The following is a 54824-nucleotide window of genomic DNA, read 5'->3' as shown; positions in this document are numbered from 1 at the left end:
CACTTAATTTGACAATTCAAGGTAAAAAAAAACTCACTCCATTAAGGAGTGAGAATAGCCATAAAATTAGTAAGTCAAGACAAAGTTTTTCTTCTTACCACGACGGATAACAGTAATTTCATTATCAATTTTATCTGCATCTGAGAGGGTGTAATTCAAGTCTTGTACACGTTCACCATTGATGTAGATAGCACCGTTTTGGACATCTTCACGTGCTTGGCGTTTAGAAGGTGAAATCTTAGCATTGACGAGAAGTTCAACGATGTTCAGATTTTCATCTGCTGAGATCTCATAAGTTGGGACACCGTTAAGGGCAACTTTAAGGTCACGTGCTGAGAGAGCTTTAAGGTTACCAGCGAAGAGTTGTTCAGTGATGTGAACAGCTTGTTCGTAGGCTTCTTTACCGTGAACCAAAGTAACAACTTCGCGAGCCAAAACCTTTTGTGCTAAACGTTGGTGACGAGCTTGGTCAAATTCTTTACCGATTTCTTCGATTTCTTCAAGTGACAAGAAAGTGAAAATCTTCAAGAAGCGAACAGCATCATCATCCATAACGTTGAGCCAGAATTGGTACATTTCGTAAGGTGTTGTTTTAGTAGCATCAAGCCAGACAGCGTTACCTTCAGATTTACCGAATTTTTTACCAGTTGAATCTGTGATAAGTGGAACTGTAATAACGTGTCCAGATTTATCTGCTTTACGACGCAAGAGCTCAGTACCTGCGGTCATGTTACCCCATTGGTCAGAACCACCAATTTGGAGGGTTACGCCGTACTTATCGTTGAGTTCATAGAAATCGTAACCTTGCATGATTTGGTAGGCAAACTCAGTGTAAGAGATACCTGTTTCGATACGTTTCTTAACAGATTCCTTACTCATCATGTAGTTAACTGTGAAGTATTTACCCACGTCACGCAAGAAATCGATGAAGCTGACTGAACCAAACCAATCATAGTTATTGACCATAACGGCTTTGTTGTCACCATTTTCAAAATCGAGGAAACGAGAGAGCTGACCTTGGATTTTTTCAACCCAACCTTCAACGGTTTCTTTTGTTTGGAGGCTACGTTCAGCATCTTTAAATGATGGGTCACCAATCAAACCTGTTGCACCACCAACGAGGGCGTAAGGTTTGTGCCCAGCCAATTGAAGTCGGCGACTTGTAAGGATAGCTACAAGGTGTCCAAGGTGGAGACTGTCTGCTGTTGGGTCATAACCAGTGTAGTATGAGACTGGTCCCTCTTCAAAGGCTTTTACAAGGGCTTCTTCATCTGTGGTTTGAAAAATCAAGCCACGTGCTTTTAGTTCTTCAAAAATTGTCATGATATTCTCCAGTAAAGTATATTCTGCACCATTATACCAAAAGAAAGTAGGCCTATGCAAGCTTTGTCAAAGTTTGTTATAATAGGCTTTGAGGTATTTCTATGAATTTTGAAAAAATAATAAATTATTTTAGACGACTAGGGCAGGCTATTCGCACAAAGTTTGCTGGTTCTGGGTCTAAAAGAGGGGATAAATCTTTTAATGAAAGGAAAGCTACAACTGATTCTAAGTGGAATCGTAAGCAAGGGAGAAAGTCGCCTGAGGACCGGATGACACTCTTAGACATGGGTGATGTTTTCTTAAAAACCTTAAAGCTTTTGTCTGATTTCTTTTATGTGGTTATTATCGTCCTTACCTTGTTCGGTGCAGGAATTGGTTTGGGTTATTTGGGGAGTCAAATTGAGTCTGTTCCGTCGATTAAGGACAAAACCTTGTTGAATCAGATTAGTGAGGTTAGTTTGGTATCTTCTATGAGCTATTCCGATTCTAAGAAGATTGCGGATATCGACACTGACTTGCTGAGAACACCTATTGAGAGTGATGCGATTTCTAACAATGTCAAGAATGCCATCATTGCGACTGAGGATGAAAATTTTAAGAAGCATAAGGGTGTTGTGCCAAAGGCAGTATTTAGGGCTTTGGTGTCATCAGTTTTGGGAGTTGGCTCTTCAAGTGGAGGTTCGACGCTAACGCAGCAGTTAATCAAGCAACAGGTAACAGGGGATGCGCCAACCTTTAAACGTAAGGCGGCAGAGATTATCTATGCCTTACAATTGGAGCGTCGTGTTTCTAAAAATGAAATTTTAACCGATTATCTGAATGTTTCTCCTTTTGGACGTAATAACAAGGGGAAAAATATTGCTGGTATTGAGGAGGCTGCTCAAGGTATCTTTGGCGTATCTGCAGCGGATTTGACAGTTCCTCAGGCTGCCTATCTGGCAGGTTTACCACAGAGCCCAATTGTCTACTCACCTTATACAGCTGACGGTCAATTAAAAAACGCAGAGGATCTTGCTTATGGCTTGGCACGTCAACAAGATGTACTCTACAATCTTTATCGTGGCGGCTATCTTGATAAGTCGCAGTACGAAAGCTATAAGAGTTATGATATCACTAAAGATTTCAAGGCTGGTGAGAAGTCTGATGCTGTAAGTCATGACTATTTGTACTATTCTGTCATGTCTGAGGCTCAGGATGTCATGTATGATTACCTCGTTAAACGTGACAAGGTATCGAGTCAAGATTTGAAAAATGATAAGACAAAGGAAAGCTATCGTGAGAGAGCCCTTCAAGAGCTCCAAACCGGTGGCTACAGCGTTAAGACAACTATTGACAATGCAGTTTATAATGCGATGCAAGATGCTGCGAGTCAATATGGTGGCCTCCTTGACCAAGGAGGTAATAGTGGAGTTGAAGTCGGAAATGTGCTCATGGATAATGCGACCGGAGCAATTCTAGGATTTGTTGGTGGTCGTAGTTACGAAAATAACCAAAATAACCATGCCTTTGATACGGCACGCTCCCCAGGCTCATCTATTAAGCCTATTATCGCTTATGGAATTGCTATTGATCAAGGTTTGATGGGTAGCTCAAGTATCCTTTCTAACTACCCAACTAATTTTACGGGTGGAATGCCTATTCTCCATGATGGTGATAAAGGTACAGCTATGATGAACCTACAAGAGGCACTCAATACCTCATGGAACATTCCAGCCTTTTGGACTTACCAAATGCTTCAACGTCATGATGTTGATGTTGAGGGTTATATGACCAAGATGGGTTATAAGATTGCTAACTACAATATCGAGAGTTTACCTCTTGGCGGGGGAATTGAAACCACGGTTGCCCAGCAAGTAAATGCCTATCAAATGCTTTCCAATGGTGGCGTCTATGAGAAGGGCCATATGATTGATAGTATTACTGACCGGACTGGCGAAGTCATCTATCAGCATAAATCTGAAGGGGTTCAAGTCTTTTCAAGAGCTACGGCTAGTATCATGGATAACTTACTCAAAGAAGTGGTAGTTAAGGGAGCGACGACGCAATTTCATTCTGAATTGAAAAATGTCAATGGTGCAGCAGCCTCAGCGGACTGGATGGGTAAAACAGGAACGACAGATAACTTTGCGGATGCTTGGCTGATTGTGTCAACGCCTGGTATTACTCTTGGTGGTTGGGCCGGATATGATAATAATACACCAACCAATTCTAAAACGGGTTACATATATAATTCCCAATATATGGCTCGTTTGACTTCCGCTATCTATAATGCTAATCCAGCTATTTTCAAAACGGGAGATAAGTTTAATATCGATTCAAGTGCCATTAAGGCAAGTGTGCTCAAATCAACAGGTCTTAAACCAGCAACAGTGTCTGTCAATGGTCGTAATGTTTCTGTAAGTGGTGAAATGGTTGATACTTACTGGGCTAAAAATGGACCTGGAGATACGACTTACAAGTTTGCTATTGGTGGAACCGACAGTGACTATCAAAAAGCCTGGTCTAGCATTCTTGGAGGGCATTAGGAATTGCCAAGAAAACTTGCAAAAAAGTAAAAAATTAGGTATAATATAGACAACTATTTGTCGTCTTACTTGGTTGAAATATTGTCCAATCAAGAGATACAGCAGTTAAATCAACGTTTTTTCGGTCAGATTTAGCTGCTATTTTTGTGCTTATTTTTAGGATTTCCAAGTGTTGTAACGCATATTTAAAGGTTCTAAAAATTCACAGATTAAGTTTTCGCTTATCATTAATCAGTTAAGTGGATCTTAGTGTTTAATCACTTGTCAATGGGACAAGCAACTGAAAAAGGCAGAAGACAAATATTTAAAGTGCACGACTTGCAAAGCAGGTCTCGAATGTAGAAAAGGAGTAGAAGACTTGGCAGGACATGACGTTCAATACGGGAAACATCGTACCCGTCGTAGTTTTTCAAGAATCAAAGAAGTTCTTGATTTACCAAACTTGATTGAAATCCAAACGGATTCATTCAAAGAATTCTTGGATACTGGTCTTAAAGAGGTTTTTGAGGATGTACTTCCTATCTCAAACTTCACAGACACTATGGAATTGGAATTCGTTGGTTACGAATTGAAAGAGCCTAAGTATACACTTGAAGAAGCTCGTATCCACGATGCATCATACTCAGCACCTATCTTTGTGACTTTCCGTCTTATTAACAAAGAAACTGGTGAAATCAAAACTCAGGAAGTCTTCTTCGGAGATTTCCCTATTATGACTGAGATGGGTACTTTCATCATCAATGGTGGTGAACGTATTATTGTTTCTCAGTTGGTGCGCTCACCTGGTGTTTACTTTAACGATAAGGTTGATAAAAACGGCAAAGTGGGTTATGGATCAACAGTTATCCCTAACCGTGGGGCATGGCTTGAGCTCGAAACAGATTCAAAAGACATCGCCTACACTCGTATCGACCGTACACGTAAGATTCCATTCACAACGCTTGTGCGTGCGCTTGGATTCTCAGGTGATGACGAAATTGTTGATATCTTTGGTGATAGCGAGTTGGTTCGTAACACCATTGAAAAAGATATCCACAAAAACCCAGCAGATTCACGTACTGATGAAGCGCTTAAAGAAATTTATGAACGTCTTCGTCCAGGTGAACCAAAAACTGCCGATAGCTCACGTAGCTTGCTTGTAGCTCGTTTCTTTGATCCACGTCGTTATGACTTAGCTGCTGTTGGCCGTTACAAAGTCAACAAAAAACTTAACATCAAGACACGTCTTTTGGGACAAACAATTGCTGAAAACTTGGTAGATCCTGAAACAGGTGAAATCCTTGTTGAAGCTGGTACTGAAATGACACGTGATGTGATTGATTCAATCGCAGAATACTTGGATGGTGATTTGAACAAACTTGTATACACACCAAACGATTATGCGGTGGTTACAGAACCTGTTGTTCTTCAAAAATTCAAGGTTGTTGCACCAAATGATCCAGACCGTGTGGTTACAATTGTTGGTAATGCCAACCCAGATGACAAAGTTCGTGCTTTGACAACAGCGGATATCTTGGCTGAAATGAGCTACTTCCTCAACCTTGCTGAAGGTATCGGTAAAGTAGACGATATCGACCACCTTGGTAACCGTCGTATCCGTGCTGTTGGTGAATTGCTTGCTAACCAATTCCGTATTGGTTTGGCTCGTATGGAACGTAACGTACGTGAGCGTATGTCAGTTCAAGATAACGAAGTCTTGACACCACAACAAATCATCAATATTCGCCCTGTAACTGCAGCTGTTAAAGAATTCTTTGGTTCTTCACAGTTGTCACAGTTCATGGACCAACACAACCCATTGTCAGAGTTGTCACACAAACGTCGTTTGTCAGCCTTGGGACCTGGTGGTTTGACACGTGACCGTGCCGGATATGAAGTTCGTGACGTGCACTACACGCACTACGGTCGTATGTGTCCAATTGAAACACCTGAAGGACCTAACATCGGTTTGATCAATAACTTGTCTTCATACGGACACCTTAACAAGTATGGTTTCATTCAAACACCATATCGTAAGGTTGACCGTGCAACTGGTAAAGTAACCAACGAAGTAGTTTGGTTGACTGCCGACGAAGAAGATGAGTACACAGTTGCTCAGGCTAACTCTAAATTGAACGAAGATGGAACATTTGCAGAAGAGATCGTTATGGGGCGTCATCAAGGTAATAACCAAGAGTACCCATCACACCTTGTAGATTTCGTGGATGTTTCTCCTAAACAGGTAGTTGCCGTTGCGACAGCATGTATTCCTTTCTTGGAAAACGATGACTCTAACCGTGCCCTCATGGGTGCCAACATGCAACGTCAGGCTGTGCCTTTGATTGATCCTAAAGCACCTTATGTTGGTACTGGTATGGAATATCAAGCTGCCCACGATTCAGGAGCTGCAGTTATTGCTCAACACGACGGTAAAGTTGTCTACTCTGATGCTGATAAAGTTGAAGTTCGTCGTGAAGATGGTTCTCTTGATGTTTATACTATTCAAAAATTCCGTCGTTCAAACTCAGGTACTGCCTATAACCAACGTACTTTGGTTAAGGTTGGCGATATTGTTGAAAAAGGTGATTTTATCGCTGACGGTCCATCTATGGAAGGTGGAGAAATGGCCCTCGGTCAAACCCTATTGTCGCATACATGACATGGGAAGGTTACAACTTCGAGGATGCCGTTATCATGAGTGAGCGTCTTGTGAAAGATGACGTTTATACATCTGTTCACTTGGAAGAATTCGAATCAGAAACACGTGATACAAAGCTTGGGCCTGAAGAAATCACACGTGAATTGCCAAACGTTGGTGAAGAAGCCCTCAAAGACCTTGACGAAATGGGTATTATCCGTATCGGTGCTGAGGTTAAAGAAGGCGACATTCTTGTTGGTAAGGTAACACCTAAGGGTGAAAAAGACCTTTCTGCTGAAGAACGTCTTCTCCACGCTATCTTTGGTGATAAATCTCGTGAAGTACGTGATACATCACTCCGTGTACCTCACGGTGGTGATGGTGTCGTTCGTGATGTTAAAATCTTCACACGTGCAAACGGTGATGAATTGCAATCAGGTGTTAACATGCTTGTTCGTGTTTACATCGCTCAAAAACGTAAGATCAAGGTCGGAGATAAGATGGCCGGTCGTCACGGTAACAAAGGGGTTGTTTCTCGTATTGTTCCTGTTGAAGACATGCCTTACCTTCCAGACGGTACACCAGTTGATATCATGTTGAACCCTCTTGGGGTGCCATCACGTATGAACATCGGTCAGGTTATGGAACTTCACCTTGGTATGGCTGCTCGTAACTTGGGTATTCACATCGCAACACCAGTCTTTGACGGGGCAAGCTCAGAAGACCTCTGGGATACTGTTCGTGAAGCAGGTATGGATAGTGATGCTAAGACAATCCTTTACGATGGCCGTACAGGTGAACCATTTGATAATCGTGTGTCAGTCGGTGTCATGTACATGATCAAACTTCACCACATGGTTGATGATAAACTTCACGCTCGTTCAGTAGGTCCTTACTCACTTGTTACCCAACAACCTCTTGGTGGTAAAGCACAATTTGGTGGACAACGTTTCGGTGAGATGGAGGTTTGGGCCCTTGAAGCTTATGGTGCATCAAATATCCTTCAAGAAATCTTGACTTACAAGTCAGATGACGTTAACGGACGTTTGAAAGCCTATGAAGCTATCACTAAAGGTAAACCAATTCCAAAACCAGGTGTACCAGAATCATTCCGAGTACTCGTTAAAGAATTGCAATCACTTGGTCTTGATATGCGTGTCCTTGATGAGGATGACCACGAAGTAGAATTGCGTGATCTTGATGAAGGTGAAGACGACGATGTCATGCACGTCGATGATCTTGAAAAAGCACGTGTACAACAAGCCAAAGAAGCTGCTGAATTAGAAAAAGCTAAAGAAGAAGCTTCAGATAAAACAGAATAAATAAGCTTTAGGGAGGGAGTCCACTCTCTCTGCTAAGGTAGCTGATAAAGGTGAGAATAGCGCTGCTATTGTCAATAGAACAAAAGAAAGGTAATACTAGTGGTTGACGTAAATCGATTTAAAAGTATGCAAATCACACTAGCTTCACCAACTAAGGTCCGTTCATGGTCTTATGGTGAAGTTAAGAAACCTGAAACAATCAACTACCGTACGCTCAAACCAGAACGCGAAGGTCTCTTCGACGAAGTAATCTTTGGTCCTACTAAAGACTGGGAATGTGCGTGTGGGAAATACAAACGTATCCGTTATAAAGGTATCGTTTGTGACCGCTGTGGTGTTGAAGTAACACGTGCTAAGGTTCGTCGTGAACGTATGGGTCACATCGAGTTGAAGGCACCAGTATCACACATCTGGTACTTCAAGGGAATCCCTTCTCGTATGGGATTGACTTTGGACATGAGTCCTCGTGCGCTTGAAGAAGTTATCTACTTCGCAGCTTACGTGGTTATTGATCCAAAGGAAACACCACTTGAACCAAAATCTCTCTTGACAGAACGTGAATATCGTGAAAAATTGCAAGAGTATGGACATGGTTCATTTGTCGCTAAAATGGGTGCAGAAGCTATTCAAGATCTCTTGAAACAAGTAGATTTGGAAACTGAAATTGCTGAACTCAAAGAAGAGTTGAAGACCGCGACTGGTCAAAAACGTGTTAAAGCTGTTCGTCGTTTGGACGTTCTTGATGCCTTCTATAAGTCTGGTAACAAACCAGAATGGATGGTTCTTAACATTTTGCCAGTATTGCCACCAGACCTTCGTCCAATGGTTCAATTGGATGGTGGACGTTTTGCGGCATCTGACTTGAACGATCTTTATCGTCGTGTTATCAACCGTAACAACCGTTTGGCTCGTTTGCTTGAATTGAATGCCCCAGGTATCATCGTGCAAAACGAAAAACGTATGTTGCAAGAAGCGGTAGATGCCCTTATCGATAATGGACGTCGTGGTCGTCCAATTACTGGACCAGGTAGTCGTCCACTTAAATCTTTGAGCCACATGCTTAAAGGTAAACAAGGTCGTTTCCGTCAAAACTTGCTTGGTAAACGTGTTGACTTCTCTGGACGTTCCGTTATCGCCGTTGGTCCAACACTTAAAATGTACCAATGTGGTGTGCCACGTTTGATGGCCATCGAACTTTTCAAACCATTTGTGATGCGTGAAATCGTTGCGCGTGAATACGCAGGTAACGTGAAAGCCGCTAAACGTATGGTTGAACGTGGTGATGAACGTATTTGGGATATTCTTGAAGATGTTATCAAGGAACACCCAGTACTTCTTAACCGCGCACCTACCCTCCACCGTTTGGGTATCCAGGCCTTTGAACCAGTCTTGATTGATGGTAAGGCTCTTCGTCTTCACCCATTGGTATGTGAGGCCTACAATGCCGACTTTGACGGTGACCAAATGGCCATCCACGTTCCATTGTCTGAAGAAGCTCAAGCTGAAGCACGTTTGCTCCTTCTTGCGGCTGAACACATCCTTAACCCTAAAGACGGTAAACCGGTCGTAACGCCATCTCAGGATATGGTTCTTGGTAACTACTACTTGACTATGGAAGAAGAAGGCCGTGAGGGTGAAGGTATGGTCTTCAAGGATATTGATGAGGCAGTTATGGCTTATCGTAATGGTTATGTTCACTTGCATAGCCGTGTAGGTATTGCAGTAGACAGCATGCCTGATAAACCTTGGAAAGAAAACCAACTTCACAAGATTTTGGTTACAACTGTTGGTAAGATTCTCTTTAACTCAATCATCCCAGCAGAAATTCCATATCTTCAAGAAACAACAAATGAGAACTTGACAGATAGTACACCAGATAAATACTTCCTTGAACCAGGTCAAGATATCCAAACAGTTATTGATAGTTTGGATATTAATGCACCATTCAAGAAGAAAAATCTTGGTAACATCATCGCTGAAACCTTCAAACGTCTCCGTACGACTGAAACATCAGCCTTCCTTGACCGTTTGAAAGACCTTGGTTATTACCACTCAACACTTGCTGGTTTGACAGTGGGTATCGCCGATATCCCAGTTATCGATAACAAACAAGAAATTATCGATGCTGCTCACCACCGTGTTGAAGAAATTAACAAGGCCTTCCGTCGTGGTTTGATGACAGATGATGACCGTTATGTTGCTGTTACAACAACATGGCGTGAAGCGAAAGAAGCACTTGAAAAACGTCTGATTGAGACACAAGATCCTAAGAACCCAATCGTTATGATGATGGACTCAGGAGCTCGTGGTAACATCTCTAACTTCTCTCAACTTGCCGGTATGCGTGGTTTGATGGCCGCTCCTAACGGACGTATCATGGAATTGCCTATCCTTTCAAACTTCCGTGAAGGTTTGAGCGTTTTGGAAATGTTCTTCTCTACTCACGGTGCGCGTAAAGGTATGACCGATACGGCCCTTAAGACAGCCGATTCAGGTTACCTTACTCGTCGTTTGGTTGACGTTGCCCAAGATGTTATCATCCGTGAAGACGACTGTGGAACAGACCGTGGTCTTCTCATCCGTGCGATTACTGATGGTAAAGAAGTTACGGAAACACTTGAAGAACGTCTTCAAGGTCGTTACACTAAGAAATCAGTTAAGAATCCTACAACAGGTGAAGTAATCGTAGGTCCAGATACTTTGATTACTGAAGACATGGCTGCTGCTATTGTCAATGCTGGTGTTGAAGAAGTAACTATCCGTTCAGTCTTTACATGTAACACACGTCACGGTGTTTGCCGTCACTGTTACGGTATCAACTTGGCAACAGGTGATGCGGTTGAAGTTGGTGAAGCAGTTGGTACTATCGCCGCTCAATCTATCGGGGAACCTGGTACACAGCTTACTATGCGTACCTTCCACACCGGTGGGGTAGCCTCAAACACCGATATCACACAGGGTCTTCCACGTATCCAGGAAATCTTTGAAGCACGTAACCCTAAAGGGGAAGCGGTTATCACTGAAGTTAAGGGTACTGTTATTGAAATTGAAGAAGATGCTGCAACACGTACTAAGAAAGTCTTCGTTCAAGGTAAGACTGGAATGGGTGAATACGTTGTTCCATTTACAGCTCGTATGAAAGTTGAAGTGGGTGACGAAGTACACCGTGGTGCGGCCTTGACAGAAGGTTCAATCCAACCTAAACGTCTCCTTGAAGTACGTGATACCTTGTCAGTTGAAACTTATCTTCTTGCAGAAGTACAAAAAGTTTACCGTAGCCAAGGGGTAGAAATCGGTGACAAACACGTCGAAGTAATGGTTCGTCAAATGCTTCGTAAAGTACGTGTTATGGATCCAGGTGATACAGATCTCCTTCCAGGTACACTTATGGACATTTCTGACTTCACAGATGCTAACAAGGATATTGTTATCTCTGGTGGTGTTCCTGCAACATCTCGTCCAGTTCTTCTTGGTATTACGAAAGCCTCACTTGAAACAAATTCATTCTTGTCAGCGGCTTCCTTCCAAGAAACAACACGTGTCCTTACAGATGCAGCTATCCGTGGTAAGAAAGACCATCTCCTTGGTCTTAAAGAAAATGTTATCATTGGTAAGACTATCCCTGCTGGTACAGGTATGGCCCGTTACCGTAACATTGAACCACTTTCAGTTAACGAAGTTGAAGTTATTGAAAACATTGCTGTTGATGAAGCAATTGTGGAATCATCTGAAGACTAAAACGAAAGCAAAAGAACTCACAATGAATTGTGGGTTCTTTTCGTATTTATATGACTAGAATCTCTTCTATTTTTGATAAATATAAAATATAAGACCATTTTTTTTATCTTTTCCAGAAAATTTTGTATAATAAGAACACCAAAGATGAAGTGAGAAAGAAAAATGTACCAAGTAGTTGAAATGAAAGGGGATTTGGAACCGTGGTGGTTCCTAGAAGGCTGGCAAGAGGATATCATCAGTACTAAGGAATTTGAAAATTTTTACGATGCCCTCAAGTACTATAAAAAACTTTGGTTTGCGATGGAGGAAACCTTTCCAAGTTATATCAGCCGTAGTAGTGTCATGACTGCTTTTTGGAATCAAGAGGATAAGCACTGGTGTGAGGAGTGTGACGAATACCTGCAGGTCTATCAATCGATTGCTCTTTTGGATGATTGGCAGGAAATTCCTGAGGAAAAATACCGTCCGGGATATGAAAAGCGAAATGACCTTCCAAATCATGCCCACTGTAAAATTAAACGTTAAATAATGCAGAAGCTCGAAATTTTCGAGCTTTTTTTCATTTTCTTAAACTTTTTACGAATAGGTCTATGAGGAGGTCCTTATGGTAACAGAATTTGCTAAGGAAATGATCAAAAATGCTGATAGTTGTGGGGCTCAAGACATCTACGTCATTCCACGTCAGGATAATTACGAGCTCTATATGCGAGTTGGCCAGGAGAGGAGATTAATTGATGTATATCGGCCTGATTTCATGGCTAGTCTTATTGGTCACTTTAAATTTGTGGCGGGAATGATGGTGGGTGAGAAGCGTAGGAGTCAACTAGGTTCCTGTGACTATGATTGTGGTGATGGTCAAAGGGTTTCTCTGCGTTTGTCTACCGTTGGGGATTATCGTGGCTTAGAAAGTTTAGTTATTCGTGTTCTACATTCTGAACGTCGAGAATTAGTGTACTGGAATCAAGGAATCCAGCCTATTATGGATGCTTTGGATTATCGTGGCTTATATCTCTTTGCAGGTCCCGTTGGTTCTGGAAAGACTACGCTTATGCATGAGTTGGTTCAGGAGCGATTTAAGGGGCAGCAGGTGATTTCGATTGAGGATCCTGTGGAAATTAAACAGGATAATGTTTTGCAACTACAGGTGAATCAAGCAATTGACATGACCTATGATAATTTGATTAAGCTATCACTGCGTCACCGCCCGGATGTTTTGATTATTGGAGAAATTCGAGATAAGGAGACTGCTCGAGCGGTTATTAGAGCTAGTCTAACGGGAGTGACTGTTCTTTCAACTATTCACGCAAAGAGTGTGTCAGGTGTTTATGAGCGTCTTCTGGACCTTGGTGTAGATAAGTCCGAGTTGGATAATGCCCTTCAAGGGATTGCCTACATGCGTCTGATTAAGGGAGGAGGTGTGATTGATTTTGCCAGTGAAAATTTCCAAAGCCATTCGTCAACCAGCTGGAACCAGCAGTTGGAAGGCTTGGTTGAACAAGGATATCTCACTGAAGGGGATATCCAAGGGGAAAAAATTAAAGATTAATCAGCAACTCAAGGTTATCCAGCTTTTCAAACAACTTTTAAAGGCAGGGTTTACCTTGACTGAAATCGTAGCCTTTTTGGAGCGAAGTCACCTGTTGAAAGAATCGTCCTTGTCTCTTATGAAAGCGAGTTTAATGCGAGGCGATAGGTTGGACCAGATGTTTGCGGCAGTGGGCTTTTCGGACAATATTGTTACTCAGATTGCCCTTGCTGATAAGCACGGTAATCTTCTAGGGAGTTTAACCAAGATTGAAACCTACATGCTTCGAATGACTAAGGTTCGTAAGAAACTCATGGAGGTAGCGACCTACCCTATTCTACTTCTGGGTTTCCTAGTTCTGATTATGTTGGGGCTCAAAAATTATCTTCTGCCTCAACTGTTAGAGGGGGATGGTAAGGAGAATTGGGCTGTACAGTTGGTTCAAATTTTTCCCCAGCTCTTTTTTGTGACTTTGTGCGGACTGCTTGTATTAAGCTTAATTCTCTATCTATGGGTGAAACGCCAGCCAGCACTTGTCTTTTATCGACGAATGGCAAAAATCCCTTTCATAGGCCAAACTGTCAGGCTATATACGACCGCCTATTATGCTAGGGAATGGGGAAATCTCTTAGGGCAAGGTATTGACTTACTAGACTTAGTTGCTCTAATGAAAGAGCAAAAATCAAAGCTCTTTCGTGAGCTGGGGGCTGATTTAGAAGAAGCCTTGATGCTAGGACAGAGTTTTCCTGACCGTATTGCCAGTCACCCTTTCTTCACTAAGGAACTATCCTTAATTATTGCTTATGGAGAGGCTAATGCTAGGTTGGGCTATGAGTTAGAAGTCTATGCTGAAGAGGTTTGGCAGGCTTTCTTTAACCGTCTTAATAAGGCAACAACCTTTGTGCAACCCCTCATTTTTGTTATTGTTGCTGTCGTGATTGTAATGATCTATGCAGCCATGCTATTACCAATGTATCAAAATATGGAAGGAATGATGTCATGAAAATGATGTTGAAAAAATTGAATGCCGTTAAATTACGTGCTTTTACGTTGATTGAAATGCTGGTCGTGCTTCTCATTATCAGTATTCTCCTTTTGCTCTTTGTACCTAACTTGAGCAAGCAGAAGGATTCTGTTAAAGAGACTGGAAATGCGGCTGTGGTCAAGGTCGTGGATTCTCAAGCAGAACTTTATGAAATGAAGAATAATAAGACAGCTAGCTTAGCTGCTCTTGTTTCAGAAGGTCAAATCACGCAAAAACAGGCAGATTCATACAATGATTATTATGCGAAACATGGTGGCGAAAGCCGCTCAGTGGCCAATTAGAGCCTTTACCTTGTTGGAGAGTCTGGTGACTCTAGCAGTGGTTGCCTTTCTCACTCTAAGTTTGTCAGGCTCAGTCACTGGTATTTTTCAACAGGTTGAAACGAACCTTTTTTATCTGCGCTTTGAGTACCTATACCGAGATAGTCAGCGCTTGGCAGCGGCGGAAGGGTCCAATGTGGAATTGCAGTTGTCCAAGGATAAAATCAGTAACGGAAAATCCAGTCTGGTGATTCCTAAAAATATTCATCTGGATAAGGGGCAGACGCTAGTGTTTGATGCCAAAGGAGGCAACTCTAGCCTCACAAAGATTCGTTTTTCAAGTGATAAGGAGGTGGTGACCTATCAGCTTAACATGGGCAGCGGTAAATATAAAAAGACGGTCTCTTAGAGGCTATATTCTTATCGAAAGCTTGGTAGCAATGGCTGTCTTAGTACTCGTCAGTGGTCTTATCTTGGATCAGATCAATACCAATCGTAGGCTAATGGCTAGGAATCTCCACCAACAGGAGGTTTTGAGTGTGGCAACCATGGCAGTTCAGACCAAACAGGATCAGTTGACCTTAAATGGCATCACAGTGACAGTAAAACGTAGCAAGCAAGGTATCGCGGTTTACGAATCAGGAAAGGAGATTATTCATGTCTCTCAATAGTAAGGTTCGCGCCTTTACCCTCTTGGAATGTCTAGTGGCCTTGTTGGTGATTGCTGGTTCAGTTCAAGTTTATCAAGGTCTGACCACAGTATTGGTGAGCAATGTTAAGCAGGTCAAGCAACAAGAAAGCCAAGACTGGCTTCTATTTGTTCAACAAATGGAGGCAGAATTAGAAGGTTGTCAGTTGGTAAAGGTAGAGGGGAACAAACTCTATGTCAAGCAGGATAATCAAGACTTAGCTTTTGGACTATCAAGTGCTACTGATTTTCGAAAAACAAATGCTGACGGTCGAGGCTACCAACCAATGCTTTTTAATGTAAAAGCTAGTACAATTAGCCAAAATAAACAGATAGTCACCATCCAAGTGACGCTTAAAAATGGGCTACAAAGGAGTTTTGTTTATGCTTTTGAAAAAACAGGTTAGGGGAGGCGTTCTTCTCTACTCTCTTTTTATGGCTGGCATTTTCACACTTCTTCTGCATGTTTATCTGGAGCGGGTGGTTGCTAGCTCTAGACAGAACCAAGCGCAAATGATCTCCAGTCAAAGTCGACTCATGGCAGAGATGACCATGGACTTGGTAGACAAGGAAGCAGGTGCTTTTAGTTTTTCTCAGGGAACTACGACTTACGAGGTTAAGGACAAACAAGTGATTGTTAGAGTTGCCAGTAAAGGTCAAATCAAGACCTATCGTTATGTGAAGAAGCAGGAGCAGAAATAGAAATTCTCTTTCCTTTTTGATATGATAGAAGGACGGAGGAAATCATGAATTTTGAAGCAATTGAGACAGCCTTTGAGCTGTTGTTAGAAAATGTCCAAACCATTGAAAATGATCTTGGAACCCATGCTTACGATGCCCTTATTGAGCAAAATTCCTATTATTTGGGGGCTGAGGTAGCTAATGAAGTCATCATCAAAAACAACGAGAAATTACGTGCCCTTAATCTAAGCAAAGAGGAGTGGCGTCGTGCTTTTCAGTTCTTGTTTATCAAGCTAGGGCAATTGGAAGCCTTACAAGCCAATCACCAATTTACACCTGATGCTATTGGATTTATCATTCTTTACCTACTTGAAGGTTTGACCAAGGACGACCAATTAGATGTTTTGGAGATTGGTTCGGGGACAGGAAACTTGGCTGAAACTCTTCTAAATAATAGTCAGAAAAACCTTAATTATATGGGAATGGAAGTTGACGATCTCCTTATCGATTTGTCAGCTAGTATTGCTGATGTGGTGAATTCGAGTGCAGTTTACATCCAAGAAGATGCTGTTCGACCACATATTCTCAAAGAGAGTGATGTTATTATCAGTGACCTACCTGTTGGTTACTACCCTAATGATGAGATTGCGAGTCGTTTCAAGGTTGCAGCAACTGGTGAACACACCTATGCCCATCACCTTCTCATGGAGCAATCACTCAAGTACTTGAAGAAAGATGGTATTGCTATTCTTTTGGCACCAACTAATCTTTTGACAAGCCCACAAAGTGATTTGCTTAAGAAATGGCTATCAGGCTATGCTGATATTATTGCCGTTATCACTCTTCCAGAAGCAGCTTTTGGCAATAAACATAATATGAAGTCTATCTTTGTGCTTAAAAAACAAACTGAAAATGCTCCTGAGACCTTCGTTTATCCACTTAGTGATTTGCAAAACCCAGAGGTCCTCAAAGATTTTACAGAGAATTTCCAAAAATGGAAATCAGATAATTCCATTTTCTAGCAAAACATGTTAGAATAGGACTATATTATTGAAAGCGTTTTACAAAGAGGTGGCTTATGACAAAAACAATAGCAATTAATGCAGGAAGCTCAAGCTTGAAATGGCAACTATATGAGATGCCAGATGAAGTTGTTCTTGCTAAGGGTTTGATTGAACGTATCGGCTTGAAAGATTCTGTTTCAACAGTAAAATTTGATGACCGTTCAGAATCGCAAACTCTAGATATTGCTGACCATGTTCAGGCAGTAAAAATCTTGCTTGATGATTTGATTCGTTTTGATATTATCAAGAGCTATGATGAAATCACAGGTGTTGGTCACCGTGTGGTTGCTGGTGGAGAATATTTCAAAGAATCAAGCTTGGTGGATGAAGATGCCTTGGCTAAGATTGAAGAATTGTCAGCCTTAGCGCCTTTACACAATCCAGGTGCAGCTTCAGGGATTCGTGCCTTTAAGGAGCTCCTCCCAGATATTACAAGTGTTGCTGTTTTTGATACAGCCTTCCATACATCTATGCCAGAAGTGGCCTACCGTTATCCAGTGCCTAATCGTTACTATACAGACTACCAAGTCCGTAAGTATGGAGCACACGGAACTAGTCACCAATATGTTTCTCAAGAAGCAGCTAAGTTGTTAGGTAAGCCAATTGAAGAAACTAAGATTATCACAGCCCATGTGGGAAATGGTGTTTCAATTACTGCGGTTGATGGTGGTAAATCAGTAGACACATCAATGGGGTTGACACCACTTGGTGGCGTTATGATGGGAACACGTACTGGGGACCTTGACCCTGCGATTATTCCATTTGTTATTGATCGTGAGCCTGAAATGGCAGATGCTGAGCGTATCCGTCACGTCTTTAATAAAGAATCAGGTCTTCTTGGTATTTCTGAAAAATCAAGTGATATGCGTGATATCATTGCTGGTAAGAATGCTGGCGATGAAAAATGTGCCTTGGCTTATGATCTTTATGTGGATCGTTTGCGTAAATACATTGCTCAATACTTCGGTGTGTTGAACGGAGCGGATGCTATCGTCTTTACAGCAGGTATTGGTGAAAACTCTGCGGAAGTTCGTGCTTCAGTTTTGGATGGTCTCACTTGGTTTGGTATTGAAGTGGATCCTGAAAAGAATGTCTTCGGACATGTAGGCGACATTACAACAGCAGAGTCAGCTGTTAAAGTATTTGTTATCCCAACAGATGAAGAGTTGGTGATTGCGCGTGATGTTGAGCGCCTTAAAACTAAATAAGTTATCAAAAATTTGATAAGACCAGAAAAGTTGGCCGAGTGATTGGCCAGCTTTTTTGAATGCTCTGAAAGCATCATTTGTCGATGTCTATATATGTGTAATTCAATAAGTAAAGAAAACTTTACAAAAAATGTAAAAGAGACTTTACAAAATATGTAAAGTAGACTATACTATAAATGTAAAGTTAACTTAACAAAAAAAGTAAGGAGTTTAACTATTTGAGAATAAACGATAAAGTTGAGGTACCACATGGAAACAAAAATTCAGGAACTTCGCAAGGCTAATAAGGTTAGTCAGGCAGAGTTAGCAGATGAAATGGGAGTCACAAGACAGACCATTATTTCACTCGAAAAAGGTCGCTATAATGCGTCGTTGGAACTAGCTTTTAAAATTGCTAAATATTTTGGAAAGACTATTGAAGAAGTCTTTATTTTTGAGGAAGATTAAGGAGAAAAGATATGTTTAAAAAAGTCATGAAGAAAATTGGTGTTATTGTTTTAGCGCTCACTCTACTAATCTTAGATTTAACACTATTAGGTGCTTTCCCGCTACTTACTCAGGATGGTAAGTTTTCACTTGTGGAGCAAATAGGTTACGGTATTTGGGCATTAGGGAGTTTGGCTATTTTTATCGTGATTGCTTATAGATTTAAACTCTTATCGCTTAAAGAGATTAATTGGAGACGTCTCGTTGCGATTGCTTCTCTTAATCTTGTCATCTTTTTCCTAGGTGATCTTCTAGGGTATTTTGTTGGTCAGTTAACACACAATACGACTATGGAAAATCAAGATGCTTTAAATAAGATATTTATTCACGTACCATTCTATCTTCACCTAGTAGTCGTCGGTTTTATTATTCCGATTATGGAAGAAATCATTTTTAGGGGACTCTTAGCCAAGGTGCTCTTTGGAAAATACTTTAAGACGGGTCTTGTTATTTCCAGTCTTCTCTTTATGGCTGGTCACTCAGCATTTACGCTTCAGACAATTGTCATCTATGGTATTATGTCAGCTGGTTATGCGATAACATATTATAAGACTAAGCGTATAGAGTACAATATGAGTGTTCATATTTTAAACAATAGCATAGTTGTACTACTCAGTCTTTTCGTTTAAGGTGAATGTTTAAGGTTATCATTGAAAAAATGTATATTGCTCTTTTAAAGGATAATGAAGGGAGAATTAGGATATGTTAATAAAAATGTTATTAGGAAATAGAAAAACAGAGGCCGAATTTAAGAAATACATTACACGAGTAGCCTGCTCTCTTTTGTCTTTGGGTGTTTTGGGATTGTTTGTTGTTCGCTCTAACAGTCTTAGTGATTATGCTCTAGGCTTAGTTTTGGGACTTACCCTTGGGGTTTATGCCTTGTCAATCTATTATTTTGCGACACTTACCCATCCTAAACGTCTTCATCGGATGTATATTGCTGCCTACGATGAGCGAAATAAACAGATTTTAATGGCGTCAGCAGTCGCAACTCTGATTTTAGAGTTTTTGCTTATCTTTGCTTTGATTGCCCTATATGCCTTTGTCAATATTCAGTTGTCATATGTTACAGTCTTATCAGTCTTGCTCTATGGCTTAGTATTGGGATTTGCTCTTATTCGTCTCATCCTATCTAAAATAGGATAAGAGCCTATATTTTCTTGAAAAATTCACCTCTCATTCTCTTATTGTCTTGTCAAATAAGTTATGTTGTATTATAATAAAGGTACAAATAAATGATGAAAAGAGGTGGATTCTCATGAACAAAGGGTCAATTCTCAAACGCTTTCTTTATTTTTTACTAGCTTTCCTAATACTAATTATTGATCAAGTTCCAACCATCTATTTAGGTGTCAAAGATATAAGGCTGGTCTGTCTCTTAATTTTTGTCTTGCTTCTTATGAGCGCAGGAACTCTTTTCTTAGGAAAACGTCTTGGGCTTTTCGAAGGCTTTAAGGTCCTTTCTTCCCTGAAGGCCTGGGGTATGATTGGCTTGACCTACCTAGGTATTTATATCGTTACTAGGATTGGTTCTATAGTCATGATGATGGAAGGTGTTAGTAATAGCACCAATCAGGCAGCCATAGAAAATGCCCATATGAATCCCTTCCTTCTCATAACGTTTACAGTAATTATGGCACCAATTGTGGAAGAGCTGGTTTTTCGCGGGCTCCTCATGGGACGCGTCTTTAATCCAGATTCTATTGTTGGCTTGATTGTTAGTAGTTTACTTTTTGGCCTTGTTCATATGCCGAATAGTATCGGTGTTTGGATTGTATATGCAGGTATGGGTCTTGCCCTTGGAATAGCATATCGTAAGTTTCAAAAGTTAGAGTACTGTATCATGGCCCATATCATTAATAATAGTATTGCGGTTTCAATGTTGTTACTCTTACAATTTTTAGCACCATATATCAAATAAAGCTCGGAATCTTCCGAGCTTTTTTCTTAGTTATAGTTTTTTGGCTTTAGCAATGGTTGTATCAATACTTGAAACCACACTATGGGTGAGGCCTGTACGCTCAAGGTCCATGAGACCGGCGATAGTAGTCCCACCAGGGCTACATACCTTGTCAATAAGATCATGTGGGCTGTCGCTACCAAGACTGAGATTTTCAGCAGTAGCTAGAACCGTCTGTGTGGCAATGGTCAGAGCGACCTGCTTACTTAGGCCGTTTTTGACACCAGCCTTGGCTAGAGCCTCGATAAAGAGGGCGATGTAGGCAGGGCTAGAACCTGCTAAGGCAGTAAAGGTATCAAAGTCCTTCTCAGCCAATTCAACAGTGGTTCCAAAACTGTCTGTGATTTCCTTGGCAACTGCCAAAAGGTCCTCGGATACCTTATCATTAGTGCAAAGACCAGTAGTGCTTTTGAGAATCTGAGCATTAAGGTTCGGCATGATACGAATAAGAGGAAGGTCTGGACTGGTGAGGGAAGCGAGGCGTTCTAAGGTCACTCCAGCAGCCATACTTATGATAGGTTGATGAAAATTGAGACCGGCTAGTACTTTATCAAACATTTGAGGTTTGATACCAAGGATGACCAGGTCAGCGTTATCCAGCAATTCCTGATGGGAAGCAGCCGCTTCAACCTCTAGTTCCTCTGCAAGCTGGCGTGAACGAGCCAAGGAAGACCCTGAAATAATGATACGATGTGAGCTTGTATTTAGGCCGTTGATAATAGCTGTTGCCATTTTTCCGACACCGATAAAACCTATAATCATGGGTTACTCCTTGTCTTAGTAGTTTTTAATTAAATCTACTGTTGAACGATCCAACTTCTTAACAATAGCTTGTAAGAAAGCCTGTGCTTCTAGGAAGTCATCCATCGCATAAAGGGTTTGGTGCGAGTGAATGTAGCGGGCACAAACACCGATAGTTGTTGATGGAACACCAGCATTCTGCAAGTGAGCGGCACCAGCATCTGTTCCGCCCGCAGCACAGTAGTATTGGTATTTGATACCAGCTTCTTCAGCTGTAGTCAAAAGGAAATCTTTCATATTTGGCAACATGATGTGACCTGGGTCGAAGAAACGAATAAGGGTACCATCGCCTACCTTACCTTGATCACCATAGATATCACCTGCAGGAGAACAGTCCACTGCAAAGAAAACTTCAGGATCAAATTTAGTGGTAGAGACATGGGCACCACGTAAACCAACCTCTTCTTGAACATTGGCACCAGCGATTAGAGTATTGTTGAGTTCTTGATCCTTAACGTTTTCCAAGAGTTCACGAATCATGAGAACACCATAACGGTTATCCCAAGCTTTAGAAATGACATTCTTTTGATTGGCTGTAAGAATCGTTTCTGATTCAGGAATGATGACATCACCTGGGAAAACGCCGTAGGCATTAGCCTCTTCTTGGTTGGCAAAACCAGCATCAAAGACGATATCAGAAACACTAGGAAGACTTGAATCCCCACCGCTAGCACGTAAGAAATGAGGTGGCACTGAACCTGAGATGACAGGATAGACACGACCGTCACGAGTGTGTAGGGTGAAGCGTTGTGAGCTGACAACCAGTGGGTTCCAACCACCAAGTTCGACGACACGGAAAGTCCCGTCTGCCTTGATTTCCTTAATCATAAACCCAACTTCATCCATGTGGGCAGCCACAAGCACCTTAGGGGCATTTTCTGCTTGGCTATGCTTGATACCGAAAATACCACCGAGACCATCTGTTTGGACCTCATCTACAAGTGGGGTGATGTTTTTGCGAAGGTAGTCGCGTACAGGAGCTTCAAAGCCTGAAGTAGCACTGAGCTCGGTTACTTCTTTAATTTTGTCAAATAGGGTAGTCATAAAATCCTCCTTGAGTAGTACTTGCTACTATTTTAGCACGATTCTCAAGAGATAGGTAGCCTCTCCCCATTCGTCTAAAATTATGGTAAAATGTTTCTTATGAAACGTAAAACATTGGCCTTGTTTGCTGGAGGCGTAGGAGCTTTAGGTCTCTTGGCAATGGTAGAGAAGTATAGACAGTCACGTGCAGAAATGAAGAAGGCTGCATTAATCCAAGATATTAGACAAGAATTATCTCACTTGGGGACTATCGCAGTCCTTTATACAAATCCCACTGATAAGGAAAATCCAGGGCTTACAGGAGGTATCGTCTTAGAGGATGGGCGTGCCTATAGCTTTGTTTATGCAGAGGATATCTTGACCTATGAGGAGGAGCAGGCATGATTATTCCTAAGAATCTTGAAGAATTGGCTAGCTATGTTGAAAGTGATCAAAAGGTGGTTTTCTTTTTCACTGCTGATTGGTGTCCAGACTGCCAGTTTATCTATCCCGTTATGCCTGAAATTGAAGCCCTCCATCCAGATATGACCTTTGTGCGTGTCAACCGTGATGATTATATGGCTTTGGCGCAAACTTGGAATATTTTTGGTATCCCAAGTTTTGTCGTGACTCAGAAAGGTCAGGAATTGGGACGCTTGGTCAATAAAGCTCGTAAAACCAAAGAAGAAATCAATGCCTTTTTGTCGGAGATTTAAAAGATGAAAATCAATCACTTTCCTAATATCTCTCTTGATATTTCAGAAACCAAAGAAAAGTATCTGACAGAAAAAAATGAGAGGATCATCGAAGAATTATGCCAAGTTTTAGTAGAGCATTCCAAAATTGAAAGTGATATCTTCCTAAAACACCAAGAAATAAACACCTACAAAAAGGAAAATAATCTTCCTACACATCAAACTATTCCTGGAGAAATGGAGTTATTTGATGAATTTAAAGAGAAGTTGACTCCTTTAGCTCAAAAACACTTGACTGATAACTGTTATAAAAGAGGTTTTTCAGCTTCTTTTGGTTCTCCAGGCACCTATGATTTTGTGTTAGAGCCCTGTCGAGTTAAGTTTATTATGAAGAGTAAGGCTAAGATGTTTCTCGAATTTTCCTATGGGAATGACTTTTGGTACCATAAACAATTTATCGTAAAATTAACAGAGAGTGACTGGAAAATTGACAAGATTAGTTATCGCTATGGTAGTAATGACGATTCTTGGCATGTCAGTCGATTTTAAAATCTATAAAAGAACTATTGAAGGAGAACCCATGATTTTTGCATACAATAAGGAACAAGTTGGCGACGTTTTGTTGGTTATCTTGGAAGATACTAAGGACATCAAACGTAGCGTAGAACGTAAAGGTAAAGTGGCGCGTGTCACAGCTGATGAAACAGGCAAGACTCTTGCTTGGAATATTTTTGAAGCGTCAAGCCTCATTGATATCGAAGGTAACGGTCAAGTTTTTTTGTCAGACCAAGATGTAGCTGTCTTGAACGAGGAATTGGCTAAAGAGGGCTTTGAAGAGCGTTTGGAAAACACACAAGGTCCAGTCTTTGTGGTTGGACAAATTGATGAAATGGTTGCACATCCAGACAGTGACCACCTTAACATCTGCCAAGTGAACATCGGTGATAAGAAGGTCCAAATCGTTGCAGGAGCACCAAACGCAGCGCTTGGGCTTAAAACTATCGTAGCACTTCCTGGTGCTATGATGCCTAGCGGTGCCCTTATCTTCCCAGGAAAACTTCGTGGTGAAGATAGTTATGGTATGATGTGTGCCCCACGTGAGTTGGCACTTCCAAATGCCCCACAAAAACGTGGTATTATTGAACTTGATGATTCAGCAGTAGTCGGTGAGACTTTTGATCCAGCCAAACACTGGAAAGGGTAAATAGTAAAAGAAGCGGTAAGTAAGCCGCTTTTTTGTTTGTCATAAAGAAAGTTTATAGCTAATCATAAAAAAGAAAGATTATGCAAGTTATAATATTTTTCTTAAAATGTAATCAATATTTACTTTAGGAGGTACTTATGCTTACAACTATTCTTTCTGGTGGGCTCATTGGTCTGATATTTGGATTCATTTTGCAACGAACTCGTTTCTGCTTGACTGGTGGTTTCCGAGATATGTATATTGCACGTAATAATACATTATTTTACGCTTTTCTTATTGCAATCACAGTAGAAAGTATAGGAGTACTTTCCCTGATTCAATTAGGTATTATTGGAAACCCTTATGAAGAATTTTCCGTGTTAGGAGCAATTGTGGGTTCCTATCTATTTGGTATTGGAATTGTTCTCGCTGGGGGGTGTGCCACAGGAACGTGGTATCGTGCTGGTGAAGGTCTCCTAGGTAGTTGGGTTGCACTATTCTTTTATATGACAAGTGCAGCGGCTATGAAATCAGGATTTCTTGTTCCTTTGAATCAATTAATAGCTAAGCGATGGGTAATTAATGATGATTTAGCTGGTCAATTAGGAATTCCGGTTTGGTATCTTCTTGTTTTCTTAGTAGCTATAACAAGTTTCATTGTCATTCGAGAGTTACGTAAGCCCAGACGTCAGATTGCTACGCTTCCATCAAAATATAAGGGAGTGAGACACTATCTTTTTGAGAAAACTTACCATAAATATTTTGCAGGATTTCTGATAGGTCTTGTTGCTTTAATTGCTTGGCCTGCTAGTCAGTTGACGGGTCGTGTTGGAGGGTTAGGGATTACAACTCCCTCAGCACATCTAATTAGTTATATTATTACAGGTGATAGTAAACAGCTTGGTTGGGGTGTTTTTCTTGTATTGGGGATTTTTCTTGGTTCCTTTCTTGCTGCAAAGGGTTCTCGAGAGTTTCGTTGGCGCTTGCCAGACTTGTCAACCATCGGTAAGAGCACACTAGGGGGTATTTTTATGGGAATCGGTGCTTCATGGGCTGGTGGCTGTACGATTGGTAATGGTTTAACAGCTACAGCAATTTTTTCTAGTAAGGGATGGATTGCTTTACCAGTGACTATTTTAGGTGTTTGGACAGCTTCCTATATTATCTTTGTAAAACCCAACAAAAATTAAGAGGAGAATATCATATGGCTTTGATAAAACTTGAAACGGGTGGATTGGTATGTCCATTCCCATTGATTGATGCGAAGAAAAAAATGGCTGAATTAGCTACTGGTGATGAGTTGTTGATAGCTTTCGATTGTACGCAAGCAACGGAAAGTATACCAAACTGGGCTGCAGATAATGATTATCCTGTGACGCGCTTTGAACAAGTCGGTCCTGCTTCATGGGAAATTGTGGTTCAAAAACGTTGAGCTAGCTAAACGAGTAGAGAAAATTTAACATTCAACTGCTGTTATGAAAATATCTGAGAGAGCAGTATTACTAGAAAAGTAATAGTCTCCTATTTACTAGGAATATTAGGACAATTTGCTTATGTAGATTGGAGTATTAGTAAGGATACCCTCAAAGGGATCTGTAAAGCTATTTAAAAATAATCTATTTTTTACTTCCTCTTACGAATAGATAGGTGGAGGTAAAAAAATGTATAACAAAGTAATTTTAATTGGACGTTTGACAGCGACCCCTGAAATGGTTAAGACTGCTAGTGATAGGTCTTTTACACGTGTCACAGTTGCGGTTAATCGTCGCTATAAGACGCAAAATGGTGAGCGTGAGGCTGACTTTATTACAGTGGTTGTCTGGGGGCGTTTGGCTGAGACCTTAGCATCTTATGCTAGCAAGGGGAGTTTAATTTCTCTTGATGGTGAGCTTCGTACCCGTAAGTACGATAAGAATGGTCAAACCCATTACGTTACTGAAGTGCTTTGTTCCTCTTTCCAACTTCTGGAGAGTCGTGCTCAGCGTGCTGTTAGGGAAAATAATCCTGATAATGACTTGGCTGACCTCGTCTTGGAAGAAGAGCTTCCCTTCTAGTTTATCCTTTGACTAGCTATCTAGGTCTCCTATCTTTGAAGAACCTCTCTAAAAAATCATTATCTTGTTCCATACCTTGTTTTGAAGAATTGTTGGAGATAAAATATTAAACACTTGTTAGACTAATAAACAGTAAAATTAGATAAGACTTAGGATGATAGGTGTTTAATAGTGTAGATAGACTAGAAAAAATAGTTTATGAAGCCCTAAAAGGTTGATATATCAACTTTTTAAATGTTAAGCAAAATATTCAAAAGAATGCATACAATTAACAGTTGTTTCTAATCTATATCATTGTTTTATTACCTATTTTTAAATTAAATGATAGAGGTTTCATGATAAACTATAGATGGGTAAGGAAAAAGCTATAAAAGTTACTTTTATAGTAGGCATTATTTGTTTGGAAGGAAAGTGTGAAATATCACAACTATAACGCTATCCTTGCAATTGTTTGAGACAGTTGCATTTTTGTTTATCGTTGTGAGGCCCTAGGCCTGTATAATGATTTCACAGACAATTGACTATGACACTCCGACTGACATATGAATTAGGATGTTAAGCGGTCGTTGACTTTTCGTCTAGCCTTGGGGGAACACATTGGTGTGATTCCTAAGACTCACCAGACTAATGTGTTTGAAGCTAGGATGATTCGTCTTAGCTTTTTTTGTGTCCTTTAAAATGGAGGTCTTCGGTATTTCTTTTCTTATGCTATAATAGAAGGACTAAGCGAGATATTGTCTCGCAAATCTTGGAACGGGAGTGACACTAATGCTTGACTTTACCCAAGAAGAGAAAGACTTTTTTATGTCTGAAGCTCTTAAGGAGGCCGAAAAATCTCTAGATAAAGCAGAGATTCCAATTGGCTGTGTCATCGTTAAAGATGGCGAAGTCATAGGTCGTGGGCACAATGCACGTGAGGAGCTCAATCAAGCTATCATGCATGCGGAGGTTATGGCTATTCAGGAGGCTAATAGGACTGTGGGCAATTGGCGTTTGTTAGATTGTACCCTCTTTGTAACCATCGAACCCTGTGTCATGTGTAGTGGGGCAATTGGTTTGGCTCGTATTCCTAAAGTGATCTATGGAGCAAGCAATCAAAAGTTTGGTGGCGCAGGTAGCCTTTACGATATCCTAAGAGATGAGCGTCTCAACCATCGCGTAGAAGTAGAGACTGGTGTCATGGAGGAAGAGTGTGCTAAGATTATGCAAGACTTTTTCCGTCAGAGTCGTGAACGCAAAAAAGAAGCCAAACGATTGGCTAAATTGGAAACAAGGCAAGATATGTAAACAAAAGTGCAAGTCCAAAGGGCTTGCACTTTTTAATGAAAGAAGAGTGTTTTTGTTTTCCTGAAGGCAGTTTAGGTTACTCTTTCTATACTTTTTTTTCTTTCTCTCTTGTTAAAAGAAAAATAGGCATAAAGAGAATCAGAGTACCAAAAGCGGACTTCAAATTAGTATCAATAATTGGTGTTCCCAATCGTACATGAAAGATAAGGTTGATTAGGAGTATCAGAAGTAAGCTACTGATAATTCCAGCTAAAGCTATTTTTACGAGTAAATAGTTACTCATTTTAGGTGATTGATTAGCAGTAGTATCATTTGTTTGATTTTTTGTATGTTTCATGAGTTATCATCCTCAAAATCTTTGAGATGTCAGCCGAGTTATGTTAGTTAGTGGGTGAGGTTATAGAAAGACTTACCTGCAGCATAGCTAAGGTCATAAGTTAGTTTTGCAGCAGCAATGCCAACAGAAATAGCGGCCCAAGGAACCACTCCACCTGATACAGCTTCAAGTTCTTGAGTAGTCATGTTTTTACGATTGTTAATGGTCTTAGTCATTGTTCATATATCCTTTCATTTATCGCGCAGAGTCCATGTAGCCATTGTAGGCTCCAAGGCATACCATAGTTCCAATAGGTCCTGAAGCTAGGCAGAGCCCTCCAATGGCAAGGTTAATCTTCCATCCGCCTCCTGTTACTGAGACTAGGTCAGCTGCCTTCATTTCTTTGTTAATCATTGTCATTCTCCTTTTTTTATTTTTGGTGAGTTTTTAAATCTCATACCCTCTCACCACGAGTTAAGAGATATGCTAAGCATGACTTCTCCTTTCAATAAAGTCAGCCATGTCACTAGCTTTTGGTGCTTTCCTCAAGCTATGGATTTATTATAAGGTGTCGAGAAATAAAAAAGTAGTGACATAAATGTCACCATGGTAAGTCTTATGTTTTATCGAAGTTTAGACTGACCGAAGGATATAATAGGGATTGATAGGGGTAGGTCTAGCTAGTCTTATCATAAGTTCTCTACTTGCAATCACTTCAATTTATGGTATAATATTTCTTGGAGCAACATCTGTGCGTGAAGCGGGTCAGGGGAGGAATCCAGCAGCCCTAAGCGATTTCAGGTGTGTGCTCTTTTTTTGTGTCGAGGAGGATTTATGGCCAAATTTAGTGTTTTTAAAGATCAAGAGAGTCTTTTTGCTTGTCCTATCTGTCAGGTGCCAATGCATTTGGATTTGTCTAGCTTGGTTTGTCAGAATAGGCATACCTTTAATATCGCCAAGCAGGGCTTTGTCAATTTTTTGAGACAGACTAAGGGAGATAAGCACTATGATATGGCTTCTTTTGAAAAGAGGAGTCAGATTCTTGCGGCAGGCTATTACGATCCTATCCTAGAGGTGATTTCAGAGCACTTGCGTGACCTTCCTAGACACTCGCACGTTCTAGATGTTGCTTGTGGTGAGGGCTATTATAGCCGTCAGTTGGCTCAAGAGTTTGACAAGGATTTCATGGCCTTTGATTTATCTAAGGATTCTATCCTTCTTGCGGCTCGTCAAAATCCTCAGAAAAACGTAGCTTGGTTTGTTGGCGATTTGGCTCAATTGCCTTTACGTGAACACAGTATTGATGTGATTTTAGATATTTTTTCACCAGCTAATTATCAAGAATTTGGACGACTTTTGTCTGATCATGGCTTAATTTTTAAGGTTATTCCTCATGAGGATCATCTTAAAGAGTTTCGCCAATTGTTACCGGAGGCGCAGGCTTATTCGAACCGGGATGTTCTGGAGCATTTTCAAGAGTCCTGTGACCTTTTGGAGCGTGTGACGATTGCTAAGACTTGGTCTATGCCATCAGAGCATGTTCAAACATTTGCCGAGATGACACCTCTTTTTTTCCATGCCAATAAGGAGACTTTGGACTTAACTTCAGTGACGCAATTAACCGTTGCGGGAGAACTGCTGATTGGCTGTATTAGAGATGATAAGCAATCCTAACAATCGTTGGGATTTTTTTGATGGGAAAATGTCTCAGTTAGCTTGTTTGGTCTTCCTAAAAGGTGTATGATGAGAGCAATAAGTAGGAAAGTTTCAGTAATGGGTAAAAAGCGATGAAAAACAGAGCCTATAAGAACTACATTTTTGATTTTTATGGTACCTTGGTTGATATCCTAACCGATGAGAAGGATCCTGTGTTATGGGATAAACTAGGCCAACTATATCAGGCTTATGGAGCGGCTTATGAGGGTGATGCTCTTAAAAAGGCTTATGCTAAGCACGTGGATCAGGCCCGTAAGGAGTTAATAGAGCTCAAAGGAGTTGCTTATCCAGAAATTGATTTAGCCCACATTTTTAACCAGCTTTATGTAGATGCTCGGCCTCAGTCTAGTAATTCTAATCAGCCGGAAGATTGGGGACAATTGATAGCAATGGTCTTTCGCGTCTTATCTCGCAAACATGTGACGGCTTATCCCCATACCAAGGAGGTGCTAGCCTTTCTAAAAGAACAGGGCTGTCGGATTTATCTCTTGTCTAATGCTCAAGCAGCCTTTACTAACGCTGAGATTGACCTAATGGCGTTAAGATCTTATTTTGATGCTATTTACTTGTCTTCGGATGCCGGTATCTGTAAGCCTCAACCTGAATTTTTAAAGCAAGTTTTGGATGATTATGGGTTAAACCCGTCTGAGACTGTCATGGTTGGAAATAACTTGACGACTGATATTGCTGTGGCTGAAGCAGTTGGGATCGATGGTATCTTGCTCAATACCTTCCCTTATTCCCGTCGAGAACTGGAGAATTCCCCAATCAAGCCAGACCGAGTGATTACTGATATAGAGGCTCTAAAGACCAATTTTACATAAAAATACACTGTATTTGGCAAAAGCAAAGACAATTATCAGAATTTTTGGTATAATAATTCCTAACTTTATGTGAATGGAGAATCTCATGACTGCACAAAAAATGTCTGCACAAGAAATTATCGCTTTTATCGGTAATGCTGAAAAGAAAACGAATGTTAAAGTAACTTTTGAAGGGGAATTGGCAACTGCTGTTCCAGCTTCTGTCACTAAACTTGGTAACGTTCTTTTCGGAGACTGGAAAGATATTGAACCACTTCTTGCTAACTTGACTGAAAACAAGGACTATGTTGTGGAACAAGATGGTCGTAACTCAGCTGTTCCCTTGCTTGATAAACGTCACCTTAATGCACGTATCGAACCAGGTGCCATTATCCGTGACCAAGTAACTATCGAAGACAATGCTGTCGTTATGATGGGTGCTGTAATCAATATCGGTGCTGAAATTGGTGCTGGTACTATGATTGATATGGGTGCTATCCTTGGTGGTCGTGCTACTGTTGGTAAAAACAGCCACATCGGTGCGGGTGCAGTCCTTGCTGGAGTGATTGAACCAGCTTCAGCAGACCCAGTTCGTATCGGTGACAACGTTCTTGTTGGTGCCAATGCTGTTGTTATTGAAGGTGTTCAAGTTGGTAACGGTTCAGTCGTTGCTGCTGGAGCTATCGTTACTCAAGATGTTCCTGAAAATGTGGTTGTGGCTGGTGTTCCAGCTCGTATCATCAAGGAAATTGATGAGAAAACACAACAAAAAACAGCACTCGAAGATGCTTTGCGTAACTTGTAACATATTGATAGTAGAGGCCTGTAAGGCCTCTATTTCTAGATTCTCTATAAAATAAGACAAATAAAAAGGATAAAAACATGACACTTGATTTAATTAAAATCAGACGAGACCTTCACCAAATTCCTGAAATTGGTTTGGAAGAATTTAAAACTCAGGCTTATCTCTTAGAGCGTATTGCTGAAATGACTGAAGGTAAGGATTTTGTGGAGAAACGTACTTGGCGTACAGGGATTCTTGTCTATCTTCACGGGCATGCTCCTGAAAAGACTATTGGTTGGCGTACAGATATTGATGGTCTTCCAATCGTAGAGGAAACAGGTCTTGACTTCAAGTCTACTCATGAAGGTCGTATGCATGCTTGTGGACACGATATGCACATGACCACAGCGCTTGGTCTCTTGGATCAGATGCTTCAAGTACAGCCTAAAAATAACATGCTCTTCCTCTTCCAGCCGGCTGAAGAAAATGAAGCTGGTGGTATGCTTATGTATGAGGATGGTGCCTTTGGAGATTGGTTGCCAGATGAGTTCTATGGCCTTCACGTCCGTCCAGATTTCAAGGTAGGTGATATTGCGACTAACACAAGCACCCTTTTTGCTGGGACTTGTGAAGTCCTCGTTACTTTCAAGGGGAAAGGTGGACATGCAGCCTTTCCACATGAGGCCAATGATGCCCTTGTAGCAGCTTCTTACTTTATTACTCAGGTGCAAACGATTGTTAGTCGTAATGTTGACCCTATCCAGGGTGGGGTAGTTACCTTTGGTTCGTTCCATGCAGGAACTACTAATAATGTTATCGCTGAAACTGCAGAGGTTTATGGAACTATTCGTACCCTTACTCAGGAAATGAGTCTCCTTATCCAGAAGCGCGTGCGTCAGATTGCAGAAGGCGTGGCAGCTAGCTTTGGTATGGAAGTGGATATCATGTTGAAACAAGGTGGTTATCTTCCTGTGGAAAATAATCCAGCCTTGGCTAAAGAGTTAATGAGCTTCTTTGATGCTAGCCCAGAGGTCAACTTGATTGATTGTCCACCAGCTATGACTGGAGAGGATTTTGGTTATTTGCTTAGTAAGGTTCCAGGTGTCATGTTCTGGTTGGGAATTGACACGCCATATGCACTTCACCATCCTAAGATGAGTCCAAATGAAGATGCCCTCGCTTTTGCAGTGACTGAAATTGGAAAATTCCTTAAACACAAGGCAGAAGCCTAACCATAGTTGATACAGCTAAAAAATCTACCAAGTCTGACTTTTGGTAGCTTTTTTGATATGATAAACCTATGAAAAATGAACTTAGAAAAACAGTCTTGGCTCAGTTAACTTCACAAGATCCTGAGACTAAGGCTAAGATAGATCAATATCTTTTGGAGCAATTGATTGCCTTACCTGCTTATAAAGATGCCCAGGTGATTGCGACTTATTTGTCTTTTCCTCATGAATATGATACCAGTCTTTTAATCAATCAGGCTTTAAAGGATGGTAAACGACTGTTGATTCCTAAAACATATAAACAAGGTCGAATGATTTTTGTGGATTATGATCCAGATAATCTTGTTGCAACCTCTTTTGGCTTGATGGAACCTGCGTCTGATTTGGCTGTGGATAAATCAGAGATTGATTTGATTCATGTGCCAGGAGTAGTTTTCAATGATGAAGGCTATCGTATTGGTTACGGAGCAGGTTACTATGACCGCTTTTTGTCTGACTTTGAAGGGGAGACCGTTAGTACGGTTTATCCTTGCCAGAAACATGATTTTCAACCAGACAGCTATGATATTCCTGTTAAGGAGGTCGTCACATGCAAATAAATGAGTGGAAGAAATACCCAGCAACCTATCTATTGTTGGGGCTTACGACGTTGACTTTTATCTGTCAATATCTTTTAAACGGCTTTCAAGCGACCTCACCTTTGAGCCTCTTTAAGATGGGGGCTATGTACGGTGCTTTTGTTCAGTACAGCCCACTGAACCTCTGGCGTCTTGTAACACCGATTTTTGTGCATATAGGTATTGAGCATTTTCTATTTAATATGCTTGCCCTTTACTTTATGGGGAAAATGGCTGAGCATATTTTTGGGACTCTACGTTTTCTAGGGCTATATTTGTTAGCTGGTGTTATGGGAAATGCCTTTACCTTACTTTTTACGCCTAATGTTATTGCAGCTGGTGCTTCGACATCCTTGTTTGGACTTTTTGCGGCTGTTGTGATTCTTGGCTACTATAGTCATAGTCCTTTGCTTAATCAGTTAGGTCGCAATTACTTGGCTTTGATTGTCATAAACTTAATCTTCAACCTGTTTACACCTAGTGTTGGGATTACAGGCCATCTTGGTGGTTTAGTTGGAGGTGCTCTTGCAGCTATCTTTTTGGCTAACAAGGTTGAAAGTCGCTTATTTAGTAAAGGTTGGCGTTTTACAGCTCTTTTAACCTACATTTTACTATTGCTGATTCTTCTAGGATTCACTTATTTTTAAGTCATATGAAAAATCCATCGAATGTCATGTTCGATGGATTTTATATTAGTCTTTTTTAGCTGGTTTGCCTTCAAGTTTGTGACCCAAGTCAATGAGGTATTGCTTGAGGTCATCTTTAATTTGAGGATGTTTAAGTGCGTAATCGATTGATGTTTTCATGAATCCGAATTTATCACCGACATCATAACGGTCTCCAGTAAATTCGCGAGCAAAGACGCGTTGTGTCTTGTTAAGCGTATCGATAGCATCAGTCAATTGGACTTCGTTTCCAGCACCTGGTTCTTGAGTTTCCAAAATACCGAAAATTTCAGGTGTTAGAAGGTAACGTCCGATGATAGCAAGATCACTTGGTGCATCCTCTGGATTTGGTTTTTCAACGAAAGTTTCAACGCTATAACGTCCATTTTCGCCTTCGCCTTGAGGGGCGATGACACCATAAGAAGAAACTTCTTCGTGTGGTACAGGCATAACTGCAATGGTTGATGCGTGTGTTTCCTCATAATCGTTAATGAGCTGTTTAGTCAATGGTACAGCTTTGTCATTAGTGATATCCATAAGGTCATCACCAAGCATAACAACAAATGGCTCATTTCCGACAAATGCTTTAGCTTGAAGAACAGCATCTCCAAGGCCACGTGGGTGGCTTTGGCGGATAAAGTGGAGGTTAATAGCAGTGGTATCATTAACCAATTTCAACAAGTCTGTCTTACCTTTTTGTTCCAAGTTGTACTCTAATTCGAAGTTTGAATCAAAGTGATCTTCGATAGAACGTTTTGACTTACCAGTAACCACCAAGATATCTTCGATACCTGATTTGAGGGCTTCTTCAACGATAAATTGAATAGTTGGTTTGTCAACGATTGGCAACATTTCTTTGGCCAAGGCCTTAGTAGCTGGTAAAAAGCGTGTTCCGAGTCCTGCAGCGGGGATGATAGCTTTTCTAACTTTTTGATTCTTCATGAGAACTCCTTAGATTTTATTTTTTATCCCATTCATTTTCAGAGCGCAATTCATTGGACATCATATTGAGAATAGATTCCTTAATATCAGCACCCTCATAGATAGACTTGTAGATTGCTGTTGTAATTGGCATGTAGACGCCGAGTTCTTGGGCGATTTCGTAGGCAACCTTTGTGGTTGAAATACCTTCGATAACCATTCCCATGTTACGTTCAATGTCTTCTAGTTTTTCTCCACGACCGAGCGCATCCCCAGCACGCCAGTTACGTGAATGGATAGAAGTTCCTGTAACAATAAGGTCACCAACCCCAGATAGACCGCTGTAAGTCAAAGGATCAGCCCCAAGTTTCACACCAAGACGAGTAATTTCCGCAAGTCCACGAGTAATAACGGCTGCCTTAGCATTGTCCCCATAACCCATACCATGGAGGGCACCAGCACCTACCGCAATAATGTTTTTAAGAGCACCAGCTGTTTCAACACCAATCACATCTGAATTGGTGTAGAGGCGGAAGTAGCTATTACTGAAAATACCTTGGACATAGCGTGCCGCTTCAAGATCCTTAGATGCTGCTGTAATCAGGGTGATATCGCGAACGATAGTTTCTTCAGCGTGGCTTGGACCAGATACGACAACAATCTCACTACGAAGTTCCTTAGGAATCTCTTCTTCAAGGATTGTTGAAAGACGTTCGTGTGTTCCAGGTTCCAAACCTTTTGAAGCATGCATGACAACAACTTCGTGGTCCAAAAGTTCAGCAACTTGCTTAGCAACTAAGCGAGTAACCTTGGTTGGAACAACAAAGAGAACAGCGTCGACACTATCTAGGGCTTCAGACAGCTCCTTGTAGGCTCTAATGTTTTCATCCAAAACCACATCCTTGAAGTAGCGGGTATTGGTGTGTTTCTCGTTAATTTCATCAATTTGTTCAGGGATATTTCCCCAAATACGAACCTCGTGTCCGTTGTCGTTGAGTACCTGAGCAAGGGCAGTTCCCCATGAACCAGGGCCCAAGACAGCGATTTTTTGTTTTTTCATCATTAGGTCTCCCTTTAGGTCCTTTCTAACAAAGTAGAAAAAGACTGTATTCTTTCTCATTATAACATAAGAAAAGCATGTTTGTCTTGTACTCTCTGTTAGGAGGGCTGATGGCTATTTATTTTTTTTTTAGCCAATTTTGGGCAATGTAGCCTCCAATGAGAGCAGCCATGAGCGTTCCTCCAATCAGGATTAAGGCATGACTGGCTGTAAAGGGAACCATAACTTGATTTACATAATCTTGAGTTTTCCCTTTGGCTAGGAGCTGTGCGATATAGGCTTTGGGTGCAAGCCACATGGTGATAATGGGTGCTAAGTTTCCTAGGGAAAAGATCATATAGGAAAGTAGATTAAGTTTATTATTCTCATAGTTCCCTTTCTTAGCTAGAAAGTCAGCGACAAGGCCAGCTAGAAAGCTAGGAAGAAAGGCTAGAACAAAGTGTCCAGAGGCAAAGAAGAAGAGGGACATAAAGATACCCAGACAGGTAATTGCTCCAAATTGTTTTGTCTTTCTGATAAGCCCCAAGTAGACCCAGCCTGCAAAGATAGCCGCTAAAGCAGGCGTATGATACATATTTTTGACTTTGAAAAAGATTAAATCAATAGTCACTGCAAGGGCTAGGCAAATAAAATACAGTAGAATAGCTAGGCTGGTTTGTTTGATGAATGTTTTTTGACGCATGTGGTCTCCTAATCAATGTGAGGTGTTTTAGTTTTATTGAGCCAAGAGTATGCCAAACCAATGAAAATACCTCCACCAATCCAGTTACCGAAGAAAACGACTATCCACTGACGTAGAATATTTGCCAAAGTGAAATTATCTACAGCGTCACGCACACCGTTGAAACCGAGCAACATGAAAGAAGCAAAGTTCGCAATCAAGTGTTCATTAATCAAAAATACAAACATAAAGATAGCTGATAGCGCAATGAAAATTTTAGCAGATTCTTCTTTGAGGAGCATGTAACCCAAGATGGCAATATTAACGAACATATTAGCTGTAATACCTTCTGTAAAGTTCATCCAATCTGTTTTTCCAAGCTTGGTTGAGACAGCAGTAACTAAGAAACTCTTGTCAGTCAAATGTTGGAAAGAGAAGGATTGGTTGAAGAACCAGGCCAAGATAAGGGCACCGACAAAATTAAAGAAGGTACAGTAGAGGAGGATGGTACACACCTTGCTCCATTTGATTTTACCATAATAGGCACCACTGGTCAGGAACATCATGTTTGAAGTAGCCAACTCTCCATTGAATATGAGAACGAAGACCAGTCCGATGGCAAAGATAAAGGCAAAGACAAAACGAGAAAGGGCTGGAATACCTGTTGCGATAACATCCGCACCAATAATTCCTACAGCAGTCGACATGGTAAGATAAGCTCCTGCAAGCATAGAACGCAAGGCATAGCGCCCCAGACTTTCGTCAAAGAGAGCTTCTTTTTTAGCACAAGCAGCGAATACTTTTTCTTGAAATTGAGACATAGGTTTACCTCTAAAATGTGTGGCTTGGAGCATGGCAAATGCGCAAGCTCGAGTGAAAATGAATCTAAGATGACCATGAAAAAAAAGTCAGGACAGTTGTCCCAACTTTTCCAAGTCTTAATATGAGGATGCTCCAGATGTGGCATCTGCGGCTGGGGCTGCGTCGCCACCATGACCACCCGCATCTGATGCACCAGATGTGGCGTCGCTACCGCCATGACTAGCTGCAGCTGGTGCAAAAGGACCGCTTCCTCCGACAAGGCGTTGACCAGTTGTTTCGAGATACCAGTCAAGCCATGGTTTAAAGTTAAAGACGATTTCATTGATTCCTGCATAAGAACCATCATCATAGTACATAGCCTGATAGTTATGCGTATTGATAACTCCTTCAGGTGACCCTGGAACAATCGTACGAACGTATTCTTGGTTACCATTACGCAGTGTACCGATAACCCATTCCACATTTTTCATACGAGCTGGTGGAAGTGAGCCGTGAACAGTTGACATACGGCTACCAGATTGAGGTGGCACACGTTTAGCAAACATAGTGTCAGGATCTTGATGGGCGTTATTGTAGTATAGGAACTGGTTATTGTCATCGGCATAGGTCAATTCAAATGGCATAGCCTTGAGGAACATGTCAATTTGATTAACTGTCAAAATACCATGATCCAATTTCACGTAGGTATCACCTGATACCGCACCAGTAATTTCAGCTACTTTTTCTACCCATTCTGGATCGTCAGGGTCGACTTCAGTAACAGTTGTAGCGATTGGGTTGTTACAATCCAAATCTTCAGGTTCGATTGGTTTTGGTTTTTTCAATTTAGAAACCACTCCTACATATTGGATGAAATTATCTAAGCATTGTTCAAGGAAGTTAATAGTACCTTCGTTAGTAATGTTCCCCTCAAGGTCAAAGGCTTCTTTAGCCTTTCCAAGCAAGAATTCATTACCTGGAAGTGTATAGGCATTGACACCAGGCGCTTCAAGGATTTTACGCAAATGCACTTGGGCACGAGAAGTCCCTTGGTCGTAGTATGAAGCACCAACAATCATTACAGGCTTGTTTTCAAATGGGTGCACTTCGAATGAGAGCCACTCCAAAACTGATTTAAGTGCTGCAGAGATAGTGTGGTTGTGCTCAGGTGTTGCGATGATAACACCGTCAGCGCGTGTAATTTTGTTATTAAGTAAGCGAAGTTGGAAGCTTTCGTCCCATTTTTCATCTTGGTTAAACATAGGAACTTCATCAATTTCCAAAACTTCAAGTTCAAATTTTATTTTAAAATGTCTTCTGATAAATTCGAGCAGTTTACGGTTATATGATTGGTCATAATTTGCTCCAACGAGTCCAACAAATTTCATAGTTTCTATTCTCCTGTCCTATAGGCTTTCCCAGTCGAAGTCTTCAGCTTCTTTATGTAGCAACTCTGTAGCATGTGAGAGTTTACCAGTAATTTTGACGTAGAGACGGAAGTCATCGAAAATAGCATCTAGTTTTTTGATGACATCAAGGTCGACTAAGTCACCATTGTTATCAAAAGCTTGTAGAGAATGTGAGAGTAAGAATTCGTCTGGAAGCACATTAGCTTTGATTTCTGGAGCATTCAAGATTTGACGAAGTTGTAACTGTGCACGAGAAGCCCCGAGTGTTCCGTAAGATGCTCCTGTAATCATAACTGGCTTATTCAAAAGAGGGAAAACACCGTATGAAACCCAAGCTAAAGCGTTCATGAGAACGGCAGGAATTGAGTGGTCATACTCAGGTGTTCCAATAATAACACCATCAGCCTCATCGATTTTTTTAACGATTTCAAGGACACTTTCTGGCAATTGTTTGTTAGCGGGTTTGTTAAAGACAGGAAGGTCTTTGATTTCAACAAGTTCGATGTCTGTCTTATCTGCAAAATGTTTCTGAATATATTGCAATAATTGTCTATTAGTTGAACGTTTTGAATTCGTACCAACAAGTCCGATGAATTTCATGACAATTCTCCTTAAAAGTATTATATCTAGTACTATGTTAGCGTTTTCCTGGTTAAAAGTCAATCTTCGTTTAATGAGAAAGTGATTAGACTATTACCTTTGTCATCTTATTTCGAATAGATTATAATAGGATAGATTTAAAAGTCTGAAGCTAGCATGGCTAGTTTATACAAATACCAGTCAATAGATGTATCGAAAGGAAAAAATAATGACAAAAATTCGTGGATTTGAACTTGTATCAACGTATAACAATCAGGACTTGCTTCCAAAACGTGAGACAGCTCATGCTGCAGGTTATGACTTAAAGGTAGCAGAGAACACTGTAATTGCTCCTGGGGACATTGTTCTCGTCCCAACAGGTGTTAAGGCTTACATGCAACCTGGTGAGGTCCTCTATCTCTATGACCGTTCGTCAAACCCTCGTAAAAAAGGTCTGGTCTTGATCAACTCAGTTGGAGTGATTGACGGAGATTATTATGGAAATCCAGGAAATGAAGGTCATATCTTCGCCCAGATGAAAAATATTACTGATCAGCCCGTGACTCTTGAAGTTGGCGAACGCATCGTTCAAGGTGTCTTTATGCCCTTCTTGATTGTAGATGGAGACGAAGCTGATGGTGTTCGTACTGGTGGGTTTGGATCGACAGGGAAATAGAGGAAGCAAAGTGGCAGACTATTTGTTAGTAATCGATATGCAGTCAGATTATGTTGCTGTAGGAAAAGCATATCATGAAGAACTGATTGCAGCTGTAAATGACAAAATTGCTACCTATCCGAGCGACCGGGTTATCTATATTCTCAATCGTTTTTTCTGGGAGAGAAAAGATAGAAAGAAGAAATTTGCGACCGACTTGCTGCTTGTATCTTCTCGTATCTTTGAGAAGCGTCGGGCTTCTTGCTTTACTAATCCAGATTTAAAAGATTTTTTAGAGGGAAATGGTGCTAAAAGCATAGAGTTTATAGGGGTGGATGGCAATGGCTGTGTTAAGGCTTCCGTTTTGGCGGCTATCAAGGAGAACTATCAGGTTTCCGTCGGTTTGTCCGCTGTCGGAGTTGCCAACCAGAAGAAATTAAAAAAAACATTGCATAAGTGGCATTCTGCTGGAGTAAGCGTAGAAGGAGAATTATCATAGCAAAGAAAAAATCAACTTTTGTTTGTCGAGAATGTGGCTACAATTCACCCAAATATCTAGGGCGTTGCCCCAACTGTTCTTCTTGGTCCTCTTTTGAGGAAGAAGTTGAGGTGCAGGAGGTGAAAAATGCTCGTGTCAGTTTAACGGGTGAAAAGTCTAAACCAACTAAATTAAAAGAAGTATCCTCAATTAATTATGCCCGAATAAAGACTGACATGGATGAGTTTAACCGTGTTTTAGGTGGTGGCGTGGTTCCGGGTAGTCTGGTTCTTATTGGAGGAGATCCAGGTATAGGGAAATCGACTCTCCTCTTACAGGTTTCAACACAGTTAGCTAACAAGGGAACTGTCCTCTATGTTTCTGGGGAAGAATCCGCCGAGCAAATCAAATTGCGGAGCGAACGTTTAGGTGATATTGATAACGAATTTTATCTTTATGCTGAGACCAATATGCAAGCCGTTCGTAGCCAAGTGGAGGCTATAAAACCCGATTTCCTCATTATCGACTCTATTCAGACCATCATGAGCCCAGAGATTTCTGGCGTTCAAGGCTCTGTATCTCAGGTTCGTGAAGTTACTGCTGAACTCATGCAGATTGCCAAAACCAATAACATTGCCACATTTATTGTTGGGCATGTGACCAAGGAGGGACAGCTGGCTGGACCACGTATGTTGGAACACATGGTGGATACTGTGCTCTATTTTGAGGGAGAACGTCATCATACCTTCCGTATTTTGCGAGCAGTCAAAAACCGTTTTGGTTCAACCAATGAGATTGGGATTTTTGAGATGCAGTCTGGTGGTTTGGTAGAAGTGCTAAATCCTAGCCAAGTTTTCTTAGAGGAACGCCTAGACGGAGCCACAGGTTCTGCCATTGTTGTAACAATGGAAGGTAGCAGACCTATCTTAGCTGAAGTTCAAGCCTTGGTGACCCCAACCGTCTTTGGTAATGCCAAGCGGACAACAACAGGACTGGATTTTAACCGCGTCAGCCTCATTATGGCTGTTTTAGAGAAACGTTGTGGCCTTCTTCTCCAAAATCAAGATGCTTATTTAAAATCAGCTGGTGGTGTCAAATTGGACGAGCCGGCTATTGACCTTGCTGTCGCTGTTGCCATTGCTTCTAGTTACAAGGAGCTTCCAACCAATCCACAAGAAGCCTTTATAGGAGAAATTGGCTTGACTGGAGAGATTCGCCGAGTGACTCGTATTGAACAGCGTATTAATGAAGCTGCTAAATTAGGCTTCACTAAGATCTATGCTCCGAAGAATTCTCTACATGGTATGAAAATTCCAGAAGGTATCCAGGTCGTTGGCGTTACGACAGTGGGAGAAGTACTCAAAAAAGTCTTTTCTTAAAAAGTGATAGAAGGTCATTTTGGAAACGTTTGCAAAATTATATCTCCAATGCTATACTTTTCATAAGGATAGGGAGGTATTTATTATGCAATTTTTCACAGACAGCAACATGCAATTCCCTTTAGTAGAGTTATCTCTCAATCAAGGTGAAACAGTCTTTATCCAGCGTGGCAGCATGGTATACCACACACCTAATGTGACACTGAGTACCAAATTAAATGCCAGCGGATCAGGTCTAGGTCGCTTTGTAAAGGCTGTTGGGCGTTCAATGGTTTCGGGCGAAAGTAGCTTTATTACTCAGGTTGTCTCACAGTCCAATAACGGTTATATAGCCTTGGCCCCTGATTCTCCAGGTCAAGTGATTCCACTTTATTTAGGTGAAAAACAGTACCGACTAAATGACGGTGCCTTTCTAGCACTTGATGGCACAGCTTACTATACAATGGAGCTCCAGTCTGTTGGTAAGGCTATTTTTGGTGGTCAGGGTGGTTTCTTTGTGATGACAACCCAAGGTCAAGGAACACTCTTGGCGAATGCCTACGGTTCTATTAAAAAAATTGAGCTAAACAACCAAGAAGTGACTATTGATAATGCTCATGTCGTTGCCTGGAGTCAGACACTTGATTACGATATTCACTTGGAAAATGGTTTCTGGCAGTCTATTGGGACAGGAGAGGGTGTTGTGAATACCTTTAGAGGAACAGGTGAAATTTATGTTCAAAGTCTCAATCTTCAAACCTTTGCAGGCTTGCTTAATAGATACTTACCAAAACGTTCATAATATAAATTGAAGGAGGGTGGATGCTTGTTAGCATCTATTCTCCTTTTTATGTTGCGAACTCAATAGCTGACAAGTTAATAAAAAGATGATAAGATAGTGTGTAAATAATTTGATAGTCAAATTATTTTCTTCATTAGAAAGTGAGTTATTATGTCTTATTTTGAAAACTTTCTCAATGCCAACAAAGCCTATGTTGACCTCCACGGGACAGCCCATCTTCCCTTGAAACCAAAGACTAAGGTGGCTATTGTGACTTGTATGGATTCACGCCTTCACGTTGCCCAGGCCTTGGGGTTGGCCCTAGGTGACGCTCATATTTTGCGTAATGCGGGTGGTCGTGTGACGGAAGATATGATTCGTTCTTTGGTCATTTCTCAACAACAGATGGGGACACGAGAAATCGTAGTTCTTCACCATACAGATTGTGGTGCTCAGACCTTTAAGAACGATGAGTTTACCGCCTATCTCAATAAGGAACTTGGTGTTGATGTGTCTGATCAAGATTTTCTTCCATTCACAGATGTAGAAGAGAGTGTTCGTGAAGATATGGCGATTCTTCGTCAGTCACCGCTTATCCCTGAGGATGTTATCATCTCCGGTGCGGTTTATGATGTAGATACTGGTCGAATGACTCAAGTTCATCCCTAATACCGAAAAATTAAGCAGGCATGATTGCCTGCTTTTTTCATGGTTTGACATAAAAAAACTCAGCATAAAATATAAATGCTGAGTTAATCTAGTTTTTAAGAAACGATAAAAATAAGAATCACGGTCCCCAAATAGAAAAGACTAGTGATAAAAAAGCTTATACGCCAGAACAACTTAAGAAAACGTTTAAACTTGAAAGATTGTGTTTTTCTTAGCATCTGAATCGTGATAATGATAGCCGCCAAGGATAATAAGATGGTGATGTAAGGCAAAAAGCTATGGGTAAAGAAACGGGCTGACACAGCAACCACCTCAATAAAATAAAGTGGGAAGGTAAGGTCAGCAAAATTAAGCCCGAGGTATTTTAAACTAAAGAATCGGTGGATAATAAAAGCAAAGATAGGTGTTAAAATCAAAAATGCTATAGCAAAGAATTTATATAGAATCATAAGTCTATTTTACCTCGAAAAGGCCTATATGTAAATTTTTTCCTAAACTTAATAAGAAATTCTTGCATCTAAAAAGAATTTCTGTATAATAGATAAGGTATGTAAAAACATACTTGTGGGAGGTAACAAAACTTACTTACCGCCAAAACCACAATAGGAGGAAATTACAAAATGGCTAAAAAAGTCGAAAACATCGTAAAACTTCAGATTCCTGCTGGTAAAGCGACTCCAGCTCCACCAGTTGGACCAGCTCTTGGTCAAGCCGGAATCAACATCATGGGATTCACTAAAGAGTTTAACGCTCGTACAGCTGACCAAGCTGGTATGATTATCCCAGTTGTTATCTCTGTGTATGAAGATAAATCATTTGATTTCATCACTAAAACACCACCAGCTGCGGTTCTTTTGAAAAAAGCTGCAGGTGTTGAAAAAGGTTCAGGTACTCCAAACTCAGTTAAAGTTGCTTCAGTGACTCGTGCACAAGTACAAGAAATTGCTGAAACAAAAATGCCTGACTTGAACGCTGCAAACATCGAATCAGCTATGCGTATGATCGAAGGTACTGCACGTTCAATGGGATTCACTGTTACTGACTAATTCAGTTAACAAGAAAACCACAGACGTCGTCTCACTTCGCTGAGTGACGTGGAAGATGAAAGTCGTTATGACCACATTACACAAGGAGAAATAATTAACATGGCTAAAAAAAGCAAACAAATGCGTGCTGCTCTTGAGAAAATCGACAGCACAAAAGCTTACAGCGTAGAAGAAGCTGTAGCTCTTGCACAAGAAACTAACTTCGCAAAATTTGATGCTACTGTTGAAGTATCATACAACCTTAACATCGACGTTAAGAAAGCTGACCAACAAATCCGTGGAGCAATGGTATTGCCAAACGGTACTGGTAAAACTCAACGCGTTCTTGTATTTGCTCGTGGTGCTAAAGCTGAAGAAGCTAAAGCAGCAGGTGCTGACTTCGTTGGTGAAGACGAACTCGTTGCTAAAATCAACGGTGGATGGCTTGACTTTGACGTTGTTGTTGCAACACCAGATATGATGGCAATCGTTGGTCGTCTTGGACGTGTCCTTGGACCACGTAACTTGATGCCAAACCCTAAAACTGGTACAGTAACTATGGACGTTGCTAAAGCAGTTGAAGAGTCTAAAGGTGGTAAAATCACTTACCGTGCTGATAAAGCAGGTAACGTACAAGCTATCATCGGTAAAGTTTCATTCGAAACTGAAAAATTGGTTGAAAACTTCAAAGCATTTAACGATGCAATCCAAAAAGCTAAACCAGCTACAGCGAAAGGTACATACATCACAAACCTTTCAATCACTACTACACAAGGTGCTGGTATCAAAGTTGATCCTAACTCATTGTAAGAGTAGTAAAGAGCCTATCTTCGGATAGGCTTTTTTCTTACTCTAGACACGAAATTTGAGTAGAAAATAAAAAATATTCAGAAAGTAGTGTTGCTTTTTCGAATTTATGGTATAATTTAAGCGTATACACATAATTATTGATTTTTGAACTTTTTACGTTGCGAATTTAAGGAGGCAATGAATGAAAAAGAGTAAGGTATTTTTACTGGCAGCCGTAGGCCTGTTATCTGTAGGTGTTTTAACGGCTTGCTCGTCATCAAGTAAGACGTCTGGTAAGACTTATAATTATGTCTATGGTAGTGACCCTGCAACCTTGGACTATCTTGCTACAAACAAGAAAAATATGACTACAGCTGTTAGTAACGGTGTTGATGGTTTGTTTGAAAATGACCAATATGGGAATTTAAAACCTTCTGTCGCTGAAGACTGGTCTGTTTCTCAAGATGGTTTGACATATACTTACAAGATTCGTAAGGGACTTAAATGGTACACTTCAGATGGCGAAGAATATGCCAATGTAACAGCTAAGGACTTTGTAACAGGTCTTAAGCATGCTGCGGATACAAATTCTGAAGCGATTTATTTGCTACAAAACTCAGTTAAGGGCTTGAATGATTACCTTTCAGGTGCCAACAAGGACTTTTCAAATGTAGGTATTAAGGCTGTTGATGATTACACCTTGCAATATACACTTAGTCAACCAGAACCTTACTGGAATTCAAAATTGACTTACTCTGTTACTTGGCCTGTTAATGGAGACTTCTTGAAATCTAAAGGTAAAGATTTTGGTAAGTCAACAGACCCAACATCTATTCTTTATAACGGTCCATACCTTCTTAAGGCTTTGACAACGAAGTCATCTATTGAGTTCACCAAGAATGAAAACTATTGGGATAAGGATCACGTCTATTTTGATAATATCAAATTGACTTATGATGATGGATCAGACCAAGAGTCTTTGGAACGCAACTTTACAGATGGTGTATACAACTTAGCACGTCTATTCCCAACAAGTTCTAACTATTCCAAAGTTGAAAAACAGTACAAAGATAATATTTTCTATACGCAACCTGGATCAGCTGTAGAAGGTGTTGGTATTAATATTGACCGTCAAACTTATGGTCATACATCTAAAGAAAATGACCAGCAAAAGACATCAACTAAGACAGCTCTTCTCAATAAGGATTTCCGTCAATCATTAGGTTTTGCTATTGACCGTACAAATTACGCTGCACAACTTAACGGTAAGGAAGGTGGAAGTACTGCCGTTCGTAATATCTTTGTTAAACCAGACTTTGTTCAAGCAGATGGTAAGGACTTCGGAACAATGGTAATGGATCAACTTCCAGCTTATGGTGATGAGTGGTCTGGTGTGAATCTTGCAGATAGTCAAGATGGTCTTTATAACCCAGAAAAAGCTAAGGCTGAATTTGCTAAAGCCAAAGAAGCTCTTCAAGCAGAAGGGGTTCAGTTCCCAATTCATTTGGATGTCCCTGTTAATCAATCAAGTAAAATTACTGTGAATCAGGTACAATCAATTAAACAGTCTGTTGAATCTGCTCTTGGAAAAGACAATGTTGTGCTTGATATCCACCAATTGTCAGCTGATGATTTTAACAACATCACTTACTCTGCATCAAATGCAGCTGCAGAAGATTGGGACTTGTCAGTAGGTGTGGCTTGGGACCCTGATTACCTTGATCCTTCAACTTATCTTGATGTCTTGAAAACGACAAGTAGCGAAAATACTAAATCCTTCATGGGTTATGACGATCCAAATAGTCAAGCGGTTCAAAAAGTAGGTCTTAAAGAATATGACCAGTTGGTTGATGATGCTTCTAAGGAAACAACAGACTTGAAGGCTCGTTATGAAAAATATGCAAAAGCTCAAGCATGGTTGACAGATAGTGCCCTCTATCTTCCAACAACTACTTATAACGGTGCTGCTGCTGTAATTTCTCGTATTAAGCCATTCTCAGGAGCTTATGCTCAAGCTGGTGATAAAGGTTCTACATACTACTTCAAGTATCTTAAATCTCAAGATGATATTGTAACTAAGAAACAATACGACTCAGCTTATAAAGATTGGCTTAAAGAAAGAGCGAAATCTAATGACAAAGCTCAAAAAGATCTTGCCAAACACGTTAAGTAATCTATCGAAAACGTCTACCTTTAGGTAGTCGTTTTTTTAACAAAATTTCTCGAACCACCCCTAGATTGTGATATAATAAGAAAGATTGGTACTCGCTTCTAGATTTTTATTTGGAAAGTTTGGGGGATAGAGTTGCCTACTGGTACTTATCATCTTAAGTTAGTCCTAAGAAAGGGACTTTAGGCTCAATAGGTATCCAAAGACTGAAGAATGAAACATAAAAAGGAGATTTATCTTGGCTAAAGATATCCGCGTTCGTTACGCACCAAGTCCAACAGGGCTTCTACACATTGGTAATGCTCGTACAGCATTGTTTAACTACCTTTATGCACGTCATCATGATGGTACATTCATTATCCGTATTGAAGATACTGACCGTAAACGTCACGTTGAAGATGGTGAGCGTTCACAGCTTGATAACTTGCGTTGGTTGGGAATTGACTGGGATGAAAGTCCTGAAACACACGAAAACTATCGTCAATCAGAACGTTTACCGCTTTACCAAAAATATATTGATCAACTTTTGGCAGAAGGTAAAGCCTATAAGTCATACGTAACTGAAGAAGAGTTAGCTGCAGAGCGTGAACGTCAAGAAGCAGCTGGTGAAACTCCTCGTTACATTAACGAGTTCCTTGGCATGACTGAAGAAGAAAAAGCTGCCTACATCGCAGAACGTGAAGCGGCAGGTATTGTACCTACAGTTCGTTTGGCGGTTAATGAGTCAGGGATTTATAAATGGCATGATATCGTTAAGGGAGATATCGAATTTGAAGGTGGTAATATCGGTGGTGATTGGGTTATCCAGAAGAAAGATGGATACCCAACTTACAACTTTGCGGTAGTTGTTGATGACCATGATATGCAAATTTCACACGTTATCCGTGGAGATGACCATATTGCCAATACACCAAAACAACTCATGGTTTATGAAGCTCTTGGTTGGGAAGCTCCTGAGTTTGGACACATGACCCTTATCATCAATTCTGAAACTGGTAAGAAGTTGTCTAAACGTGACACTAACACCCTTCAATTTATCGAAGATTACCGTAAAAAAGGTTACCTTCCAGAAGCAGTCTTTAATTTCATTGCTCTTCTTGGTTGGAATCCTGGCGGTGAAGACGAAATTTTTTCTCGTGAAGAACTCATTAAACTTTTTGATGAAAACCGTCTAAGCAAGTCACCAGCGGCCTTTGACCAGAAAAAATTGGACTGGATGAGTAACGACTACATTAAGAATGCAGATTTCGATAAGGTCTTTGCTCTTTGCAAACCTTTCTTGGAAGAAGCTGGTCGTTTGACAGATAAAGCTGAAAAATTAGTGGAACTCTACAAACCACAAATGACAGCAGCAGAAGAAATTGTCCCTCTTACAGATCTCTTCTTTGAAGATTTCCCAGAATTGACAGAGGCTGAAAAAGAAGTTATGGCTGGTGAAACAGTACCAACAGTACTTAAAGCCTTTAAAGCCAAACTCGAAGCTATGTCTGATGATGAGTTTGTTGTTGAAAACATTTTTCCACAAATTAAGGCTGTTCAAAAAGAAACAGGAATCAAAGGGAAAAACCTCTTCATGCCAATCCGTATTGCTGTTTCAGGAGAAATGCACGGTCCAGAATTGCCAGATACTATTTTCTTGCTCGGACGTGAAAAATCAATCAAACATATTGATCAAGTTCTTGCAACACTATAAAAACAAACCCAACAATTGTTGGGTTTTCGAATGCACATAAGTGATGTGTCAATGATTATATGATTATTGATAAGACTGCATTTGTAATATAATGATGATATTTCGTAATCATATCATCATTTTCAAAACTTTAAATTAGTTTTATAATAGATTGGTAATAAAAATTAGGGAGGAGTGAGCATTATGAGAAGATTTGGTTGGTATTTCTACTACGTTATCGGCATGTACCCATAAAAAGAGGTAATGAGTCAGTTAAAGAGCTTAGTTTTTCTAAGCTCTTTTTATGTTTATGAAAAGTAAGGGATATGTGGGGTCGTCTGATGTTAGCTTGCTCTGAATCAGGAAAAAATAGCTTTATATTTTTAGCTTTTTCTAATAGGAGTGACGCTAAATTATATATTTATGTTACAATAAAGTAGGTTGATTTTGAAAGGAAGGGGGGGAGTCTAGAGATGATCGTTTTATTTACGGTTCTACGTCTATTGGCTATTTTAATTGTTAGTCACGATATGTCAGGTTTGCTCAAAACTTGGAAGAGTAAATGCTGGTTTATCGCAGGGAGTCTCTTGCTCTCTCTATTTGTTGGAGGCATTACAGGGTCGCTCTTAGCACTTTTGTTCTGCTATCTTTTCTTAAATAAAATATCTAGTAGTGAAAAGAATTCTTTTCTTTTCACCTTTTTGCCGTGGGTTTTTGTTGAAGTCACCTCGAAGCTGCTTCAACTTTACTTTTTCCCATGGATTTTTCAAATTAATTATTTACAGGTCAAAGACACCCCAGTACTCATTGCTTTGTCTTATCTCTTGATTTACCCAATTTTTCATCTGATTGTCAAAGTGTTCTTTATTGACTTTGGTGCTCTCAATGTTATGGGAAATAACCATACTTACCAAGTTAGACAACGCTTATTGGTTGGGGTGACTCTGGCTTATATTATTTTATCTTTAATTATTTTCTATGCCAGTAACATCTTTCCTTACACAGGCCTCTTTATTTATTTAGCAGGCAGTATTACGGTTGTTTACTCCATCCTCTTTATTTTGCTCTTTGCTCAGCTTAATATTTATTCTAAGAGAAGAGTGAAGGATCAGTTGGCTGAAGAAATGGCTAGACACGAGGAAAGTTTAGAAGAATATAGTCACCGTTTAGAAAAACTCTATAATGATATTTCTCAGGTGAAGAAGGATTATCTCGAAGGGCTTAAGACAATGGAGGTTAGTATCCAACGTCGAGACTTACCTGCTTTGAAACAAGAGTATGCAGAACTTTTAGAGAAATCTGGTAATAGCTTAACGTTGTCAAATTATGAATTATCACGTTTGATCAACTTAGAAATCACGTCTCTCAAGAGTCTCTTTTCTGCTAAAGTGCTTGAGGCAGAGAACTTAGGAATTAAGGTTAACTTGGAGTTGCCAGATGTCATATCGTCAACTCAGATAGAGGCCTTAGATTTGGTTGTGATTTCTTCTGTCTTCTTAAATAATGCTATTGAGTCGGCGGTGGATTCTGAAGATCCTACTTTAACTATATCTTTCTTTAAAAATCAAGGTTATCTTATCTTGGTTATTGACAATACAACCAGAGAAGAACGTATTCCTGTGTCAAGGATTTTTGATGAAGGGGTTTCTAGCAAAGGTGAAGGCCGAGGGCTTGGTTTGTCTAAGGTCGCAGATATACTTAATCGCTATCCAAAAGTAAATCTTGAGACTCGTAGTTGTGACCATCATTTTACACAGGTCCTCTCTTTTCAGGATAATTGATAAATCAAAGATACTATTTTTGGGGATAGGATAAGGGAATAGAAAGGGGAAAAGTATATGCAACTTGCGATTGATGGCCTTATTGCTTTGGTTGTTGTCGTTTCACATCTTGTGATTTTAGCTAGAATGGCTTATCTAGATGTTTTTACTTACCGTTACATTCCTTATGTAATCGTAGTAACTGCCGTTAAGTGGTTAGCCAAGGTGCTATGGCAAATTGATATTCCAGATGCAATTTATCTCCTAGTCTTTATTTTTCTTGAAAAACCTCAGGCTCTACGAGAAGAAAAGTATTTTTATGCTTTCTTTGCCCCTGTCTTTTGGACTTTGATTACAAGTTTCTTTAGTTTTTATCTTTTCCGAGTTTTCTTTAATAAGCCGGTCGAGTTGGTTCCAAACCATTTAGGAATCCTAGCTGTAGATAGTGTTGTTCTTCCCTTCTTTCTAGGTTTGCAAAAAATGTTCGGTTTAGATAGCTTCTTCCAGGAACCCTATCAGGACTTGCAGGATAAATATAAGAGCATGCTCTTGCAAGTTGATCTTATTTTAATTATCAGTTATCTGCTTCTCCTCTTTAAACAGGAGATATTCTCCTTGCTTCTGAGTCAGACCTATCTCCCAGGTTACCCTCAAATTTATATTTGGGTTGGTTTCCTTATACACATGTATATTCTTGTTCGTTTTGTTTCCTACGGTAAAGACGTACGTGATAGCAAAATTCTCAGAGAACAAGAGGAGCACTTGAGGAGTCTGGAAGCTTATAATGAAAAAATCGAAACTGCCTATAAGAGTGTACGCTCATTTAAACATGATTATGAAAATATACTCATTAGTATGCAGACAAGTATTGATAGTGGGGATTTTGACCTTATTGAACAAACCTATCAGGATATTTTGAAAAAGGCTGGTCAAGAACTCGTTGAGGAAGATGACGAAACTGTCTCTTGAGTGTAAACAGGAAATATTATCATGAACTTACAGCTTTGGACCATGGTATCACTTGAAAATAGTATTATTCAGATTATTAGTTTTCATATTACCTGGTTTATTTATAAAAAACTAACAAGGAGCACTCTAGCTTACTGGAAAGTATTTTGTTTAAGTCTCTTAGGTATAGTGGTATCATTTGGTAAAGGTGATGGCTTCTATTATCAAGTTGTTATCTTTCTAGCTTTGGCCTTAAAGGAACGGCGGAAGCATCGTTTGACGCTCTGGGCAAGCCTCTTTTTTGGGGCTTTCTCGGTTCTCTTTACTGATTTATTTGCGACTTTTACACCATATTATGTATTCAGTAACTTATTTACAAATATGAGCTTGGTTGAGATTCAAGAAAATTTCTTCCTAAATTTGCTATCTTATGTGATGATTTATCCTTTTTTTCTCTATGTCAATTATCTATCAAGTTCAGATATTGACAAGATTAAGGAGCTGATTTATTCCCATGGTCGTGAGCGTTTATTGATTGCGGTTGATTTGACCTTTGCACTCTACATTACTTGTAGTATTCTTTTGGTATCTACAGGTAGTGATGTGAGAGGGCCAATTTTTATTGCAATGGCGGTTTATCTCCTAATGGTAACAACCTTGAACCGCTATTCTCATAAATTTGTCAGAGAACGTAGTAAGGAAGCTGTGGAGACCTATGTCTATAACTTGGAAGTCTATAATAAGCATATTGAGGATCTTTTTACAAAAGTAAAACCTATTGAAAAAGATTTTGAGAGTCTTTTGGTAGCTCTTGAGACTCCTCTGGCTAAAAATCAATTGTCAGAGGTTTTATCCGTTTATCATGAGCATTTGAACCATCTTAAACTTGATAATTTGGATTTAAATGATAAGTTGGCTCCTTTGTTCGAGATTCCTTATCCGGTATTAAGAAGTTGGATTGTAAACCAAGTTATTCCTTTGGAACAAAAAGGTGTCACAGTTAGGTTGGATGTCAATGTTGATGCTTATCCTAATAATTTAAATGTTGCAGTTCTTATTAGAGTTTTAGAACGTTGCATGAACTTAGCTGAAAAACTTTGGGCCAAGGAGCCGGAGACAGATATTGGTTTCCTTATTCAACAGAATGAGGATGGCAATCTCAGCTTTATTCTTGAGAATACCAACCAGGAAGCTAATCCGAAACTTGACGATAGTCTGGCTATTAGTCGTGATTTTGCCCAGTTTTGCTGGTCAAACGGTATCGGTTTAACAAATAAAAAAGAATTATTTAAAACCTATCAAATTGTCACGGTAGGACTATAATCGTAGAAAGGAGAGGGATAACTATGCTGGGTAACATCCTATTTCAAATTTTGATGTTTATCATTATTTGGGATATCTACTTACGTATTGGTGGACAAAACACCAATCTTAAAAATCGTATACTTTATTTGTTATTTGATGTTGCTCTATGCATTTGGGGACAACTCATTGGACGCTATATAGGCATAGTACCTCCCTTAGTAGCCATTGTAACATTGACTTTTAGTTACCAACTGAATACAAGTGTCACCTCTGTAGAGCGCTTTTTTCTAGGTTTTTACCCAGTGGTACTAGTCGATTTGGCAAGACGTTTTTTGGCTACTTTCTTCTTTCCGCCGATACTTGGCATAACTGTTGATACTTTAAACACTAATATTTGGTGGTCTATGGTACCACTTTCCTTCGTCATGTTGACGGTCAGAATAGTAGATTTTATTTTACGTCTAGATTTTACAGATATCTTGAAAGTTGCTGCCCAACAAGAAAAAAAGAACCGTCTGGGTTTGGTCAACATGCTTCTTTTGCTTTATTATTTAGTTATCTTTTTGGTGTCGACATTTGATACTTATTTTCCAGAGTTACATCTTGAGGGTAGGTTTCGTTTACCATTGGTAGTGGGATATCTCTACTTACTCCTCTTTGTACTAGGAGCTGTGAACCAGTTTGCTAAGGAAAAAATAGAGCAGGATTTAGCGATGAAGCAAGCCAACTATCTTGATGATTTGAAGCGTGAGAATACTAGGGTAGAAGGTTTGTATAGAGACTTGATGCATGTTCGCTCTAACTATAATTTTCTGCTTAATAATCTGAGAGATATCGAAAGAACAGGAGATATTCGTTCTTACAAAAAAGATTTGGTTGATCTTTATGTGTATCGAGATCAGTACCACCTCTCTACTCGTGTTACAGATTTGGATAATATCCAAAACTCAAGTATTCATAGTCTACTTTCATCAAAGTATCATGAAGCTCAGATGTATCAACTCAACATTCATGCAGAAATTCCTGATCCAGTGATTCATAGCTATCTAACTGACTTAGATTTAGCAGTTGTTTTAGGTCATCTTATGAATAATGCTATTGATGGTGCTCGCAAAGCCCACGAGGGCTTTATTAGTATTGCCTATTTTGATGAAGAGGGCTGCCAGAGTTTTATTGTTGAAAGTGCAATTTCAGATGAAAAAGCTTTACTTTCAATGATGGCATCCCAAATTCCTATCAATGGGGGGGACGCAGGTATAAATGCTGTTCAAGATATCTTGGAACGTTATCCGAATACATCCTTCTCTGTTCGAAGTCAGAAACATAAAATGATGCAAATACTAGAAATGAGGCCCTAATATGAATATATATATTTTAGAAGATGATTTGATGCAACAAACACGTATTAGTGATATCATCAGAGAATTGGTTTCAGAGGGTGCGTTTTCTGTACGAAAACTTGAAGTTTTTTCTAAACCACATAAACTATTGTCCAGCATCAATGAGAAGGGGAACCATCAGATTTTTCTTTTGGATATTGATATTGATGGCAATCGAAAGAAGGGGTTAGAAGTTGCCTCTGAAATTCGTCAACAAGATGCTAATGCGGTTATTATTTTTGTAACAACTCACTCAGAATTTGCTCCAATTAGTTTTAAGTATAAGGTTTCCGCACTTGATTTTATTGAAAAGACAGTCTCTAATGTGGAATTCAAACAACAATTGAAACAAACCTTGACTTTTGTAAATCAAAAAATTGGAGATGTGGACGATGATGAGATGTTTGTGTTTGAAACTGCTCAGTCTAGAATACAAGTTCCGATGCGAGATATTTATTATTTTGCGACAGCTGCAACTCCTCATAAGGTAATGTTAATTACTAAAACAGAGCGCCTGGAGTTTTATGCTAATCTTGGAGATATTACTTCGGTGAATAAAATACTCTTTTCATGTCACCGCTCCTTTTTAGTTAATCTGGATAATATTGCCCGTATTGATAAGACGCAACTGATGATTTATTTTGAGAATGGTGATTCATGTCCGGTTTCTCGCTTGAAAATGAAGGCCCTACTTAAAAAATGGTCAGAGGTAAGAAATCATTAGTGGGAGTGACTAAATCAGACTTTTAAATTTGGCTCTATAATTTCTGTAGTGGGTAAAACCAC

General features: G+C 40.1%; 57 protein-coding genes, 1 other RNA gene and 1 pseudogene. 46 read left to right on the top strand and 13 right to left on the bottom strand.

Annotated features, from left to right (window positions below):
• Positions 1 to 66: 66 nt before the first annotated feature.
• Positions 67 to 1323, bottom strand: coding sequence for a tyrosine--tRNA ligase (gene tyrS, locus HMPREF2877_RS06410; protein ID WP_049527761.1), 1257 nt, complete (start codon positions 1321 to 1323; stop codon positions 67 to 69).
• Between the two features lie 101 nt (positions 1324 to 1424).
• Here tyrS and pbp1b point away from each other — a divergent pair, with 101 nt between their 5' ends.
• From pbp1b to HMPREF2877_RS06325, 17 genes and pseudogenes are all read left to right on the top strand, one after another.
• Positions 1425 to 3848 (top strand): penicillin-binding protein PBP1B, encoded by a 2424-nt coding sequence (pbp1b, locus tag HMPREF2877_RS06405; protein ID WP_070579230.1) that lies wholly within the window; start codon positions 1425 to 1427, stop codon positions 3846 to 3848.
• 358 nt (positions 3849 to 4206) lie between these two features.
• A pseudogene (rpoB, locus tag HMPREF2877_RS06400) lies at positions 4207 to 7787 on the top strand (DNA-directed RNA polymerase subunit beta).
• Positions 7788 to 7886: 99 nt separating this feature from the next.
• Positions 7887 to 11525, top strand: a complete 3639-nt coding sequence (gene rpoC, locus HMPREF2877_RS06395; protein ID WP_070579227.1) for a DNA-directed RNA polymerase subunit beta' — start codon at positions 7887 to 7889, stop codon at positions 11523 to 11525.
• A 162-nt stretch (positions 11526 to 11687) separates the two neighbouring features.
• Positions 11688 to 12050, top strand: a complete 363-nt coding sequence (locus HMPREF2877_RS06390) for a DUF1033 family protein (RefSeq protein WP_064520915.1) — start codon at positions 11688 to 11690, stop codon at positions 12048 to 12050.
• Positions 12051 to 12129: 79 nt separating this feature from the next.
• Positions 12130 to 13071 carry a competence type IV pilus ATPase ComGA gene (comGA, locus tag HMPREF2877_RS06385; protein ID WP_070579224.1) on the top strand — a complete coding sequence of 314 codons (942 nt, stop codon included), beginning with the start codon at positions 12130 to 12132 and terminating at the stop codon, positions 13069 to 13071.
• Positions 12953 to 14053, top strand: coding sequence for a competence type IV pilus assembly protein ComGB (gene comGB, locus HMPREF2877_RS06380; RefSeq protein ID WP_141751051.1), 1101 nt, complete (start codon positions 12953 to 12955; stop codon positions 14051 to 14053). The genes comGA and comGB overlap by 119 nt, the downstream gene beginning before the upstream one ends.
• Positions 14054 to 14061: 8 nt before the next feature.
• Positions 14062 to 14376: a competence type IV pilus major pilin ComGC gene (comGC, locus tag HMPREF2877_RS06375; RefSeq protein WP_037611125.1), complete on the top strand. Its 315-nt coding sequence runs from the start codon at positions 14062 to 14064 to the stop codon at positions 14374 to 14376.
• Positions 14336 to 14764 carry a competence type IV pilus minor pilin ComGD gene (gene comGD / locus HMPREF2877_RS06370; RefSeq protein ID WP_014632541.1) on the top strand — a complete coding sequence of 143 codons (429 nt, stop codon included), beginning with the start codon at positions 14336 to 14338 and terminating at the stop codon, positions 14762 to 14764. The genes comGC and comGD overlap by 41 nt, the downstream gene beginning before the upstream one ends.
• A gap of 31 nt (positions 14765 to 14795) precedes the next feature.
• Positions 14796 to 15026, top strand: coding sequence for a competence type IV pilus minor pilin ComGE (gene comGE / locus HMPREF2877_RS06365; RefSeq protein ID WP_013991265.1), 231 nt, complete (start codon positions 14796 to 14798; stop codon positions 15024 to 15026).
• Entirely contained in the window at positions 15013 to 15450 is a 438-nt protein-coding gene (comGF, locus tag HMPREF2877_RS06360; RefSeq protein WP_014632542.1) for a competence type IV pilus minor pilin ComGF, read from the top strand. The genes comGE and comGF overlap by 14 nt, the downstream gene beginning before the upstream one ends.
• Positions 15428 to 15745, top strand: coding sequence for a competence type IV pilus minor pilin ComGG (comGG, locus tag HMPREF2877_RS06355; RefSeq protein WP_045001363.1), 318 nt, complete (start codon positions 15428 to 15430; stop codon positions 15743 to 15745). The genes comGF and comGG overlap by 23 nt, the downstream gene beginning before the upstream one ends.
• Positions 15746 to 15789: 44 nt before the next feature.
• Positions 15790 to 16746: a class I SAM-dependent methyltransferase gene (locus tag HMPREF2877_RS06350; RefSeq protein WP_014632544.1), complete on the top strand. Its 957-nt coding sequence runs from the start codon at positions 15790 to 15792 to the stop codon at positions 16744 to 16746.
• A 56-nt stretch (positions 16747 to 16802) separates the two neighbouring features.
• A complete protein-coding gene (locus HMPREF2877_RS06345; protein WP_002885831.1) occupies positions 16803 to 17996 on the top strand; it encodes an acetate kinase in 1194 nt (397 codons plus the stop codon).
• A 249-nt stretch (positions 17997 to 18245) separates the two neighbouring features.
• Positions 18246 to 18443 (top strand): helix-turn-helix transcriptional regulator, encoded by a 198-nt coding sequence (locus HMPREF2877_RS06340; protein ID WP_070579222.1) that lies wholly within the window; start codon positions 18246 to 18248, stop codon positions 18441 to 18443.
• A gap of 11 nt (positions 18444 to 18454) precedes the next feature.
• The gene (locus HMPREF2877_RS06335; protein ID WP_070579219.1) at positions 18455 to 19111 is read left to right on the top strand and encodes a CPBP family intramembrane glutamic endopeptidase; all 657 of its coding nucleotides are present in this window, start codon (positions 18455 to 18457) and stop codon (positions 19109 to 19111) included.
• Positions 19112 to 19184: 73 nt separating this feature from the next.
• Entirely contained in the window at positions 19185 to 19631 is a 447-nt protein-coding gene (locus HMPREF2877_RS06330; protein ID WP_070579216.1) for a CAAX protease, read from the top strand.
• Between the two features lie 112 nt (positions 19632 to 19743).
• A complete protein-coding gene (locus HMPREF2877_RS06325) occupies positions 19744 to 20406 on the top strand; it encodes a CPBP family intramembrane glutamic endopeptidase (protein ID WP_070579213.1) in 663 nt (220 codons plus the stop codon).
• Between the two features lie 30 nt (positions 20407 to 20436).
• Here the strand turns inward: HMPREF2877_RS06325 and proC are convergent, their stop codons facing one another.
• Positions 20437 to 21207, bottom strand: a complete 771-nt coding sequence (proC, locus tag HMPREF2877_RS06320; RefSeq protein ID WP_002885846.1) for a pyrroline-5-carboxylate reductase — start codon at positions 21205 to 21207, stop codon at positions 20437 to 20439.
• Between the two features lie 15 nt (positions 21208 to 21222).
• Entirely contained in the window at positions 21223 to 22290 is a 1068-nt protein-coding gene (gene pepA / locus HMPREF2877_RS06315) for a glutamyl aminopeptidase (RefSeq protein ID WP_070579210.1), read from the bottom strand.
• Positions 22291 to 22389: 99 nt separating this feature from the next.
• Between pepA and HMPREF2877_RS06310 the strand changes: the two genes are divergently transcribed.
• The 8 genes from HMPREF2877_RS06310 to tadA all read left to right on the top strand — a co-directional run bounded on the left by HMPREF2877_RS06310 (position 22390) and on the right by tadA (position 27488).
• Complete coding sequence (locus HMPREF2877_RS06310) at positions 22390 to 22674, top strand: DUF4651 domain-containing protein (RefSeq protein WP_070579208.1); 285 nt, start codon at positions 22390 to 22392, stop codon at positions 22672 to 22674.
• Entirely contained in the window at positions 22671 to 22985 is a 315-nt protein-coding gene (locus HMPREF2877_RS06305) for a thioredoxin family protein (protein ID WP_002887006.1), read from the top strand. The genes HMPREF2877_RS06310 and HMPREF2877_RS06305 overlap by 4 nt, the downstream gene beginning before the upstream one ends.
• A gap of 3 nt (positions 22986 to 22988) precedes the next feature.
• Positions 22989 to 23513: a hypothetical protein gene (locus tag HMPREF2877_RS06300; RefSeq protein WP_070579205.1), complete on the top strand. Its 525-nt coding sequence runs from the start codon at positions 22989 to 22991 to the stop codon at positions 23511 to 23513.
• Between the two features lie 31 nt (positions 23514 to 23544).
• The gene (gene ytpR / locus HMPREF2877_RS06295) at positions 23545 to 24168 is read left to right on the top strand and encodes a YtpR family tRNA-binding protein (protein WP_049529270.1); all 624 of its coding nucleotides are present in this window, start codon (positions 23545 to 23547) and stop codon (positions 24166 to 24168) included.
• 137 nt (positions 24169 to 24305) lie between these two features.
• A complete protein-coding gene (locus tag HMPREF2877_RS06290) occupies positions 24306 to 25337 on the top strand; it encodes a YeeE/YedE family protein (protein ID WP_021144677.1) in 1032 nt (343 codons plus the stop codon).
• Positions 25338 to 25351: 14 nt separating this feature from the next.
• On the top strand, positions 25352 to 25579 hold the full coding sequence (locus HMPREF2877_RS06285; protein WP_003095911.1) for a sulfurtransferase TusA family protein: 228 nt from the start codon (positions 25352 to 25354) through the stop codon (positions 25577 to 25579).
• 229 nt (positions 25580 to 25808) lie between these two features.
• On the top strand, positions 25809 to 26201 hold the full coding sequence (locus tag HMPREF2877_RS06280; protein ID WP_070579202.1) for a single-stranded DNA-binding protein: 393 nt from the start codon (positions 25809 to 25811) through the stop codon (positions 26199 to 26201).
• A 768-nt stretch (positions 26202 to 26969) separates the two neighbouring features.
• Positions 26970 to 27488 (top strand): tRNA adenosine(34) deaminase TadA, encoded by a 519-nt coding sequence (gene tadA / locus HMPREF2877_RS06275; RefSeq protein WP_014635105.1) that lies wholly within the window; start codon positions 26970 to 26972, stop codon positions 27486 to 27488.
• Between the two features lie 85 nt (positions 27489 to 27573).
• On the opposite strand, the gene HMPREF2877_RS06270 is transcribed toward tadA, so the two are convergent.
• From HMPREF2877_RS06270 to HMPREF2877_RS06260, 3 genes are read right to left on the bottom strand one after another with little or no spacing between them, the layout of a single operon-like run.
• Entirely contained in the window at positions 27574 to 27825 is a 252-nt protein-coding gene (locus HMPREF2877_RS06270; RefSeq protein ID WP_070579199.1) for a hypothetical protein, read from the bottom strand.
• A gap of 47 nt (positions 27826 to 27872) precedes the next feature.
• Positions 27873 to 28040: a class IIb bacteriocin, lactobin A/cerein 7B family gene (locus HMPREF2877_RS06265; protein ID WP_002885883.1), complete on the bottom strand. Its 168-nt coding sequence runs from the start codon at positions 28038 to 28040 to the stop codon at positions 27873 to 27875.
• Between the two features lie 19 nt (positions 28041 to 28059).
• Complete coding sequence (locus HMPREF2877_RS06260) at positions 28060 to 28218, bottom strand: class IIb bacteriocin, lactobin A/cerein 7B family (RefSeq protein ID WP_070579197.1); 159 nt, start codon at positions 28216 to 28218, stop codon at positions 28060 to 28062.
• 320 nt (positions 28219 to 28538) lie between these two features.
• Between HMPREF2877_RS06260 and ffs the strand changes: the two genes are divergently transcribed.
• The 7 genes from ffs to HMPREF2877_RS06225 all read left to right on the top strand — a co-directional run bounded on the left by ffs (position 28539) and on the right by HMPREF2877_RS06225 (position 33600).
• Positions 28539 to 28624, top strand: an RNA gene (gene ffs / locus HMPREF2877_RS06255) — signal recognition particle sRNA small type.
• A gap of 14 nt (positions 28625 to 28638) precedes the next feature.
• Positions 28639 to 29478: a methyltransferase domain-containing protein gene (locus HMPREF2877_RS06250; RefSeq protein WP_070579194.1), complete on the top strand. Its 840-nt coding sequence runs from the start codon at positions 28639 to 28641 to the stop codon at positions 29476 to 29478.
• Positions 29479 to 29591: 113 nt separating this feature from the next.
• Complete coding sequence (locus HMPREF2877_RS06245; RefSeq protein ID WP_070579191.1) at positions 29592 to 30344, top strand: HAD family hydrolase; 753 nt, start codon at positions 29592 to 29594, stop codon at positions 30342 to 30344.
• 85 nt (positions 30345 to 30429) lie between these two features.
• Positions 30430 to 31128 carry a 2,3,4,5-tetrahydropyridine-2,6-dicarboxylate N-acetyltransferase gene (dapD, locus tag HMPREF2877_RS06240; protein ID WP_002886999.1) on the top strand — a complete coding sequence of 233 codons (699 nt, stop codon included), beginning with the start codon at positions 30430 to 30432 and terminating at the stop codon, positions 31126 to 31128.
• 77 nt (positions 31129 to 31205) lie between these two features.
• On the top strand, positions 31206 to 32339 hold the full coding sequence (locus tag HMPREF2877_RS06235; protein WP_002886997.1) for an N-acetyldiaminopimelate deacetylase: 1134 nt from the start codon (positions 31206 to 31208) through the stop codon (positions 32337 to 32339).
• 68 nt (positions 32340 to 32407) lie between these two features.
• Positions 32408 to 32935, top strand: coding sequence for a 5-formyltetrahydrofolate cyclo-ligase (locus HMPREF2877_RS06230; protein WP_002886996.1), 528 nt, complete (start codon positions 32408 to 32410; stop codon positions 32933 to 32935).
• A complete protein-coding gene (locus tag HMPREF2877_RS06225; RefSeq protein WP_002886995.1) occupies positions 32926 to 33600 on the top strand; it encodes a rhomboid family intramembrane serine protease in 675 nt (224 codons plus the stop codon). The genes HMPREF2877_RS06230 and HMPREF2877_RS06225 overlap by 10 nt, the downstream gene beginning before the upstream one ends.
• Positions 33601 to 33645: 45 nt before the next feature.
• Here the strand turns inward: HMPREF2877_RS06225 and galU are convergent, their stop codons facing one another.
• The 6 genes from galU to HMPREF2877_RS06195 form a co-directional block, all read right to left on the bottom strand.
• The gene (galU, locus tag HMPREF2877_RS06220; protein WP_002886993.1) at positions 33646 to 34560 is read right to left on the bottom strand and encodes a UTP--glucose-1-phosphate uridylyltransferase GalU; all 915 of its coding nucleotides are present in this window, start codon (positions 34558 to 34560) and stop codon (positions 33646 to 33648) included.
• A gap of 16 nt (positions 34561 to 34576) precedes the next feature.
• Complete coding sequence (locus HMPREF2877_RS06215; RefSeq protein WP_002886991.1) at positions 34577 to 35599, bottom strand: NAD(P)H-dependent glycerol-3-phosphate dehydrogenase; 1023 nt, start codon at positions 35597 to 35599, stop codon at positions 34577 to 34579.
• Positions 35600 to 35717: 118 nt separating this feature from the next.
• On the bottom strand, positions 35718 to 36281 hold the full coding sequence (locus tag HMPREF2877_RS06210; RefSeq protein WP_070579188.1) for an MptD family putative ECF transporter S component: 564 nt from the start codon (positions 36279 to 36281) through the stop codon (positions 35718 to 35720).
• 8 nt (positions 36282 to 36289) lie between these two features.
• A complete protein-coding gene (locus HMPREF2877_RS06205; RefSeq protein WP_014635096.1) occupies positions 36290 to 37081 on the bottom strand; it encodes a formate/nitrite transporter family protein in 792 nt (263 codons plus the stop codon).
• Between the two features lie 117 nt (positions 37082 to 37198).
• Positions 37199 to 38449, bottom strand: a complete 1251-nt coding sequence (locus HMPREF2877_RS06200) for an NAD(P)H-dependent oxidoreductase (protein ID WP_002885631.1) — start codon at positions 38447 to 38449, stop codon at positions 37199 to 37201.
• An 18-nt stretch (positions 38450 to 38467) separates the two neighbouring features.
• Positions 38468 to 39070, bottom strand: coding sequence for an NADPH-dependent FMN reductase (locus HMPREF2877_RS06195; RefSeq protein WP_049529275.1), 603 nt, complete (start codon positions 39068 to 39070; stop codon positions 38468 to 38470).
• A 208-nt stretch (positions 39071 to 39278) separates the two neighbouring features.
• On the opposite strand from HMPREF2877_RS06195, the gene HMPREF2877_RS06190 reads away from it, so the two are divergent.
• From HMPREF2877_RS06190 to HMPREF2877_RS06170, 5 genes are all read left to right on the top strand, one after another.
• Positions 39279 to 39725 carry a dUTP diphosphatase gene (locus tag HMPREF2877_RS06190; protein WP_049529276.1) on the top strand — a complete coding sequence of 149 codons (447 nt, stop codon included), beginning with the start codon at positions 39279 to 39281 and terminating at the stop codon, positions 39723 to 39725.
• Between the two features lie 10 nt (positions 39726 to 39735).
• Positions 39736 to 40203, top strand: a complete 468-nt coding sequence (locus tag HMPREF2877_RS06185; protein ID WP_061652425.1) for an isochorismatase family protein — start codon at positions 39736 to 39738, stop codon at positions 40201 to 40203.
• On the top strand, positions 40200 to 41561 hold the full coding sequence (gene radA / locus HMPREF2877_RS06180) for a DNA repair protein RadA (protein WP_072903619.1): 1362 nt from the start codon (positions 40200 to 40202) through the stop codon (positions 41559 to 41561). The genes HMPREF2877_RS06185 and radA overlap by 4 nt, the downstream gene beginning before the upstream one ends.
• An 85-nt stretch (positions 41562 to 41646) precedes the next feature.
• Entirely contained in the window at positions 41647 to 42342 is a 696-nt protein-coding gene (locus HMPREF2877_RS06175; RefSeq protein ID WP_014632562.1) for a TIGR00266 family protein, read from the top strand.
• Between the two features lie 150 nt (positions 42343 to 42492).
• The gene (locus HMPREF2877_RS06170) at positions 42493 to 42990 is read left to right on the top strand and encodes a beta-class carbonic anhydrase (RefSeq protein WP_002885818.1); all 498 of its coding nucleotides are present in this window, start codon (positions 42493 to 42495) and stop codon (positions 42988 to 42990) included.
• Positions 42991 to 43085: 95 nt separating this feature from the next.
• Here the strand turns inward: HMPREF2877_RS06170 and HMPREF2877_RS06165 are convergent, their stop codons facing one another.
• Positions 43086 to 43439: a DUF3397 domain-containing protein gene (locus HMPREF2877_RS06165; protein WP_002885872.1), complete on the bottom strand. Its 354-nt coding sequence runs from the start codon at positions 43437 to 43439 to the stop codon at positions 43086 to 43088.
• Between the two features lie 171 nt (positions 43440 to 43610).
• On the opposite strand from HMPREF2877_RS06165, the gene rplK reads away from it, so the two are divergent.
• From rplK to HMPREF2877_RS06120, 9 genes are all read left to right on the top strand, one after another.
• Positions 43611 to 44036, top strand: a complete 426-nt coding sequence (rplK, locus tag HMPREF2877_RS06160; protein ID WP_002885648.1) for a 50S ribosomal protein L11 — start codon at positions 43611 to 43613, stop codon at positions 44034 to 44036.
• Positions 44037 to 44135: 99 nt separating this feature from the next.
• Positions 44136 to 44825: a 50S ribosomal protein L1 gene (gene rplA / locus HMPREF2877_RS06155; protein ID WP_002885800.1), complete on the top strand. Its 690-nt coding sequence runs from the start codon at positions 44136 to 44138 to the stop codon at positions 44823 to 44825.
• A 181-nt stretch (positions 44826 to 45006) separates the two neighbouring features.
• Positions 45007 to 46977 carry a peptide ABC transporter substrate-binding protein gene (locus HMPREF2877_RS06150; protein ID WP_070579185.1) on the top strand — a complete coding sequence of 657 codons (1971 nt, stop codon included), beginning with the start codon at positions 45007 to 45009 and terminating at the stop codon, positions 46975 to 46977.
• Positions 46978 to 47212: 235 nt separating this feature from the next.
• Positions 47213 to 48667, top strand: a complete 1455-nt coding sequence (gene gltX / locus HMPREF2877_RS06145) for a glutamate--tRNA ligase (RefSeq protein WP_022496041.1) — start codon at positions 47213 to 47215, stop codon at positions 48665 to 48667.
• Between the two features lie 452 nt (positions 48668 to 49119).
• A complete protein-coding gene (locus HMPREF2877_RS06140) occupies positions 49120 to 50427 on the top strand; it encodes a GHKL domain-containing protein (RefSeq protein WP_002885760.1) in 1308 nt (435 codons plus the stop codon).
• A gap of 57 nt (positions 50428 to 50484) precedes the next feature.
• On the top strand, positions 50485 to 51375 hold the full coding sequence (locus HMPREF2877_RS06135; protein ID WP_070579182.1) for a histidine kinase: 891 nt from the start codon (positions 50485 to 50487) through the stop codon (positions 51373 to 51375).
• 21 nt (positions 51376 to 51396) lie between these two features.
• Positions 51397 to 52677 carry a hypothetical protein gene (locus HMPREF2877_RS06130; protein WP_070579179.1) on the top strand — a complete coding sequence of 427 codons (1281 nt, stop codon included), beginning with the start codon at positions 51397 to 51399 and terminating at the stop codon, positions 52675 to 52677.
• A gap of 23 nt (positions 52678 to 52700) precedes the next feature.
• Positions 52701 to 54017, top strand: a complete 1317-nt coding sequence (locus HMPREF2877_RS06125; RefSeq protein WP_049529280.1) for a sensor histidine kinase — start codon at positions 52701 to 52703, stop codon at positions 54015 to 54017.
• A 1-nt stretch (position 54018) separates the two neighbouring features.
• Positions 54019 to 54762, top strand: coding sequence for a response regulator transcription factor (locus tag HMPREF2877_RS06120; RefSeq protein ID WP_002886967.1), 744 nt, complete (start codon positions 54019 to 54021; stop codon positions 54760 to 54762).
• Positions 54763 to 54824: the final 62 nt, after the last annotated feature.

This window comes from Streptococcus sp. HMSC072D03 (assembly GCF_001812855.1).
In the GTDB taxonomy this organism is placed as follows: domain Bacteria; phylum Bacillota; class Bacilli; order Lactobacillales; family Streptococcaceae; genus Streptococcus; species Streptococcus salivarius_D.
The sequence above is the reverse complement of the archived record's forward strand: the minus strand, read 5'-3'. Positions and strand labels throughout refer to the sequence as shown.

What these genes read in the sequence shown, in the direction of transcription:
- rplA (WP_002885800.1), top strand. Translation starts at nt 44,136, where the DNA reads ATGGCTAAAAAAAGCAAACAAATGCGTGCTGCTCTTGAGAAAATCGAC.
- HMPREF2877_RS06285 (WP_003095911.1), top strand. Translation starts at nt 25,352, where the DNA reads ATGGCTTTGATAAAACTTGAAACGGGTGGATTGGTATGTCCATTCCCA.
- dapD (WP_002886999.1), top strand. Translation starts at nt 30,430, where the DNA reads ATGACTGCACAAAAAATGTCTGCACAAGAAATTATCGCTTTTATCGGT.
- HMPREF2877_RS06335 (WP_070579219.1), top strand. Translation starts at nt 18,455, where the DNA reads ATGTTTAAAAAAGTCATGAAGAAAATTGGTGTTATTGTTTTAGCGCTC.
- HMPREF2877_RS06150 (WP_070579185.1), top strand. Translation starts at nt 45,007, where the DNA reads ATGAAAAAGAGTAAGGTATTTTTACTGGCAGCCGTAGGCCTGTTATCT.
- HMPREF2877_RS06340 (WP_070579222.1), top strand. Translation starts at nt 18,246, where the DNA reads ATGGAAACAAAAATTCAGGAACTTCGCAAGGCTAATAAGGTTAGTCAG.
- comGF (WP_014632542.1), top strand. Translation starts at nt 15,013, where the DNA reads ATGTCTCTCAATAGTAAGGTTCGCGCCTTTACCCTCTTGGAATGTCTA.
- HMPREF2877_RS06140 (WP_002885760.1), top strand. Translation starts at nt 49,120, where the DNA reads ATGATCGTTTTATTTACGGTTCTACGTCTATTGGCTATTTTAATTGTT.
- HMPREF2877_RS06210 (WP_070579188.1), bottom strand. Translation starts at nt 36,281, where the DNA reads ATGCGTCAAAAAACATTCATCAAACAAACCAGCCTAGCTATTCTACTG.
- proC (WP_002885846.1), bottom strand. Translation starts at nt 21,207, where the DNA reads ATGATTATAGGTTTTATCGGTGTCGGAAAAATGGCAACAGCTATTATC.
- HMPREF2877_RS06225 (WP_002886995.1), top strand. Translation starts at nt 32,926, where the DNA reads ATGCAAATAAATGAGTGGAAGAAATACCCAGCAACCTATCTATTGTTG.
- HMPREF2877_RS06300 (WP_070579205.1), top strand. Translation starts at nt 22,989, where the DNA reads ATGAAAATCAATCACTTTCCTAATATCTCTCTTGATATTTCAGAAACC.
- HMPREF2877_RS06205 (WP_014635096.1), bottom strand. Translation starts at nt 37,081, where the DNA reads ATGTCTCAATTTCAAGAAAAAGTATTCGCTGCTTGTGCTAAAAAAGAA.
- pbp1b (WP_070579230.1), top strand. Translation starts at nt 1,425, where the DNA reads ATGAATTTTGAAAAAATAATAAATTATTTTAGACGACTAGGGCAGGCT.
- HMPREF2877_RS06305 (WP_002887006.1), top strand. Translation starts at nt 22,671, where the DNA reads ATGATTATTCCTAAGAATCTTGAAGAATTGGCTAGCTATGTTGAAAGT.
- HMPREF2877_RS06190 (WP_049529276.1), top strand. Translation starts at nt 39,279, where the DNA reads ATGACAAAAATTCGTGGATTTGAACTTGTATCAACGTATAACAATCAG.
- HMPREF2877_RS06230 (WP_002886996.1), top strand. Translation starts at nt 32,408, where the DNA reads ATGAAAAATGAACTTAGAAAAACAGTCTTGGCTCAGTTAACTTCACAA.
- HMPREF2877_RS06345 (WP_002885831.1), top strand. Translation starts at nt 16,803, where the DNA reads ATGACAAAAACAATAGCAATTAATGCAGGAAGCTCAAGCTTGAAATGG.
- tadA (WP_014635105.1), top strand. Translation starts at nt 26,970, where the DNA reads ATGCTTGACTTTACCCAAGAAGAGAAAGACTTTTTTATGTCTGAAGCT.
- HMPREF2877_RS06350 (WP_014632544.1), top strand. Translation starts at nt 15,790, where the DNA reads ATGAATTTTGAAGCAATTGAGACAGCCTTTGAGCTGTTGTTAGAAAAT.
- HMPREF2877_RS06250 (WP_070579194.1), top strand. Translation starts at nt 28,639, where the DNA reads ATGGCCAAATTTAGTGTTTTTAAAGATCAAGAGAGTCTTTTTGCTTGT.
- galU (WP_002886993.1), bottom strand. Translation starts at nt 34,560, where the DNA reads ATGAAGAATCAAAAAGTTAGAAAAGCTATCATCCCCGCTGCAGGACTC.
- HMPREF2877_RS06195 (WP_049529275.1), bottom strand. Translation starts at nt 39,070, where the DNA reads ATGAAATTCATCGGACTTGTTGGTACGAATTCAAAACGTTCAACTAAT.
- HMPREF2877_RS06170 (WP_002885818.1), top strand. Translation starts at nt 42,493, where the DNA reads ATGTCTTATTTTGAAAACTTTCTCAATGCCAACAAAGCCTATGTTGAC.
- HMPREF2877_RS06120 (WP_002886967.1), top strand. Translation starts at nt 54,019, where the DNA reads ATGAATATATATATTTTAGAAGATGATTTGATGCAACAAACACGTATT.
- HMPREF2877_RS06130 (WP_070579179.1), top strand. Translation starts at nt 51,397, where the DNA reads ATGAACTTACAGCTTTGGACCATGGTATCACTTGAAAATAGTATTATT.
- HMPREF2877_RS06280 (WP_070579202.1), top strand. Translation starts at nt 25,809, where the DNA reads ATGTATAACAAAGTAATTTTAATTGGACGTTTGACAGCGACCCCTGAA.
- HMPREF2877_RS06390 (WP_064520915.1), top strand. Translation starts at nt 11,688, where the DNA reads ATGTACCAAGTAGTTGAAATGAAAGGGGATTTGGAACCGTGGTGGTTC.
- tyrS (WP_049527761.1), bottom strand. Translation starts at nt 1,323, where the DNA reads ATGACAATTTTTGAAGAACTAAAAGCACGTGGCTTGATTTTTCAAACC.
- ytpR (WP_049529270.1), top strand. Translation starts at nt 23,545, where the DNA reads ATGATTTTTGCATACAATAAGGAACAAGTTGGCGACGTTTTGTTGGTT.
- HMPREF2877_RS06310 (WP_070579208.1), top strand. Translation starts at nt 22,390, where the DNA reads ATGAAACGTAAAACATTGGCCTTGTTTGCTGGAGGCGTAGGAGCTTTA.
- HMPREF2877_RS06290 (WP_021144677.1), top strand. Translation starts at nt 24,306, where the DNA reads ATGCTTACAACTATTCTTTCTGGTGGGCTCATTGGTCTGATATTTGGA.
- HMPREF2877_RS06165 (WP_002885872.1), bottom strand. Translation starts at nt 43,439, where the DNA reads ATGATTCTATATAAATTCTTTGCTATAGCATTTTTGATTTTAACACCT.
- HMPREF2877_RS06245 (WP_070579191.1), top strand. Translation starts at nt 29,592, where the DNA reads ATGAAAAACAGAGCCTATAAGAACTACATTTTTGATTTTTATGGTACC.
- HMPREF2877_RS06125 (WP_049529280.1), top strand. Translation starts at nt 52,701, where the DNA reads ATGCTGGGTAACATCCTATTTCAAATTTTGATGTTTATCATTATTTGG.
- rplK (WP_002885648.1), top strand. Translation starts at nt 43,611, where the DNA reads ATGGCTAAAAAAGTCGAAAACATCGTAAAACTTCAGATTCCTGCTGGT.
- HMPREF2877_RS06235 (WP_002886997.1), top strand. Translation starts at nt 31,206, where the DNA reads ATGACACTTGATTTAATTAAAATCAGACGAGACCTTCACCAAATTCCT.
- HMPREF2877_RS06325 (WP_070579213.1), top strand. Translation starts at nt 19,744, where the DNA reads ATGAACAAAGGGTCAATTCTCAAACGCTTTCTTTATTTTTTACTAGCT.
- HMPREF2877_RS06175 (WP_014632562.1), top strand. Translation starts at nt 41,647, where the DNA reads ATGCAATTTTTCACAGACAGCAACATGCAATTCCCTTTAGTAGAGTTA.
- comGG (WP_045001363.1), top strand. Translation starts at nt 15,428, where the DNA reads ATGCTTTTGAAAAAACAGGTTAGGGGAGGCGTTCTTCTCTACTCTCTT.
- comGD (WP_014632541.1), top strand. Translation starts at nt 14,336, where the DNA reads ATGCGAAACATGGTGGCGAAAGCCGCTCAGTGGCCAATTAGAGCCTTT.
- HMPREF2877_RS06265 (WP_002885883.1), bottom strand. Translation starts at nt 28,040, where the DNA reads ATGACTAAGACCATTAACAATCGTAAAAACATGACTACTCAAGAACTT.
- HMPREF2877_RS06200 (WP_002885631.1), bottom strand. Translation starts at nt 38,449, where the DNA reads ATGAAATTTGTTGGACTCGTTGGAGCAAATTATGACCAATCATATAAC.
- HMPREF2877_RS06215 (WP_002886991.1), bottom strand. Translation starts at nt 35,599, where the DNA reads ATGAAAAAACAAAAAATCGCTGTCTTGGGCCCTGGTTCATGGGGAACT.
- pepA (WP_070579210.1), bottom strand. Translation starts at nt 22,290, where the DNA reads ATGACTACCCTATTTGACAAAATTAAAGAAGTAACCGAGCTCAGTGCT.
- HMPREF2877_RS06260 (WP_070579197.1), bottom strand. Translation starts at nt 28,218, where the DNA reads ATGATTAACAAAGAAATGAAGGCAGCTGACCTAGTCTCAGTAACAGGA.
- comGE (WP_013991265.1), top strand. Translation starts at nt 14,796, where the DNA reads ATGGCTGTCTTAGTACTCGTCAGTGGTCTTATCTTGGATCAGATCAAT.
- comGA (WP_070579224.1), top strand. Translation starts at nt 12,130, where the DNA reads ATGGTAACAGAATTTGCTAAGGAAATGATCAAAAATGCTGATAGTTGT.
- HMPREF2877_RS06270 (WP_070579199.1), bottom strand. Translation starts at nt 27,825, where the DNA reads ATGAAACATACAAAAAATCAAACAAATGATACTACTGCTAATCAATCA.
- HMPREF2877_RS06135 (WP_070579182.1), top strand. Translation starts at nt 50,485, where the DNA reads ATGCAACTTGCGATTGATGGCCTTATTGCTTTGGTTGTTGTCGTTTCA.
- HMPREF2877_RS06330 (WP_070579216.1), top strand. Translation starts at nt 19,185, where the DNA reads ATGTTAATAAAAATGTTATTAGGAAATAGAAAAACAGAGGCCGAATTT.